The organism is Paenibacillus sp. 1001270B_150601_E10 (assembly GCF_015558675.1).
In the GTDB taxonomy this organism is placed as follows: Bacteria; Bacillota; Bacilli; order Paenibacillales; family Paenibacillaceae; genus Paenibacillus_B.
Genome location: NZ_JADMOL010000001.1, coordinates 843,797 through 901,467, shown reverse-complemented (window position 1 = coordinate 901,467; position 57,671 = coordinate 843,797). Strand labels below are relative to the sequence as shown.

Genomic DNA, 57,671 nt, shown 5'->3' with positions numbered 1-57,671 from the left:
TTGTCCGTGACGGCTGCTGCTAGGATTACTGACTTATATCTAGTAATTAATTTGTTAGGAGGACATTGCATATGCTTCAATTAGAAAAGATTTCCCCGCCAACAGAGGGCGAGAAAATTACGATTCAAGACGGCAAGCTTCAGGTGCCAACTAACCCGATCATTCCTTTTATTGAAGGTGACGGAACTGGCCGTGATATTTGGCGTGCTTCGAAGCGTGTGTTGGATGCGGCAGTTGAGAAGGCGTACAATGGCGAGCGCAAGCTTAGCTGGTATGAAGTGTTCGCTGGAGAAAAAGCCTACAACACATTCAATGAATGGCTTCCAAACGATACATTAGAGGCTATTCGCGAATATATCGTTGCGATTAAAGGCCCATTGACAACACCAATCGGTGGCGGTATCCGCTCCTTGAACGTAGCTCTTCGTCAAGAGCTGGACCTGTATGTGTGCTTGCGTCCTGTACGCTATTTCGATGGAGTGCCATCTCCAGTGAAGCGTCCGGAGCTTGTAGATATGGTTATCTTCCGTGAGAATACAGAGGATATCTATGCAGGTATCGAGTATCAATCCGGCTCTGAAGAAGTGAAGAAAGTGCTTGAGTTCTTGCAGCAGGAGATGGGCGTGAAGAAGATTCGCTTCCCTGAAACGTCTGGTATCGGAATTAAACCGGTTTCCTCTGAAGGCTCGAAGCGTCTTGTGCGTGCAGCGATCGAATACGCAATCAAACATAACCGTAAGAGCGTTACGCTTGTTCATAAAGGCAACATTATGAAGTTCACAGAAGGCGCGTTCAAAAACTGGGGCTACGAAGTTGCGGAGCAAGAGTTCCCGAACGAAACCTTCACATGGGGTCAATATGACCGCATTAAGGATGCAGAAGGTCAAGAGGCAGCAGATCGTGCTCAAGCAGAAGCGCTTGCTAGCGGCAAGATTCTCATTAAGGATGCGATCGCTGATATCGCACTTCAACAAGTATTGACACGTCCTACAGACTTCGATGTCATTGCTACATTGAACCTGAATGGTGACTACTTGTCCGATGCTCTTGCTGCTCAAGTAGGCGGTATCGGTATTGCGCCTGGTGCAAACATCAACTACATTACAGGTCATGCAATCTTTGAAGCAACTCACGGTACTGCACCGAAGTATGCGGACAAAGACGTTGTGAACCCGGGTTCTGTCATCTTGTCCGGCGTTATGATGCTTGAGCATCTTGGCTGGCAGGAAGCTGCTGACCTCATTTACAACGGTATGGAAGCGGCGATCAACAATAAGACTGTAACTTACGACTTCGCTCGTCTGATGGAAGGCGCAACGGAATTGAAGTGCTCTCAATTCGCAGATGAGATTATTAAGCATCTAAGCTAATATAAGCTAAGGAGATGTTACAGATATGGCGATTCGTCGTAGCAAGATTACTGTAGTCGGCGCAGGCTTCACAGGTGCGACAACAGCGTTGATGCTGGCTCAGAAAGAGCTTGGTGACGTCGTTCTGATCGATATTCCTCAGTTGGAGAATCCTACAAAGGGCAAAGCGCTCGATATGCTCGAAGCAAGCCCGGTTCAAGGCTTTGACAGTCAAATTATAGGTTCTTCCAACTATGAGGATGCCAAGGATTCCGATGTTGTTATTATCACAGCAGGGATTGCCCGCAAGCCGGGAATGAGCCGTAATGATCTCGTGAATACGAACGCAAATATCGTCCGCTCCGTATGTGAGAACATTAAAACATACTGCCCTAATGCTTATGTAATTATCTTAAGTAATCCAGTAGATGCTATGACATACGCAGCATTCGAAGCATTGGGATTCCCTAAAAACCGAGTAGTCGGTCAATCCGGTGTATTGGATACTGCTCGCTATTGTACATTTATCGCTCAGGAATTAAATGTCTCGGTTGAGGATGTACAGGGTGTTGTACTTGGTGGTCATGGCGATGATATGGTTCCTCTCGTTCGCTACACCAGCGTCGGGGGTGTTCCTCTCGAGAAGCTGATTCCTCAGGAGCGCATTGATGCGATTGTTGCGCGTACGCGTGTAGGCGGGGGAGAAATCGTCAACCTGCTTGGCAATGGCAGTGCATACTATGCGCCCGCAGCATCCCTTGTACAAATGACGGAGGCGATTCTGAAAGACAAGAAGCGTATTCTTCCTGTCATCGCCTACTTGGAAGGCGAGTATGGCTATCATAAGCTCTTTATGGGTGTCTTAGTCGTACTTGGCGGCGACGGCATTGAGAAGATTATCGAGATTGATTTAACGGATGAAGAGCGCGCAGCGCTTGACAAGTCTGCTCAGTCTGTACGCAATGTCATTCAAGTCGTAACGGCATAATCCTACACACCTTTGAATTGTTACTAGCTTGTGAACAATGGTAGACGGCAACTTGTTGTCGTCTATCTTTTTATGTTTCATCTGAATGATTTTAGTATAATAGATACTGTGTGATACGTTATGAAAATCAATCTTATTGGGGGGATTAAAGGTATGTGGTCTGCTTTTATGCTTGTACATATCTTGGGAGCCGTGCTGATGGGCTTCTATGGACTAGCTCCGTTCATTGCGGGTAAGCTGAAGGTTGCTGCTCCATCAGCTCAGGGAGGCGTGCTGTCTTCGATGATCACAGGCAATCGCATTGCTCAATTCATGCTGATTGTCAACTTCTTGACAGGCGGATACATGATGAGCATGGGAGAATACAGTGTGCTGTGGATGATTCTAGTCACTGTTATTTTCTTGGCTATTGCAGCGTTAAGCGGTATTATGGGAAAAGGCATGAAGCGTGCATTAGCAGCTGCTAAAGGCGACAAGTCCGATCCTGCTTCACTCGATAAAACAACGATGTTCAGCTCCATCATCTTTGTTTTATACGTCGTCATGATCGTGCTGATGGTTTACAACAAAATCTAACAAGCAACAAGGCCGCTCGAGCAGTAGACATGGAACGCATGTTTACGGCCAGCGGCCTTTTTTAATTAGAAATACAGGATAACAATTTATTCATTAGATAACGACCATTCACATTAAGCGGATTGAATGCTATCGCTGATATTGGTCGGTCTTGTATCCTTACGTCATGTTGGAAAATCAGTTATTCATCATTCGTGGAGTCTTATAGGCTCGACATCTCATCAAGCGTCATCGTAAAGCTGGGAGCAAGGGTTTGCAGAAAATAATCCACTTCCTCCATATGAAGTTGTCTAAGCTTCTCTTCGGTTTGTTGTTTGGCTACAACAAATTCTTGATTGCCTGCCCCAACCTCAAATGTACATTTTAAATATGCGTCGATTAGGTCTGCTGCTTTAACGTATCGTTTCAGCTCTGAAGAAGGGTCCTCGATGAGCGGACGATAGACATCGCGAATGCTTGATGGAATCATATCGATTAGCCGCTTTGCTGCCTGCTCTTCAATCTCTCTGAAGTTGGATAGGATGATGGGGTTATGATGCTTGATTGGTGTTGGAATATCGCCTGTAAAGACCTCTGTCGCATCGTGAAACAAAGCGAGTGCGACGGCTTCGTTCGTATTCAACTGGCGCCCAAATAGCTCATTGGCAATGGTGCAGAGCATATGGGTGGTCAGTGCGACATGGAAGGAGTGCTCCGCCACATTTTCACGAGTCGTATTACGCATAAGACTCCAACGCTCAATATACTTCAGGCGATACATATACGCATAAAAGTGATTGCGGCTAGCATCTTCGTCTCCAACAGGGGGTACTTCAGTTTGCGGAGGAATTGCCGATTCAAGCAGCTTCTCGGACTTTGTCTCTTCTACAGTCTCTGATGGTGTTGCAGCTTCAGGTCGATGTTCCACGTGTCTATTCATCCTTTCCGATAAGAAATCATCTTATTCTCATTATAACTCGATATCGGATTAGGAATCGATTGGAAAAGCTCTCGAAAAAGTAATGCTTTTCATGGTATGATGAAGGAAATGGAATTTATTTGATGATAACTTATAAAGATAAAGGCCCGGTGACCAATACGTCATCATGGGATATTAAACTAGCGCGCATCCGGGGCTGAGAGGAGCATGAGTGAATATGTTGCAACAGTTCAGACAGAGTGTGTATGACCTTATTGTGGAAACGTCTACAAATTTGCCAGGAGACGTACGTCGGGCGATTCGCAAGGCACATGAGCATGAAGATGCAGCGACGAGATCCGGCTTATCCTTGAGCACGATCGCTCAAAATATTGAGATGGCAGAGACGAAAGTGTCTCCGATCTGCCAGGATACAGGCATGCCGACGTTTATTGTTCATACCCCTGTCGGCGCGAATCAGATTCAAATGAAACAGGATATTTACGAAGCCGTTCGCCAAGCGACGATTGACGGGAAGCTGCGGACGAACTCCGTTGATTCTTTGACGGGAGCGAACTCTGGGGATAATTTGGGACCTGGAACGCCAGTCGTTCACTTTGAGCAGTGGGAATCCGATGATATTGAAGTGAAGCTGATCCTTAAAGGCGGCGGCTGTGAAAATAAAAATATTCAATATAGTCTTCCTGCGGAGATTGAAGGCTTAGGGAAGGCTGGACGCGACCTTGATGGTATTCGCAAATGTATTCTGCATGCTGTGTATCAAGCGCAAGGTCAGGGATGCAGCGCAGGGTTCATCGGCGTTGGCATCGGCGGCGATCGTACAACAGGATATGAGCTCGCGAAGCATCAATTATTCCGCAAGGTGGACGATAAGAATCCGAGTGCAGAGCTTGGTCAGCTAGAGGATTATATTATGAATGCGTCGAACCAGCTTGGCATCGGAACGATGGGCTTCGGCGGGGAAGTGACGCTGCTTGGCTGTAAGATCGGCGTGATGAACCGCTTGCCGGCAAGCTTCTTTGTTTCTGTTGCTTATAACTGCTGGGCATTCCGTCGTCAGGGCGTCCGCTTGAATGGAGAGACAGGTGCTCATCTTGAATGGCTGTATGAGCGCGGAACAGATGTCAAGATGAAGGAGCAGTCTAAGGAGGCGGAAACGGAGGTTGCGGCTTCTCAAGAAGCATCAGCAAGCCAAGGCAGTCGCCAGGTTGTTCTGACGACGCCGATTACGGAAGAAGCGATTCGTTCGCTGCGCGTCGGTGATGTTGTCATTATCAATGGGGAGATGCATACTGGCCGCGATGCTCTGCACAAATATTTGATCGATCATGATTGTCCTGTTGATCTGGACGGAGCTGTCATCTATCATTGTGGTCCGGTTATGCTGAAGGATGAAGAGGGCTGGCACGTGAAGGCAGCAGGGCCGACAACAAGCATTCGCGAGGAGCCTTATCAAGGCGACATCATGAAGAAGTTTGGCATTCGCGCGGTGATCGGAAAAGGCGGCATGGGAGCCAAGACGCTGGCTGCTTTGCAGGAGCATGGAGGCGTGTATTTGAATGCAATCGGTGGGGCTGCACAGTATTATGCGGAATGCATTAAGCGGGTGAACGGCGTAGACTTCATGGAGTTCGGTATTCCAGAAGCGATGTGGCACCTGCAGGTTGAGGGCTTCGCAGCGATCGTGACGATGGATGCGCATGGCAACAGCTTGCATCGCGATGTGGATAAGAGTTCCTTTGAGAAGCTTGAGCAGTTTCGAGATCCTGTGTTCAAATAAGCTAGATCAATCCCCTCAGTATAAGCTGAGGGGATTTCTCTGAGCGTAAACACAGCTTGCATGGCGTCATATGCAAGTGCGGCATCACTGCATTGCTCCTGCACGTTATCCTCTTTTGATCTTGAAGCCATTTCTCCATGAAGCTGAGAGTGAGAGGTCTATGTTATAAAGAAAGTTCCGGCAGGAGCTTTACAACTCCTTTACATAAAGTTAATAATTAAAGACTAGTCAAAATAGGGGAAATATCGTTACGATGTTAGAGAAACAATATACAACATAGGATAGGAACAGGGAGATGAGCTATGACTCGCTTTCGTACGAAATTAACCCTCGTCATTATCAGCTTAATTAGCATTTCCGTCATTACGGCTGGCATCTATATGGCGAATTCCTTTAAAAACAACTATATTGAGCAGCTAGAGCAAAATATGTCCCGGGAAATGCTTCTTATTGAACAGATCCTTCCGTGGGAGAAGATATCCTCTCTTCATGAGGAGTATGCCTTTTATTCCGAGTGGGCGAAGAAGCTGGATAAATCAACGCATTCTCGTGTTACTTTTATCAAAAGCGATGGAACCGTAGTAGGCGACTCGCTGTCGGATGTAAGAAAGATGGATAACCACTTGCTAAGAGAGGAAGTCAAGCTTGCGGAGAGCAATGCCTTTGGATCCTCGATACGCTACAGCAATACGCTAGACGAGAATATGCTGTACGTTGCGCTTCCGGTGAAGCATGCTCCGGAGTTTGACGGCTTTATTCGACTCGCAATGAGTCTCAAGACCGTCGATGATGGGGTGAAGGAGCTATGGGCTTATCTTGGATTAGGTTTATTTATCCTCATTCTGATAGCAGCTATTATTAGCTCTCGCATTGCATACAGCCTGACCAAGCCCATTGAGAACATGACTCGGGTAGCGAAGCGTATCACGCATATGGACTATCAGGCGAGAACGACGACCGTTGGCAGCGATGAGATTGGACAGTTGGGTGCGGCGATTAATGCAATGGCAGACAGCTTGCAGGTGCAGATGACTCAGATTCGCGAGCAGCAGAATCGCTTGCAATCTGTTCTTGAGCATATGATGAACGGAATCATCATGGTCGATGAGCAAGGGCAAGTTGTGCTGACGAATAAGAAGGCTGAAGAACTGCTTGGAATCAAGAGCAAGGCGGTTATTGGCCAATCGCTGAGTGAGACGAGAATTCCGTTTGAGTTGATTGAGATGGTGCATGAGACGCTTGATAAGCGCAATCTGCTTCATGATGAGCTGACGATCTATTATCCTGAAGAGCGGCTGCTTGATGTAAATGTTGTTCCGGTGTATTTTACCGATCAAGAATGGGCTGGCGTGCTGCTTCTGATGCAAGATATGTCTAAGATCCGTCAATTGGAGCGCATGAGAAGCGAATTCGTAGCGAATGTATCTCATGAGCTGAAGACGCCGATCGCAGCCGTGAAGGGCTTTACCGAAACCTTGATGAACGGTGCGATGAATGATACAGAGATCGCTCAATCTTTCCTCAAGATCATCCATGATGAGAGCGAACGCTTGAATCGTCTGATCGGAGACATCCTGCAGCTGTCGAAGATTGAGGCGAAGCGGGTGCCGCTGCTCTTCTCGCCGGTATTTATGCCTAGCTTCATGGAGGATACGGTGAATATGCTCCGCAAGGAAGCGGAGAAAAAGCATATTGACATCTTCATGACGGTGGAGGAGGATATGTATATTGAGGCGGATGAGGATCGACTCCGACAGATTGTTTTAAACCTGTTATCGAACGCGATTAATTATACGCCTGATGGAGGACGCGTTAATATTACCGCGGCTCCTCTCGAAGTGAATGATGCAGGCGATTACGATCAGGTCAGAATTCGGATATCCGACACGGGAATCGGTATTCCGAAGAAGGACTTGCCTCGCATCTTTGAGCGTTTCTATCGCGTGGATAAGGCAAGGTCGAGAAGCTCTGGAGGTACAGGACTTGGATTATCGATCGTGAAGCATCTTATCGAATCGCATCATGGCACGATTCAAGTGGAAAGCACCGTTGGGGTAGGAACGACCTTTACCATTGAGCTTCCTGTGATTCAAGAAGGTTGATGGGATCAAGCAACAGAATCATGGGCTGTTCATAAGGTGAGAGCCCTATGAGCAGCTCTCCTTCGAGCGCCTTGCAAGAGGCGTCCGTTGAATGCCGGTTATACTGGAGGAAATGGTGTGTCAGAACCTAAAGTGCTAGTCATTGAAGATGAGCCAACCTTGGCTCGGCTCTTATCGTATAACTTAACGTTGGAAGGGTATGCGACAACCGTTGTGGATCATGGAGGATTAGGCCTGCAAACGGCCTTAAACCAAACCTTTGACTTGATCGTCTTGGATATTATGCTGCCAGGGATGAATGGCTTTGAAGTCTTGTCCAAGCTTCGTCAATCCGGCAACCGTACACCAGTCATCATTTTGACTGCTCGCAATGCAGAAGAAGAGATTGTGCAGGGGCTAAAGCACGGTGCGGATGATTATATCACGAAGCCCTTTGGCGTTGCTGAGCTGCTAGCTCGCGTCGGAGCAGTGTTAAGAAGAACGTCCAATGATGCGATGGATCTCCCGACTTATGCCCAGGATAACGACGAGAAGGTGATCAAGGCAGGAGAACTGCGTATCTATCCGGAGAAGTACGAGGTTACTTTGGGCGAAGAGCTGATTTCCTTGAGACCGAAGGAGTTCGAGGTGCTCTTGTACTTGGTCCAGCGGCCAGGTATGGTCGTTACGCGTGACGACTTGATGAATGCGGTGTGGGGCTTTGATTACATTGGCGGGCAGCGTACAGTCGATGTTCATGTCAGCTCGCTTCGCAAGAAGCTTGAGCTGAATCAGCAATCCGTGAAGATTGACTCGATTCGCGGAGTAGGCTATAAGCTGGTGATTCAGAAGAAGTAGGCATGGTTTGATTTCATAAGCAACCGTTGACGTAAGGTCTAATTTGCTGACATATATGGATTTCAAGCACAAGGAAGCCAAGGGAAAAGACGCTAAGTCTATCCCTTGGCTTCCTTGTTTGCTAAGATGACCCATTTAGGACAAGTCCCGTTAGATATGGGTTGGTATCCGCTATGGCCGATCCTCTGCACGAAAATAAGCACCCCAAATAAATACAGCAGCGATTGACACGGCAACGATTAATAATGGGGCGTAAAAGATGAGAAACTCATGCACGCCTATACACCTCTTTTTTTACGGTTCAAGTAGTCAAATTGGTTCTCTACCGGTGACCCTAATGAATGCCATATAACGAACTTTTCTATAAAGCTCAATGAATCTAGGGTTGCATCTCCCACGTTATCATGCTTTTTTTGGTTTTTTCCCGCCTCTTACATAATGAGCATTGAACAGGAATAGCTTTAACAGCAAATAAAGCGATGGAATAAGGATGCAGAGTCCCGCTATAAACGCAATAATGAGCGCTTGCGCCATAGCTGGATTCGTAAAGTTATCATAAATCGTTAGATACGGATAGAGCAGGTAAGGCAGATGCGCTCTTCCATATCCAAACCATGCGAATCCGTATTGAAACATGACCGCAAGAAAAGCGATGCCATAATTTCTTCGCATCCATACAAGAATAACGGCGATGAGGAAAAACACAAAGGAAAGCACGAACATCCACGCATGGTTCAACATGTTCATAAAGTGCTCTTCATTGTGTCTCTGAATCGCGTAGAATACAAACAAACTGGCAAGTATCGTTGGCAGCGCCCATGATAGGGCATACTTCCTGACGATTTCCAATGCTGGCGCGTCCTGAGCCTTGGCTGCGTAATAGGTGAGAAACATGGCCGATATATACAGGACGCTTACGAGAGCAAGCACAATAACCGAATACGGATACAGGTTGGTAAAAAGCTTAAGAAAGCTGAATTGGATCTGTCCATTCTCCTCTAGGATGTAACCACCTTCTGAGATCGCAAGTACCGTGGAGAGTGCGGCAGGGATTAAGAGGCCGCTCGTTCCATAGAGGAACATATAGATGCGGCTGTCTCGCGAGCCGTAGGTACTAAAGGCATAATAGGATCCGCGGATGGCAAGCAGGATGAGCGCAAGGCTGCCTGGGACCAACAATGCCGTTCCATAATAATACGCTGTATCGGGAAAGAAGCCGACCAGTCCAATGATAAAGAATATCAAGAATACGTTCGTCACTTCCCACACGGGTGACAAGTAGCGTTCAATAACCCCATGAATAATGTGGCGTTTCCCGGAAAGGACGCTGTAATAACTGAAAAATCCTGCGCCGAAATCGATAGAGGCTACGATGAGGTAGCCGAACAGGAAGATCCAAAGAACGGTCATACCGAGCAGTTCATAGCTCATCACTTGCTGCCTCCTTCTAATCCCAGAGAGGAGATCTCGTCCTCAACCGGATTCTGTTTGAACATTTTGATCAGAATTTTTGCACTTGTGACAGTAAGAACAAGGTACAGGATCGCAAATACCCAGAGCATGGTGTCTACATGTCTTGAGGTTGTAGCTCCCTCTGCGGTCTTCATAATACCCCATAGGATCCAAGGCTGTCTGCCGACCTCGGAAAAGATCCATCCCGACTCAATAGCTAGAACAGAGAATGGAGCCCCAAGCACAACACCAAGCAGCAAAACCCTATGAATGGGCACGCCGCGCTTGCGATTGCGAATATCTGCAATAAAATACCATAACGCGACTAGGAGCAAATACATGCCTAGAAATACCATAAGATCAAATAAATAATGCGTCGTTCGAAGCGGTGGGTGCAGTTCCTCTGGCACCTCATTCAAGCCAGAAACGACCGTACCAGGTGTCCCGCCAGCAAGGATACTCAGTGCAAACGGAATCTTGATGGCGAACTTCACGTCATTCTGATCCGTCAGCACGCCGCCGACAATGAGGCTGGCTCGGTCAGTCGTCTCAAAGTGCCATTCTGTTGCGGCAAGCTTCTCGGGCTGGTAGGCATGCAGGAATTTCCCGGAAAGATCGCCGATTAGCACAGTGGCGAATGAAAAGACCAGCGCGCTAACCATCGTTAAGCGCAATGCTTTCTTGAAGTAGATATGGCGTCTGCCTCTTAGCATCGCTAATGCAGCGATAGCTCCCAAGCAAAAGGCGGCAGTTACATAAGCTGTTACCAATACATGTCCGACCTTCGTCGGCATTGCGGGGTTAAACATCGCAACCAACGGGTCGATGTTCTCCATTTGACCATTGACCAGGTCAAAGCCTTGCGGCGAGTTCATAAACGCATTGACGCTTGTGATGAAAAAGGCAGATGCAGATGAGCCAATGGCAACCGGGATGAGAAGCCAGAAGTGTAAGTATCTATTTTTGAACCGATCCCACGTATAGAGATAGATGCCTAGAAAAATGGCCTCGATGAAGAAAGCAAAGGTCTCCATAAATAGAGGCAGTGCAATTGTCTGACCGGCAACCCTCATGAAATTCGGCCACAGCAGGTTAAGCTGAAGACCAATCGCAGTACCTGTCACAACGCCTACAGCGACCGTGACGGTAAATCCACGAGCCCATCTTCTTGCCATAAGCAGATAATAAGGATCGTTCCGCTTGATCCCAATCCATTCGGCTAAGGCGATCATTAAGGGCACCCCTACACCTATCGTGGCATAAACAATATGGACAAAAAGGGTAAGCCCTGTAAGCATTCGGCTAAAGATTACGGGATCATAGGCAGTCATCGCATGTCACACTCCTGAAGTATTCATTTTATCTTGTATGGCCATGATAGGAATGAAGCGTTAAAGGGTTGGCTTCAATCTCTATCATCTCTCCCTATTTCACGTCTCACAAAAACTTTCGTATAAAGGCGAGCAGCATGATGAAGCCAACGACAAAGCTCGTAATAATCAAGCGTTTCTCTTGCTTGCGAATGCGCTCTTGATGTGAATTGGAATGATTCATGTATAGACTCTCCTTTTTACTGGAAATTCATTCTTATGATCTATTGCAGATCTACTGGGTATCTTGGGTCAATTGTAGTATTTCCATACGAATCCATGCGTTTTCTTTTTCGTCATGCCGCTCATTTCTTGATGTATTCAAAGATTTCAGACTTAATTGCAGATTTTACATAACCTTTACAATAATCGATCTCTCTATTAACAATGCCATGCTAAATTAGGACTTAAGTCGCTCGAGTAGATCTGTAGGAGGAGAGAAACATTGAGCATAGCAGCGATTGCAGAAAAACATATTCGAATGAGCCTTGTGAAGGAGCCTGCTTACCATAATCTCATTCAGCAAGCAGAGCTTGTGAGGTCAACAGAACTGATTGTCCATGTCCAAGCTTTATTTGAACGGAATGAAAAGCTTCGTATACTCGTCGTCATCGATCAAGAAGATCGGCCGATTGGCTTTGTGCTTAGAGAACGCTTCTACGAGCGAATGGGGACGCGCTTCGCCCCAGCGTTGTTCAATCTGAAGCCGATACAGCGTCTGATGGAAAGCAATGTTCTTGTTCTGCCTTATGGAATGGAGGCTTCCGCTCTGCTGGATCTTACAACAGCGCGCAACGAGGAGTATATGTACGACCCCGTGCTATTTGAGCATGAGGGACGATTTGCTGGATTAATGACTTCTAAAGCTATAACAGAGCTCTCAAAAGATATTCGGATTCAGCATCAAGTTCGTGAGGAGGAAGCGATCCAGTCCGCCTGTGATTCGCTGTCAACGATTCGGGAGCAGGCTGATCTCGTGCAAACGGAATCGACGCTTGGACTTCGACATGCTGATGAGATGATGAAGGAAACGATGAAAACGAAAGGGGTGCTGTCACAGGTCGTCACTTCCGTGGAGACGATGACGTCTCGCGTCAATGATCAGAAGCAGCAGATGGATATATTGTCTCAGCACACAGATGCTGCTGTGAATGCAGCTTTGATCATTCGTGAATGGTCAGAGACATGCCAGGTGCTGGCCTTGAATGCTTCAATCGAAGCAGCGCGTGCAGGCGAGCATGGCCGTGGATTTGAAGTGGTTGCAGCAGAGGTGCGCAAGCTTGCGCTCTTGACGAAGGCGGCCACGGAGCAGATTGAGGAGACGTTGGCAGCTATGAAACAATCGCTCGAAGCTACGATGACAGGCAGCGAGGCCTCCTTCAAGGAAGCGCACAATACACAGCAGGATATATCGGCAACCATCACCCAGCTTGAACAATTATTTACGGCGATATCAGACAACAGGGAACGACTGCAGCAAGTTCACACCAGCGCAACCATGATGTCCCAATCCGCACGCCAGGCATACGATGAATTGCACATGGAGCATTACAATTAATTAATATTTTACACAGCGTTAACAAAAGCCTGAAACAGTGTTAACATTCACCCTTTACACTTACAGCATAGCAACAGAAATTATACTTCAGTTAAGCACACAGAAGGAGTGACCCCCTTGAATAAGCTAGGAAAAAGATTAATGACTTTGACTGTAATTGCGCTCGTACTTACATTATTGTCCGCATGTGGTGGTAAAGATAACAGTGGGCCAGCGTTGTCCGGCACGATAAATATTGACGGTTCCAGTACCGTATTTCCTATGACAGAGGCCATTGCCGAGGAGTTCAATGCAGCGCATAAGGATGTTCGCGTATCCGTTGGTACTTCTGGAACAGGCAGCGGCTTTAAGCGCTTTGCACGTGGTGAGATCGAACTTAGCAATGCATCGCGTCCTATCAAAGAAGAGGAAGCACAGGATGCGAAGAACAATGGTATTGAATATCAAGAGCTGACTGTGGCTTATGACGGCCTCGCGATCGTCGTAAACAAAGAGAATGATTGGGTAGACAAACTGACTGTCGATGAACTGAAAAAGATCTATGAGCCAGATTCCAAAGTAAAAACATGGGCAGATGTCCGTGCAGGCTGGCCGGCAACGGAGCTTCGCATTTATTCGCCAGGATCTGAGCACGGTACCTTCGATTACTTCACAGAAGCGATTAATGGCGAGACCAAGGCAATGCGTAATGACAAGCAAATTACATTCAGTGCGGATACGAATGCGATCGTTCAAGGCGTATCCGGCGACAGCACTGCAATCGGATACTTTGGCTACTCCTTCTTCGAAGAAAACCAAGACAAGTTGAAGCTTGTACCTGTAGATAACGGAACTGCAACCGTTACACCGTCTCCTGAGACTGTAAAAGACGGCTCTTATTCGCCGCTATCTCGTCCATTGCTTGTGTATGTAGATAAGGCAAAGCTGTCCAAGCCAGAAGTAAAGGCATTTGTTGAATTTTACTTGGAGAATGCAGGAGCAATTGCACCTGATGTTGGATATGTCCCTCTTCCAGATGAGAAATACACGGAGCAGTTGGAGCAACTGAAGTAAGTTCCGAACGATAAGAGTCAAGAAGCAAAGTGAGGGTACTGAACATGGAATCTAAAGTTGCGCCATCCACAACCAAGATGTCCTTCAAAAATTCGAAGACGCATTTGTCAGATAAGATCATTCCGATCATGCTCTTTTTATGCGCAGCACTATCGGTATTAACGACGATTGGAATCGTATTGACCCTGTTGTCGGAAACCATTACCTTTTTCAAAAGCGTTCCGATCATGGACTTCTTGTTCGGCAAGAAATGGAGTCCATTGATCGAGCCGAAGGCATTCGGGATTCTACCGCTCTTAAGCGGCACCCTGCTTGTCACCGTCATTGCCTGCATTGTTGCAATCCCAATTGGGCTTGCGAGCGCCATTTATTTGAGCGAATATGCGCCTGATCGCGTTCGCAAGGTCGTAAAGCCTATCCTAGAAGTTCTTGCAGGTGTACCGACAATCGTATATGGATACTTCGCACTGACTTTCGTTACACCGCTGCTTAAGAGCATATTCCCTTCCATGGGAGTGTTTAACGCCCTTAGTGCAGGGCTGGTCGTGGGGATCATGATTATTCCGATGGTATCCTCGCTTAGTGAAGATGCGATGTCTGCGGTACCTAAGAGCTTGCGCCATGGCGCCTATGCGCTTGGTGCGACCCGCTTTGAAGTTGCGCTTAAGATCGTTGTTCCTGCGGCATTCTCAGGTATTGTTTCTTCAGCAGTATTGGCCTTCTCAAGAGCGATCGGGGAGACGATGATTGTAGCTGTAGCTGCCGGGGCGACACCGAATTTGACCTTGAATCCGCTGGAAAGTATCCAGACGATGACGGCTTATATCGTACAAGTAAGCTTGGGCGATACACCGCACGGGTCCGTAGAATATGGAACGATCTTTGCCGTTGGTATGACGCTGTTTGTCATCACGTTCTTGTTGAACATTCTCGCGCAGTATGTGGCAAGACGCTTCAGAGAGGAGTACTAAGTCATGTCTATGTTCGAAGATGCGAATCGCAAGCAGATTAGCAATCGACGCAAGAAGGATCTTTACCTTCATCTGTTGTTTATTGTCGCCACATCGATTGGTATTATCGCTTTAATGGCCCTATTGATTAACATTATTATGGACGGAATCTCCCGTTTGGACTTGTTCACGAATTATCCTTCACGTGTGGCAGGTCGCGCAGGCATGAAGTCCGCCATCGTAGGCTCGATCTACATGGTGCTGATCATGACTCCAATCTCATTTATCTTGGGTGTAGGAGCCGCGATCTATCTAGAGGAATACGCAAAAAAGAATCGAATCACTCGCTTTATTCAGTTGAATATTAGTACGCTCGCCGGTGTACCGTCTATCGTGTACGGTATTCTCGGACTAACGATCTTCGTTCGCGGGTTGGCCCTTGATCGCAGCTTGCTGTCAGGTGCCTTGACGATGACCCTTCTCGTCCTGCCTGTCATTATCGTTTCCGCACAGGAAGCGATTCGGGCAGTGCCTCGGGCAAGACGAGATGCATCCTTCGCGCTTGGAGCAACGAAGTGGCAGACGGTGTACCGTTCAGTTCTACCATCTTCCATCTCCGGAATCTTGACAGGCGTTATCCTGGCCCTCTCCCGGGCGATCGGTGAGACAGCGCCGCTTGTCATGATTGGTGCGCTAACGTTCGTAGCCTTTTTGCCAAGCAGCATTATGGACCAGTTTACGGTTATGCCGATTCAGATCTTCAACTGGCTATCGAGACCACAAGTATCGTTCCATGAGCTTGCGGCTTCCGGTATTATCGTCATGATGGTGATGCTCGTACTGATGAACATCTCGGCTATCATTCTTCGTAACAAGTATTCTAAACAGATCTAAAGGAGACGAGCGTATGAGTACATCAACTCCAACAGCGAATCAAACCTTAATTAATATTGAGCAATTGAACTTATATTATGGCACGTATCATGCTTTGAAAAATGTCAACTTGACGATACCTGAAAAGGCCGTTACTGCCTTTATCGGTCCTTCTGGCTGTGGGAAGTCGACACTGCTTCGTACGTTGAACCGCATGAACGACATGATTGTCGGCACGCGCATCGAAGGTCTTGTGGATATTGGCGGAACCGACATATACAGCAACGATGTGGATGTGGAGACTCTCCGTAAAAAGGTCGGAATGGTGTTCCAGCAGCCGAATCCTTTTCCAAAGTCCATTTACGACAATATTGCTTACGGCCCTCGTCTTCATGGGACCAAAAGCAAAGCAGAGCTAGATGAGATCGTAGAGCAAAGCTTGAAGCAGGCGGTACTGTGGGATGAAGTGAAGGACTACTTGAAGCGTTCCGCGTTCAGCCTATCAGGAGGTCAGCAGCAGCGCTTATGCATCGCTCGCGCCCTTGCCGTTAACCCTGACGTGCTTCTCATGGATGAGGCAACCTCTGCACTTGACCCCATTTCTACGTTAAAGATTGAAGAATTAGTGCAGGAACTAAAAAACAAGTATACCATCGTGATGGTTACTCATAACATGCAACAAGCAGCTAGAACGTCGGATCAAACCGTATTCTTCCTTAATGGTGAAATGGTCGAGTTCGATCAGACAGAAACGTTGTTCTCCAATCCAACCGACAAACGTACAGAGGACTACATCACAGGACGATTCGGATAATATTGCACGGGAGGTAATGGTGATATCATGATTAAGCGCAGAGAATTCGATACGGGGTTAGAGGAACTAAGCCATTTGTTGCAGGAGATGAGCTCGCATGTGGAGCATGCCCTGATCGAATCGCTTGAATCTTTAAAGACATCTGATGTGGAACGCGCTAAGAAGATTATCGCGAAGGATTCCGAGCTTAACGATCTTGAAAATAAGATTATGGACATCGGTTCGCGCCTGATTTTGACACAGCAGCCAGTGGCGAAGGATTTGCGCCGGATTCTCGTATCTTTCCGCATCTCAAGCGATCTTGAACGGATGGGGGATCTATCGATTGATATTGCAAAGGTCGTCGTGCGCATGAATGGCGAGCCTGTCATGAAGCCTCTGATCGATATTACCCGTATGGTTGAAATCGTTCAGCAGATGATCGTGGAATCGACCAAGGCTTATAATGAAGAGAACGTGGATCTTGCTTATAAAATGGCAAAGGACGACGACATGGTCGATCAGCTCTATGGCCAGATCATTCGTGAGCTGATGAGCTTCTTGGTGGAAGATCCGCATAAAGCATCTCAGGTAATGCATCTGATGTTTGTTGGCCGCTATATCGAGCGTATTGCTGACCATGCAACGAACATTGGGGAAAGCATCGTGTATCTCGTTACAAACGAAAGACCTGACTTGAACAGCTAATCATAACGAAGGTATTTTCACTATACATGCAGAAGATTCGAATGACGTATTTTGTTGTTCGAATTTTTTCTTTTTACTCTAAAATGGGAAAAATAATCGCCAATAGAGCCAGCAAATTTCCATTATGGGGCGGTGCTATGCTATCATGAGAACAAGAGAAGTAGACGAGGTGTACATATGGAAAAATGGATCGTAATCGACGGTAATAGTATTGCCAATCGGGCATTCTATGCCATGCCGCCACTGACTAATGCGCAGGGGCTGCATACGAATGCCGTATATGGATTTATGACAATGCTGCTGAAGCTTCTGGAAGAGGAGAAGCCGACGCATTTACTGGTTGCATTTGACGCAGGAAAGATCACGTTTAGACATACAGAGTATTCGGAATACAAGGGTGGACGCTCCAAGACACCGCCAGAGCTGTCCGAGCAATTCCCGATTATGAGAGAGCTGCTTGATGCTCTCGGCATCGCTCACTTCGAGCTGAGCGGATATGAAGCAGACGATATTATCGGTACGCTGACGAAAAAGGCCGATGAAGAGCAACATACGATGATGGTTGTAACCGGAGACAAGGATATGCTGCAGCTCGCTTCGGACAATGTAACGATTGTTCTGACCCGTAAAGGGGTAAGCGAAATTGAGAAGTATGACCCGGCAGCGATTGAAGAGAAGTATCAACTAACGCCGCTGCAGATCATTGATCTGAAGGGTCTCATGGGAGATTCTTCTGATAATATTCCGGGTGTTCCAGGCGTAGGTGAGAAGACGGCACTTAAGCTGCTCAGCCAGTATGGAAGCGTAGAAAGCGTGCTGGAGCATGTTGAAGAGCTGAAGGGCAAGATGAAGGAGAACATTACGAATCATGCCGATGATGCTCGTATGAGTAAGCAGCTTGCAACGATCTATCGTGAGGTTCCCATTGAGCTGGAGCGCGAGAAGATGTCCTTCAATGGCATTCCTGCAGAGACTGCGCTGCCGATGCTGAAGAAGCTTGAGTTCAAGTCGGTGATTGATCGGGTGGAAAAGTTGTCAACAGGAGACGCTCCATCCTTGGAGACAGAGGTTGTAGCCGTAGAGCTTGACACGGCTATCGTCGATAACTCTAACGTAAACGAGTTGGTCGACGCCCTTCATGAGGTGACAACAATTCAAGTAGAATCGTTTGGCGAGAACCCTCATTTGGCTGAATTGATTGGCATAGTATTTGCATCTAAGGATCGATACTGGTATGTAAGCAAGGATATGCTGCTCCATGATCAGGCAGAGCCTATTCGGGCTTGGCTGAAGGATGAGAAGCAGACCAAGATTGGCTTTGACCTTCATCGGGCAGAGCTTATCCTCCATTGGTTGAACGTGTCATATCAAGGGACAAGCTTCGATATTCAGCTTGCTGGATACGTATTGGACCCAAGCGATGCTGCGGCAACGGTGCAAAGCCTCGCTGTGAAGTTCGGCTTGTCTAGTATGGACAGTGACGAGACGGTGTATGGCAAGGGCGCGAAGTTCAAAGTGCCTGATACATCGGTCGTGGCTATCCATGCATCACGCAAGGCAAGTCTTGTTCAGCAGCTTGCTCCAAAGATGGAAGAGGAGCTTAAAGCCAATGAGATGGATCACCTGTATTATGATCTAGAACTTCCTCTTTCTTCTATTCTTGCCCAAATGGAAAAGACCGGCATTCTTGTTAACCAAGATGCGCTTAAGAAGCTTGGCGAGCAGTTCAGCTCGTCGATCGAAGAGACGATGACGCGAATCTATGAACTGGCTGGAACAGAGTTCAATATCGGCTCTCCGAAGCAGCTTGGTGAGATTCTGTTTGACAAGCTTCAGCTTCCCGTTGTGAAAAAGACGAAGACCGGCTACTCTACAGATGCTGAAGTGCTGGAGAAGCTGGAGCCATACCACGATATCATCCCGCTCATCTTGCACTATCGCCAGATGACAAAGCTGCAATCTACTTACATCGAGGGATTATTGAAGGAAGTTCGGAAGGACACGGGACGCGTTCATACGTATTACCGCCAGACGATTACGGCTACAGGTCGTCTAAGCTCTCAGTTCCCGAATCTTCAGAATATTCCGATTCGACTCGAGGAAGGTCGCCAGATTCGTCAGGCCTTCGTTCCTACCGAGGCAGATTGGAAGATTGTTGCCGCTGACTATTCACAGATAGAGCTTCGCGTGCTTGCTCATATCTCAGGCGATGAGAAGCTGAAGGAAGCTTTTATTCACGATATGGATATTCATACGAAGACGGCTATGGACGTCTTTGGCGTAAAGGCCGAAGAGGTAGACAGCAATATGCGGCGCTCCGCCAAGGCAGTCAACTTCGGCATCGTATATGGCATCAGCGACTACGGCTTGTCGCAGAACCTGAATATCACGCGCAAAGATGCAGCGAAGTTTATTGAGCAGTACTTTGCGGTATTCCAAGGAGTCAAGCAATATATGCATGACATCGTGGACGAAGCCAGAAAGCAGGGCTACGTGAAGACAATGCTGGAGCGTCGCCGCTACTTGCCTGAGATTAATGCTTCGAACTTCAATCTCCGCTCCTTTGCCGAGCGCACGGCAATGAACACGCCAATTCAAGGCACGGCTGCAGATATTATCAAGCTTGCGATGGTGAAGATGGATGCTGCGCTTAAAGAGCAGAAGCTAGAGAGCCGCATGCTGCTTCAAGTACACGATGAATTGGTATTTGAGGTTCCTCCGCGTGAGGTAGAGCTGATGGAGAAGCTGGTGCCTGAAATTATGGAGCAAGCGATTAAGCTTCAAGTGCCGCTTCGTGCAGATGTGAGCAGCGGCGCCAACTGGTATGAAGCGAAGTAACACGTAAATTCAACCAGCTTCCCTTCATGTTGAACGGATCAGGTATAATGGGAAGTGAGGTGATATGCAATGCCAGAATTGCCAGAGGTAGAAACGGTAAAACGAACTTTAAATACATTGGTTAAAGGTAAAAAAATCGATCGTGTCACAGTAACGTTGCCTCGCATTATCCAACGTCCTGCTGAGATTGAGTCGTTCTGTGCGGCTCTCGCCGGACATACAATACAAGAGGTGGGTCGCAGAGGCAAGTTCTTGCTGATCCACTTGGATGATCTTGTCCTGGTGTCTCATCTCCGAATGGAAGGCCGCTACGGGGTCTATTCGTCCGATGAGCCTGTTGAGAAGCATACTCATGTGATCTTCCACTTCGATGACGAAACGGAACTGCGTTATAAGGATGTGCGGCAGTTTGGAACGATGCATCTCTTCTCACCTGGGGAAGAGATGCGGGAGGCGCCGCTTAAGAAGCTAGGCATCGAGCCGCTTCAGGACGGATTCACCGCAGAGCTTCTTAAGGAGAAGCTTGGCAACCGCCGAAGCTTTATTAAGCCGGTGCTTCTCAATCAACATATCATCGTTGGGCTTGGCAATATCTATGTGGATGAAGCTTTGTTCCGAGCAGGGATACACCCAATGACACAGGCTGACTCACTTAACGATGAACAGCTCAAGCGATTGCACGAAGCGATTATCTATACGCTTCAACAAGCCGTCGATGCGGGCGGATCCTCAATCAAATCCTATGTGAATGGACAAGGAGAGATGGGGATGTTCCAGCATCAGCTTCAGGTGTATGGACAGGAAGGAAAGCCGTGTGTTCGCTGCGGACAGCTTGTTGAGAAGTCTGTTGTAGGTGGACGAGGTACCCACACCTGTCCAAGCTGCCAGCCGAGAAGCTGACGTTCCTTATTCTTCTAAGGATGCACGAAAGTTCTCTGCTTCCCATATGATAAGGTACATTGGTTAAGGCCATTGTTCTCATCAGAGTTGGTCGGCAGGGAGGGAATAAAGTTGTTTGCGCATGTTGCGTCACTATTGGTATTGGCGTTTGCACTTAGTCTGGACAGCTTCGGCGTAGGGCTTACTTACGGGATGAGGCGTTTAAGAATTCCTTGGATCTCGGTACTCATCATATCGCTCTGTTCAGGGCTCGTCATTTTGTTGTCGATGCATGTTGGGGCTTTATTTATCCACTGGTTCTCCGATCGAGCAGCTAGCATCTTAGGCGCACTTATACTGATTGGCATCGGTATTTGGGCCATGATTCAATTTTTCAAGTCTCAAGACGGCACGAGCAGTGTTGAGGTGAAGGTCGAAGAGTCCTTTAAGCAGGAGTCTTCTCAGGAAGGATTGCAGTCAAGCCCAGAGCCTCAGGTACAGCAGATTCTGAAGATACAGCTAAAGCGAATGGGCATCATTATCCAGATCTTAAGAACGCCTGATGCTGCTGATATAGACCGTTCGGGAACGATTAGCGCGTCAGAGGCCGCATGGCTCGGAGCCGCTCTATCGCTTGATGCCTTTGGAGCAGGTATTGGAGCTGCATTGCTTGGCTATCCTCCCATATGGACTGCCCTCATTATCGCCCTGTTTAGCGGCACCTTTCTGCAGCTGGGGATGAGAATCGGCATTACATTTGGTCAATGGAGATGGCTGAAGCGGTTGTCCTTTTTGCCAGGCTGTCTGCTGATTGTGATTGGAATTATGAAGCTATTCTAAAAGTGAATGATAAAAGGTTATGTGAGCATCAAAATGAGACACTTATTTTGGTTTCTATATGAGGTGAACGTATGAATATTGGATTGACAGGAGGAATCGCTTCTGGCAAAAGCACTGTTGCTGCCTTATTAGTGCAGCACGGTGCAGCCTTAATTGACTTGGACCGCATCGCCAGGGAGGTTGTGCTTCCTGGCAGTCCAGTCCTTCAGCAGATTGCAGAGCGCTTTGGATCTGAGGTGCTGCAGGAGGATGGATCATTGAACCGGAAGAAGCTTGGCGAGATTGTATTTCATAACGAGACAGAGCGTCAGGCTTTAAATGCGATTACCCATCCAGCTATACGAAAAGTGATGTTTGCCCGAATGGATGCATACGAGAAAGAAGATCGGAATCGGCTTGTAGTGGTGGACGTGCCCCTCTTGTTTGAATCGAAGATGGAGAGTCTATTCGAGGAGATTATGGTCGTATATGTTCCAAGATCGCTTCAACTAAAGCGTTTGATGGAGCGGGATGGTATAACAAAAGATCAAGCTGAAGCTAGATTGAATGCTCAGTTGGATATTGAAGAGAAGCGAGCACATGCGGACGTTGTAATCATGAATGATAAGGGGTTAGAAGATACTGAGCAGCAAGTGCTTTCTTTTGCGAAGAAGAAGGGCATGCTATGAGTATGTTCATGAAAACGTTGCGTCAAAAAAAATGGCTGTTTGTCCTGGTCGTCGGTTTTTTGCTGATATGGGTGCTGCAGTCTGAGTGGCTGGGACAATGGATGTATCCCATCCCTTATAAAGAAACGATTCGCCAGAAAGCGACGGATCAAGAGCTTGATCCCCTGCTTGTCGCAGCCATCATTCGTGTAGAAACGAATTACATAGCCGGAAGAGAATCACGAAAAGGAGCTTTAGGCGTCATGCAGCTGATGCCAAGCACAGCGGAATGGGCAATGGAGCAGATGAAAATCCGGAAGCTGTATACGATGGATCAATTGAAAAACGAGGTTGACCCAAATATTACTATTGGAACATGGTATCTGAAGTCTTTAATCAAAATGTACAATCATAATATGGTTGCGGCAGTTGCTGCCTATAACGCTGGTCCAGGGAATGTGAATGAGTGGTTGAAGAACGGCACATGGGATGGTCAGCTGGAAACGGCAAAAAATTCAATTCCTTTTAACGAAACAAGGTTGTATGTGAAGAAGGTATTCCATTATTATGAGAAGTACAAAAATGTGTATACCTGACTGGAAGAGTCAATTCATTGCCAAATAGGTTAGAAAGGTTAGCTTCATTCTGAGTCCAGAGATAGAGGAAGCATCGGACAAGCGATGACTTATCCGATGCTTCTTAGGAATTCATTATTTGTATTGACCAGCAAGTTGTTGTTCCGCGATTTGAACAAGGCGCTTCGTGATGTAACCACCGATAGAACCAGTGTCACGAGTAGCCATGTTACCGTAGTATCCATCTTGTGGGATAGCGATACCAAGTTCTTGTGCGATCTCGAACTTCATTTGCTCAAGTGCGCCAGTAGCTTGCGGTACAACTAGGTTGTTGCTAGAACGGTTGTTTTGGCTCATTTCTTTCACCTCCTTGCGGTTGGTAATGATATTGTGCGCAATCTTTCTAATATCATTACAAGCAAATCATGGGATGTTTTGGAACTTAGAATGATGAATAAAGAGAGGAGGAATGCTCCTATATGAGATGCCCTTATTGTGATCATAACGGTACGAAAGTACTGGATTCGAGGCCGGCAAACGATAACAAGTCGATACGCAGGCGCCGCGAATGTGAGCTGTGCAGCCGTCGCTTTACCACCTTCGAGATGGTAGAGGAGACGCCGCTTATCGTCATTAAGAAGGATGGCAGCCGTGAAGAGTTCAGCAGAGAGAAGCTGCTTCGAGGCCTTATTCGCGCTTGCGAGAAGCGCCCAGTATCTGTCGAGCAGCTGGAAGCCATCGTATCTGAGGTCGAGAGACAAATTCGCACAACAGCTCAAGCAGAGGTAGAGAGTCAAGCGATCGGTGAGATTGTTATGGAACAGCTGTATCCGGTTGATGAGGTTGCTTACGTGCGCTTTGCCTCGGTATATCGACAATTCAAGGACATAAACATGTTTATGAAAGAACTCAGTACATTGCTGTCGAAAGACAGTTTATCTGACGATGCCAAGAGAAAATAAGAAGGACCCGGTTTAAGCCTTTCCTGTGCAAGAAGCAGGAGGGGCTTTTTTTGTAAAGATTTCGTAACAAGATTGGCTTTCCAATAGCTCATGTGAGTCATGTGCTGTGAGGAATGTCATATTACAATAAGATTGTCCATCGGAATGGTGGAATATGACCGATTAAAAAGGAGAGTTCACTGATGTCCAAAAAATTATTTGCTATTTGCTCGACGCTGCTCTTATCTGCTGCAATCGCGTTGCCTGTCTATGCTCATGACGGCTGGACCGAGACGAACGCTCCTATTGTTGCAGTAGGGGAATCTTCCTACGTAGACCTGCTTCTTGGAAATCATTCGAACAATCATGCCAGCTATCGGATCGAAGGAAGGTGGAGTGCGGATACCACGAAAGTATACGTAACGACTCCGGCCGGCAAGAAAGTAGATATCTCTTCTACGTTGTACTATACCGGTGAAACGGCTGCTTCCGAAACGTCCGGCATCAACAACGGCTATATTGCGTCGTTTAATAGCTCTACCCCTGGAGCCTACATTATTACGGCTGAAGGCGACAGCATCTTTAAGCATGATAATCAAGCGACACGCACGCTTCGAAGTGCGAAATCCTTTGTAGCCGTCAGTGACATACCAACTGCACAGCGTACAGCTAAGCTCGAAGGCTTCAGCAAGCCAACCAGCACGGATCGCGCAGAGCTTGTTCCACTGGTCAATCCATCTGCCATTACCCCTAAGCAAACTGTATCCGTGCAACTATTGGTGAAAGGCAAGCCACAGCCAGATACTGAGGTTACACTGATCAAACGCAATAACTCCACATCCGAAATTCTAAAGACGAACGAGAAGGGAATTATTCATTTTGTAGTACAAGAAGCAGATCAGTATTTGCTTCGTGCTAAGCCTTCTTCTGCAACAGACAAAGTAGAAGGTCAATATACTTCGACGAGCTATGAAGCAACGATGACTTTTACTGTTCAAAATGGCAAGTATAAGATTCCAGCTGCGCAAGTAAATCCTAAGCCTCTCGTTTATGTAAATGGCAAGCAAGTGGATGAGAAAGACGTCGTATTAAAGAACGGCTCCACCTTGCTTACAGAATCAGCAGCAAAAACTTATTTGCAGGGCTATGATGGAAAAGATGAAGTATCAATCCGAAAAGCTGCTGAAAAGGCTGGTGCTTATCTAGAGTTTTTCCCGGTAGTTGGAGGGCTTCGCTCAGCCGTTCATGTGTACACGAAGTAGGTCGATGAAGCTATGAGAAAAGGTTTGTTCGTATTTGTTTTGGTCATCACGTTCATCATTGGAAATATAGGCTTACGTCCAAGTGTTGCAGAGGCACATGCCTATTTGGCTTCAGCTGATCCAAAGCCTGAATCTGAACTAACGACAGCGCCTAGTGTCATGCATCTGACATTTACCGAAGATATTGATACCAAGCTTAGCTCTGTGCAGGTGCTGGACGAATCAGGCAATGTCATGCCTAGCGAGCTTAGTGCGATGGATAATCGGACGTTAATGGTGAGCGGCCTAAAGCTTAGCAATGGCATGTATACAGTGAAATGGCAAACACTATCTGTTGATACGCATGTAACAGAGGATTCCTATCGATTTGCGGTGGGGGTGTCCTTAACAAAGAAAGGGCCTACAGGAAGTATATCGCTCGACGACCCTTCGGATTCTTCCGGGAATCAGCAAGGAGGCGTCTCTAATAGCGGGAATGTTCCATCCAAAGATAAGGACACAGCGACAAAGGGGGATGGGGGAAAGACTTCCGGCAAAGATGCAGGCAGCAAGCCTAGCGGTTCCAAGCCTGTAACCCCGCCTAAAAACAGCCCGTCGCCTGAGGCCTCAGGTACCGAAAATAAAAAGGAAGACATCAGTTCGAACCCAGCGGCAAAGGAGAGTCAGAAGAAGCCTGATCAACCATCAGATCATGCAGCTCCGTCTAATCAGAATGAAGGAACGGAAGCAGCACAAAAGACGGATCCTCCTGCCAAGGAGGATGAGAATAAGACAGAGAATGTGGTGGATAATCGTACTGTTGTCAAACAAGAGAGCCTTACCAATCAGGAACAATCGGCAGCAAGCACTCAGCAGGAATCGGATTCCGGGCATGACCATCATACAGCTGGGTCAATCGGGGATCAAAGCACAAGTAGCAGTGATGAAGCTCCAATTGTATCCGATAGCAGCTTGGAAGCCTCCACTTCTGCCCATCAGCATGAGGCCTCTTTAAGCGACAGCAGTCATGAAGCACCGTTAACCTTTAGTCTCTCTAATTTGTATCGTATTCTCGAAGTTATAGCGTATGTCTTTATTGGAGGCACTTTGTTCTTTATCGATTGGCTGTCTCCTGGCAGATCCATGCAAGCCTCAAGGATACAGCAATGGCTATATGCAGCTGCAGGTCTGCTTATCATCAGCGGCTTCGCACGATTAAGCCAGCTCTCGAGCGAGCTTGGGCAAGGGGATTGGGGCAGTGCATTCATGCATTTGGCAGGCTCAATGATGCTTGGTTGGATGTCTCTCCTTCGTATGGCAATGGGCATACTGATTATTCTCCTGCTCATGCCTCGCTTTATGGGAGAAATATGGCGCTATGTACGATTGCTGCTGCTTCTTATCCTGTCCATCACCTTTCCGCTAACAGGGCATGCCTATCAACCCGGCAGCGGACTTTCCTTCAGCGTATGGATGCATGTCATTCATATGGTTGTAACAGTTGGTTGGTGTGGAGGCTTAGCAGGCTTGCTTGTAATGAGCTGGAAGGGAAGCTCGAATCAGAATAGCAGGGATGCATTTGCTCGACACTGGAGTGAACTGCTGAGGAAATTCGCAGTCTTTGCGATTGTGCTAATGGGTGCCGCTGCTCTATCTGGAGTTGGGCTTACGTTGAATAAGGTCAAACAAGTGAATGATCTCGTGCAATACGGGTATGGCAACCTTGTCGTTGTCAAAATCATTCTATTTGTACTTGTCATCTTGCTTGCAGCCTATCACCGGTACTACTTGATGCCTCAATTAAAGCATGCTGCAGGTCAAGGTGAGATGACGACGAACTCCAATGTGAGCGTACAGCGCAAGCTGCTGTTCGGTATTCGCCTTGAATTGATCGCCGCTCTCTTGCTATTCATCGCTGCAGGTTGGCTGGCTAGTTCTATGCCTCCCATGTAGTCCTGGGAGTTGACTGCAATACACAAGCAGACCTTTTTGCTCGCAACCAAATTGCGGAAAAGGTCTGCTTTCAGTTGTAGGCTGATTATTAGCTGCTTTGTTAGGTTTGTTCCTCAGGATTGGTTATAGGATTGATCTCAAATCATGACGATTATGGTGTATATTGAATAACAACCTTGGATACCTGCTTCTCCCATGAATCAGAGCCAGAGAGCTCTACCTTTAAGTACTGGGTCCCAACCGGAATGGCTGCTGAAGGCGTATACTCCTTGCGATACCATTTGCTTCCCGTATATACGCCAGGCGTGCTGACATGCTCGATTCTCGTCCAATTTTGGTTATCAGGGGAGGCGTAGAAAGCTACGCCATCCCACACGCTGAATTGATACAGTGTGGCACTGAAATTTTGAATGTTTAGAAGGTTATACACAAAGCTTTGTGTTGTGCCTTCATTACGCTTCACACGAGATGTGTCTCCGTCAAAGTAACCTGTATTTGTGGAATCCATTGCAAGCCCGCTAGTGTGGGAGCTCGTTAAGGACCAGTCATTCAGGTTATCCGTCATGGTCTGTACAGGAGCAGGTGCAGAGCCATTTTGACCGACATAGGTTACAACGCTCTTAGGCGGTACGACAACCGAATAGCTGCCGTTTGCTAACGGAATGTTGGCTCCTTGAGTCAAACTAAGACTGGAATTAGTCGTGTACGGCGTAATATAGCCTGCGTTGAATCCGCTAGGTGTTAGATTGAGCGGAGCAGAGGCATCCGTATCATTGATTGCCACAATGGTGAATTTACCGGTAACAGGATCCTTGTAAGCAGATGTGTATACACCCGATTGCGGATTCTCAGTTGCACCAATGCGGACATAGCCAGGGCGAATAAATTTGCTGTAGTTGCCGAAGGTGTAGTAGCGCTTCGTCACTTGATACGTATTTGTATCTTTATATACATTGATTAAGCCTTCATCATTGCTGCCAGGAATAGCTCCTGTCCAGTACAGCCAAGCGTTCACATTCGCTTTTGTCATAAAGTTATGGAGCTGCTTCGCGAATTTGAGACCGGAGTTAATGCCTGGATCATACGTATCAACAGAAGATACCTCGGTCATCCACACTTTCTTTCCTTTTGATACAGCAGTTGAGAATGGCGTCGTTGGCATCTCGGCATTAATAATCGGAATCGGGTAGTTATGGCCAGCTACAATATCAAGACGCTCTGCAGCAGCTGGATCGTTCAAGGAATCCTTGATCAGATCCTCAGACCACCAGGAGGACTCGCCAGCGATGACCTTCGTATTCTGTACGCCCTCAGCAATCATAGCCTGCTTCAAGTAGTCACGAATGAACACTTGGAAGTGTGTCGAATTCCACTCACTGGAATCCCAGCTCAAGAAGGTCATGGAATTCGGCTCATTGGCAATGGACATCGCATAGATATCGATACCAAACTGGCTTTTGTATTCTTTCGCAAACTTGGACATCAATGTTGCAAAGTCCCCGTAGTTTTCATTTTTTAGAAAGCCGCCATGTGTCGTTTGATTGTTCGTCTTCATCCATGCTGGCGGACTCCAGGAGCTAGCGACAATCTTGTCTACACCGCGAGCCTTGGCTTGCTGCATAACCCATACCTGATCCGGTCTTGCATTAAAGTTGTACACGCCAGGAGAAGGGTTGAATTCAGCGAAGATTGCTCCACGGAAGATGGAAGCCCCGATGCCTTCCTCTTGATCAAACAGCAAATCCATGATGTGACTGCGAACAGGCTCTTGCAAATCGTATACTGCGTCTGACCATCCAGCTTGGGATACGCCTAAGCCATCGATGTCTTGCTTGACGTCATTCCAGTTCACAGTCACGCTTGAGGCTGCACCTGCGGTGAACGGAACCGATATGACTGACATGAGAAGAACACTTGCGATGAGACTTGACTTCAGGAACTTCTTCAACATTAAGCTCACACCTCTCTAATGATTTGAGAAAGCTTAAATCTAACGGAAAGCCTAAGCTTATAAGCAGATCCTGTTCGCGGGCTTTCAGCCCATATTGTAGCAATCCTCATCACAAGTCACTAACAATCTTGTGACATCATTCTAATACATTCGTGACATTCTGATAGCGTTTACAATCAATTAACAACATTTATCCAGAACTGGACTTTATCGGTTGATCTTCAAGGTGCCGACGATAATGCTGGGGAGTATATTGGTACTGCTTCTTGAACATTTTTGTAAAATATGAAAAATTCGTATAGCCGACGGATTGCGCAATATCCGATATAGGCATGGATGAATTGATAATTAAATCCTTTGCAACCTTCATACGCTCACTTAGCACATAGTCGGTTAACGATTCTCCGACTTCCTTCTTGAACAACCGAGACAGATAAGCAGGGTTCAAGTGTACGTGGTCAGCCAACTCCTCACGCGTAATGCTTTCGCTCAGATGATCGTGAATATATCGCTTAACGCGATGAATAACGGAATCATCCTTATGCAATTGATCATGAACAATGGCAAGCAGCCGGTGCGCCCATTGCTCCATATCTGCTATGGAGCGAGGTATCGCTTCGACAAGCGTATCCTCAGCTCGCTGGATCAAGCGATGAAGAGACAGACTACGCTTATGCAGAATATAGTGAATCATCTGTACAAAGCTATGATAGAACGCATGCAGCACGTCCGCGTTCAGCTCTTTCTCCTGTTCTAGAGCAGTGAAGAAGCGGCATAGTTCTTTTTCCATATCCTCCTTCTTGCCCTGTTCGATGAGCAGCGTCCAAGTTGTAAATTCAGGAAGCTTCGTGTTCTGAGCCGAAGAATGCGATTCTTTATACCATTGTACCTGACTTTTTTTCTTAATCATGTTGTACTCCATATCCAAAAGCTTTTTATACATCAGGCCCACCTGAGACAGCAGGGAAGCCTTGCCTATATAACAGGAAACGTAGCTGTACAAGTATTCGCGACAATAATGAATATATTGGCGGCATTGTTCCTCAAGCCAGGCGGAATTAAGCTCATCTGCCTGCTCGATAAAGAGGAGGACACAATTCACGCCAAGCTTGGTCTGAATGACATCTCCATGACGGCCAAGCAGCATGAGGTCTCTTGCAATGTTGCGAAGCGCATATTCCAATACCTCTTCATCTGCGCTGTTCAGCTCTCGATCCCATCCCTCTACGCTAATGACGATTGGAAGGATAAGCGTGCTTGAGGTTAGGGGCAGCACGTATTCATGGATCAAACGTTCTGTATTGCTTGAGGAGCAGGTGATCTTTTTAGAAAAAAGGTCATTCCAGAATTTATCCGAGATGAGTGATTTCTTCTTCAGCCACAGGTTGTAATAGGGCTTGTATTGCTCCCTGAGTGAAGCAACCTCACGCTCCTGCTTGATTGTATCGAGCGCTCTTCCAATCGTCGCCTGCAGCACATGATACTCCACAGGCTTCAGCAGATAGTCAAAGCCATCGAGCTGAATGGCACGCTGGACAAACGAGAAGTTGGAATGCGCCGTCAGGAATATCGTCTCTGTATTCGGCGAATGCTCATTGACCCATTCTAAGAGCTCAATACCGTTGCCTCTTGGCATCTCAATATCGCAGATCAGGATATCGATGCTTGCCTTGCTCATCACCTGCATCGCTTCTCGAATATGGTAGGCTTCATACACCTCTGTAATATGAAGCTCCTCCCACTTTACGCCGCTCTTAATCCCCATTACCGCATAGATCTCATCGTCTACAATAAGTGCTCTGTATGACATGGTTATCCCCCTCTTGAACTATTGGAACTGCTCCATGGACCGAATCGGCATCTGTAAGGTAATGCTGGCTCCTGCCTCGTTCTCATTCTCGAATAGAATGGTAGCATCATATCCAAAAATTAGCTTTAAGCGGTGATACACATTCCAAATCCCAAGATGCTCTCCACTGTGAGACTTGAAGTAAGCTCCGGATTGAAGCTCAGATAGCACACCAGCAGGGAAGCCAGCTCCATTGTCACTAATCTTAATCATCATGAGCTCGTCTTCTTTGTTAAGGGTACGTATATCAATCTGAATATGAAATGGAACGTCCATAAAGTCAAAGCCGTATTTAAAGCAGTTCTCGATGAACGGCTGAATGATGAGCGGCGGGATGCACTTGGTCCTAAGCTCCTCTTCGATATCGAATTGATACGTGATCCGGTTAGGGAAGCGGTACTGCTGGATATGGATATAGCTCTCCATATGATCAAGCTCCTCTTCAATCGTAACGACACTTCGGTGAGTCTGAGTCGTAAACCGGAAGTATTTGACCAGATTCATGCACATAAGCTGAATAATATCATTCTTCTGAATCTGCGCGAGATTATAGATCACATTAATAGAGTTCAGCAAAAAGTGCGGGTTAATCTGCAGCTGCAAATGCTTGACTTCCGCTTTGTGCGCTTTGATCTGCTCCTCATAGACATGAATCTTCAATTCCTCAATCTGGGAGACCATATCATTGAAGGTATCGTTGATCATCGTGAATTCTTTCGTTTTCGAAGAGTGAAGTCTTATATTCCAATCTCCCTGCTTCAACTTGCGCATTCCATTGATCAGATTGCGAAGCGGCTTAAGAACGAGATCATTCAAATACATGAGATAGATGAATAGAACGATAGCTGCACATACCGGCACAATAAAGATAAGCGAGCGAAAATAAATGAGATTCTGCAGCATGCTCTGCTCAGGAATAAAGGCGCTCAGCATCGTGTCTGTACCTTCGATTGGACTTGTCACGACGATGTAGTTCTTTTGATCAAGCTTAATCGACTGATACATTTGTTCAGGGTGAAAAGAAAAGTCCGGCATGCTGAGCGATGAAGGACGGAGCGAGCGTGCTGTAATGATCTCATGTTCCTTTGAGACAAAGGAGGCAAAGCCTTCCTCGCCAAGCTCGATTAAATCAAGCGGAATCATTAAGTTCCGAAGTCGGACGAAAGCTCCCAGATAGACGCCGGACCCGGTGTCGACCAGCCTTAATAAAGCGCTTTCATTTCCGTATTTTATTAAAGACCACTGCTTGAAATATCGGCTGCTGCTGTTTACCCGCTCAAGCAGCTCATGAAGCGTAGACTTCATCTGGTATATCTCTTGATAGGAATCAGAAGGAATCAGCGTATGCAGCAGATCCTTATTCTTGACGGTATAGACAAATTCAAAGTCGATGGTGCTGTAATAATGGTGGAAGCGGCTTAATTCATTATAGATTCGATACTTCGTTAGCGTATATTCATAGTCATCCTGAATGATTCTAGGGAGCTGAATAATATTGTAGTCTTCGACCGCGAGATTGTACAGGTAATTCGTCTCCCGATTCAAACCAGCTTGAATCTGATTGGCATAGAGCATGATCGCATTCTTATTGGATTGCGCCACCTGCTCACGAACCGTGTTGGACGCATACAGATTGTTGTAAAGAAGCAGGATGACGAATGGTACGGTAATGGCAAGAAAGCCAATCGTAAGTCTCTTGTGAAGCGAACTCTTCATCTCTCGATTCTCCTTATTCAGCAAGCGCGATAGTCAACAAAAAAAGGAAATCTTACCCTAAGTATAATACTTAGGGTAGATTCCCGTAAGGCTCTTTTTTTATTGTTTTTGTGAAGAGAGCCATTCTTGCAGCTGCTTTTCAGCTTCGGCTTTCACACGATCGAATCCTGCGGCAGCACGCTTTTCTTTCCATTGTGCAATCGCTTTGTCAACGTCAACAGATCCACTGTTAAGGCCTTGGGAGAATTCTTTCGAGACGTTGTCGAGTGCCGCCAGCTCAGACTTGACAGGCTCTGGGTTGAAGGTAAAGCCCAGAATTGGCGAACGCTCTGAGCGTTGATTGAACTCCTCGAACTGCTCCCATTTTTGCGGGTCTTCATTTGCCCACAGGTAGGAGTTGAACTGATTGCCGAACATCCAGCTTCCTGGGTTCGGGTACGTTTGCGAATCAGCAGTTACACCGTCTGGGTAATCGATCACATTTTCGGATTTCTTCACATAGTGTACGCCTTCGATGCCCCAGTCGAGCATATTGATCAGCTGCTTGTCGCTATAGAGCAGGTTCAAGAACATCATGACTCTTGCAGGGTCCTTGGAGGTACGGGAAATACCAAGCATGGCACCTTGCGCTTCACCAGTAGTCGTGAATGGCTCGAACGTTTCAACTTGAACGAATTCCGTACCATAAGTAACGCTCATTTCCTTATCTTTGCCTGGCTTCAGCGATTGACCAACAGCAAATGCTTTGCCTGCTTTGATCATTTGGACGGCTTGGTCTGAATCCGAAGTCAAGACATCCTTGTCAAACCAGCCATTCAGATTCCACTCACGAATGCGCTTGTAGTAATCAACCATTGTTGGATCCTCAAGCGTATCGACAATCTTGAGATCCTTGCTGCCGCGAGGGAGGGCAAGGTTCGTTGTAATGCCGTCGTAGTTAGCCGCACTGAAGGTGCTTGTATATTTGCTGGAGACGATTGGAATGACATCCGGCTCCTTCTCCTTGATAAGCTTGAACATCGCTTCAATTTCATCAAAGCTCTTTATGCCGTTTGTATCGATGTTGTACTTATCGACGAGTTTTTTGCTTAGCAGAAGACCAAAGCCTTGTCCGAACTCTTTCTTGGTTGGAAGGGCATATAATTTGCCGTTAATCTTAGAGCCTTGAAGAAAGTCAGGTCCAAGAATATCTGGAATGTCTTTACCGTGTTCTTTCATTAGTTCATCAAGTTCTAGGAATTGGCCTTTGGATACATCGCTTGCATAGTTAAACCAGTTTGCTGTGAAGAGCAGGTCAAATTTCTCATTGGAGATCTTCATCAGGTTCGTCTTATCTGTCCAAGAACCCCATTCAATAGGCTTTAGTTCAATCGTTGCATTGATTTTCTCGGTTAAGTATTTGCTCATTTCATTTTGAACAAGCTCAAGATCTTTAGGCGCAGTGCCTGGATACACGAGTGTGATTTTGTAGGGATCTAGTTTTTTCTCTGTATTGGTTGAAGAAGAATCTGAAGCCTGATTCGTACTGCCGCCTCCGCTGCCGCATGCTGACAATAAAAGCGCACTGCACATGAATACTGCAAGCAAGATCCGTAATTGTTTCATTTTTGTTCTCCTCTCAAAAGTCAATATCGTATGAATCCCCTCAGTTAATGTCTTCACTCTTTCGTATCACGATTGAACCAAATCACCTCCTTAAAGGAACCAACTGCGAGTCGAGAAGTCTGTTTAGCGAGCCTCCAATCAGCCTTTTACAGCCCCTGTCGTAATCCCACTGATATAGTACTTCTGGAAGAACGGGTAAGCGAACAAGAGCGGAGCGAGACCGATGATCGCAAGCGCCATTCGAACGGTTTCGGTCGGCATGGTCGCGAGAATGTCTCCGACCTGATTCGATTGGTTGGACTTCATCAATAGAAACTGAATATTGGTCAACGATTTGGTCATTAAGTATTGAATATTGTAAAGATCCGGATTATCGATAAAAAGCATACAGTTGTACCAGTCATTCCAGAAGCCTAGGGTGGAGAACAGCCCAATTGTTGCGATAATAGGCAAGGACAATGGAATGATGATCTTATAGAAGATCTTGAATTCGGTTGCACCATCAATGGCTGCTGATTCCACAACAGAGTCGGGAATCGAATTCATAAAGAAGCTTCGCATCAGCAGGACATTAAAGGCGCTTAGCAGCATGCCCGGGATGACCATGGCAAGCAATGAATTTTTGAGCGGAATAATGTTCGTAAAGGTGAGGTACCAAGGCACCATCCCTCCGCTAAAGAGCATCGTAAAGAAAATGTAGAACGAAATGCTGCTTCGAAACGGCAGCTCCATCCGTGACAGCGGATAGGCAAGCAGGGTCGTAATGAACAGGCAGAGGATAACCCCCAGCACGGTACAAAAGATCGTGACGCCGTATGCTTTAAGAATCTCAGAGAAGTCGTAGAATAGAAACTTATAAGCGGCAAAGCTGATCCCACTCGGAAAGAAGGAGTAGCCTTTTGCGTTAATGGATGATTCAGATGAGATAGATATAATAAAGATAAATAAGAACGGCAGTAATGAAGCCAGCGTAAACAGCCAGAAAAAAGTATGGATTCCAAATTGGAAGATTCGACTTTGCTTCACGATGTTATACCTCCTTGCTCTTAGAATAGAGAGTTCTGCTTATTAATCTTACGGACTGCAAGGTTCGCACCTAAGATGAGAACAAAGCACACGGCGGATTGATACACGCCTGCAGCTGAAGACATACCGATATCTCCGAGCTGAATCATGGCACGATATACGAACGTATCGATCGTATTGGTCGTCGGCATCAATGCGCCTGAGTTCATTGGAACCTGATAGAACAATCCGAAGTCAGAACGCAATATTCCACTGACAGCAAGCAGCGTTAGGGTCGTAATAACAGGCGCAATCAATGGCAGGGTAATGCGAGTCATCTGTCTCCACTTGCTGGCGCCATCAATCGTGGCAGCCTCGTAATACTCCTTGTCAATACCGATAATGGCTGCAAAGTAAATGATGGCGGAGTAGCCAACCCCTTTCCAGGCATTCACGATAATCAGCACATACGGCCAATAATCGGGGTTGCTGTACCAAGCAATCGGATCGATGTGGAACAAATCGACGAGCAATCGGTTGACTAAACCGTTTTCAACATTCAAGAAGCTGTATACGAGATAAGCGACGATAACCATTGAAATAATATGCGGAAGCAAAAACGTGCTCTGATAAAATCGAGAGATAACCTTATCCTTGATCTCATTCATGAGCAAGGCGACAAATAGTGAGAGCACCAAGTTGATACTAATAAAGGCGACATTGTACAAGACGGTATTTCTTGTTATGATGTACGCGTCCGGAGATTGGAACAGGAACTTGAAGTTATCGAAGCCTGCCCAAGGGCTCCCCCAGATCCCATCTACATAGTTATAGTTTTTGAAAGCCAGAATGATCCCGTACATCGGGATATAGTTGTTGATAAAAAGATAGATAATGCCAGGCAGCGTCATGAGCAGTAGCCACTTGTATTTGCTTAGTTTGCGCATAAAAGGACGCTGCTTCTTTTTGACGACTGTCATCGATTGGTTTGTACTCGGAATTGAAGCGGTTTCTGATGCCTTCATTACCTCACCCCTTAATCTCTCGTATGATCTACCTTTATTATAGTAGGGCGATTTTGGGGCTCACTACTAAGATCGTGACCTTCTATTAGTACGATTGTGACTTGTTACCCGAGGTTATGAGGATATTGTAAATCGTGTGCTGGTATGGAAGGGAGTGTCGTAATGCTTATCTATAATTTGGGACTGATACATCAAGGAACAAAGATACTGCTGCTTAATCGCGAGCGTTCTTCTTGGATGGGCTGCTGGAACGGGGTTGGCGGCAAGATCGAGAAAGGGGAGACGCCTGCTGAATCCATGCGTCGAGAGATGCTGGAAGAGACGGGGCTCGTCTTTAAACATATTCGCTTTGCAGGATGGATCACATGGTCATCAGTAAGGGGAGATTGGCCTGGGGGCATGTATGTCTATACAGCTGACATGCGAGAAGGAGAAGAATATCCTACGCCGATTGCAACGGAAGAGGGCATTCTGGATTGGAAGGAGCTTGAATGGATGCTGCATCCGGATAATCGAGGCATTGCAACGAATCTTCCGATCTTTTTGAAGAGCCTTACCTTGCCTGAGAGCTGTATTCATTTGCACGGCTATTTTGAAGATGACCAAATGGCGGATTCATTTGTTAGGTCGCTTGACCCAAGCCTGGAGAACGATGAAGCTCGCCGATCAGCTTATCTGGAAGGCTTCTTTCAACAATACGGGTGCTGCCGTGCGCCAAGTCTCAGCAACCTTTAATCGCTAAGAGATTGGCCAAAGCGACTTTTTCGTGAACAAGTGTCGCGGAATGTAAGGGTGTTGATGCTGCAGTTGAAAGAATTTAGGTTCTGTCGTTTCTGTTTATAAACAAAGGATGGATTAGGCAGGATTCTCGGAGGCAGAGAATCCTGTTTTTTATTCGTAAAGATAAAAGTCAAGTGTAAACGGTCATTTCTACATATGACACCTGTCACCTTAATCTCATGACAACTTCTACTTATAAGGCTGCATGCTCCCCTATACACTTAAAGTAGTAGATGCGGAGGTGTCCATTCATGAAAGAGGTTGTGCAGGTTCAGCACGTAACAAAGGCATTTAAAGATAAGGCAGCCGTTCAAGATGCTTCATTCACGATACAGCAAGGGGAAATCGTGGCTTTACTCGGGCCAAATGGTGCAGGGAAGACGACAACGATTTCCATGATCCTTGGCCTGATAAAGCCTAGTGCAGGTGAAGTCAAGCTGTTCGGCAAGTCTCCTACCGATAAAGAGGTTCGCGAGCGGATGGGCACGATGCTGCAGGAAGTAAGCGTAATGGATGGCTTAAAGGTAAGAGAACTGCTCGACTTATTCCGACATTATTATCCGAATCCTCTGTCCCTACAGGAGCTCATCGCTTTGACAGGATTAACACAAACAGAGCTCCACATCCGTGTGGAAAAGCTGTCCGGAGGCCAGAAACGGCGCTTGAACTTTGCCCTTTCCCTTGCAGGCAACCCCGATTTGCTCTTATTCGACGAGCCGACAGTCGGGATGGATATTACGTCTAGACAGCGCTTCTGGCAGACGATTCGCGCACTGTCGGAGCAGGGAAAGACGATTATGTTTACGACACATTACTTGCAAGAAGCAGACGAGATTGCGAAGCGGATCGTGCTGTTCAATCGAGGCAAAGTTGTGGCGGACGATACTCCGGCTGCCATAAAAGCGAGGATTACGAAATCCTTTGTTACCTTTAATGCGAATCAGGAATGGGTGAAGCTGTTGAATGGCTTCCCTGAGGTGATCCACATTTATGAGCAGGATGGCATCATTCGGATTGAGACTGAAGATACGGATGCTGTACTTGGGCTGTTGTTTAGAGAGAATGTCGGGGCAAGAAACATTCGCATTGAGCAAGGAAAGCTTGATGAAGTGTTCGAACGTCTTACGACAGATATGAAGGAGGTCGGTCAAGATGAAGCTCTTGTTTAAGCAATGCAAGATCGAGATGCTGCGCATTCTGCGCAACCCGTATTATGTGTTCTGGTCCTTATTTATGCCGATTCTGTTCTACTTTATCTTTACGAAGGTTGTGAATACAGGCGCCCCCGATCGAGCGGAATGGCAGGCGCACTATTTGATGTCGATGACAACCTTTAGCGTGATGGGCTCTTCCATGATGACGCTAGGCATCCGAATGGTTCAAGAGCGGGCACAAGGCTGGTCGACGCTGATGCGGATTACACCTTTGCCGGATTCGATTTATTTCGCGGGTCAGATGGTAGGGCAGACGTTTATTCATCTTTTTGCGATTATCGTCATTTTTAGTGCTGGAGCATTGATAAACGGCGTAACGCTAAGCATATTCGAATGGATCTCAAGCGGGCTTTGGATTCTCGCAGGATCGATCCCGTTTCTCGCATTAGGAACATTGGTTGGTACGATGAAAAAGGTAGAGACAGCATCTGCTGTCAGTAACGTGCTGTACATGGTTCTTGCGATATCTGGCGGACTCTGGATGCCGCTTGAAATAATGCCAAAGCTGATGCAAACCATTGGGCAGTGGCTGCCTTCCTATAACTATGGCAATGGTGCGTGGCTAATCGTTCGCGGAGAGGCTCCTGCCTTAAAAAGCGTGCTTATTCTTCTGGGCTACTTCATCTTCTTTATGCTACTATCTAAATATGTACGTAGAAAACAAGAAGCAGGTGTAAGCTAGCGTGAACGCCAATCCACGAAAAACGTTTCAACTCTTTCCAAAACGATACGGATTTTTTCCGTATCTCTTTCTTATTTATTTAGTGCTGCCTTTGCTTATGTTAAGGAATGAAACAGGCTGGAAGCAGATGATTGGTTATTCGCTTCTCGTAGTGTTCATTGTGGCTTATCGTCAGCTGTATATGACGATGGGGCGCCGCGCCTTTCATTACTGGCTTGCGCTGCAGATGGGAATTGTCTTTATCCTAAGCATTTTTTACGATCCGAACTTTTTGTATTCGGGCTTCTTTCCAGCTAACTTTATCGGCTGGTATCACGAGAAGAAGCCCTTCCGAATCGCGCTTATCGCTTTTGCGGTGCTGATGCTGGTTCCTGTGTTTTACTACGGGATTCTTGTATCGCCAGACACCTTGTTCTTTCTGCCTTTTTTGCTTATTATGCTGCTCTCGCCATTCGGTATTCGATCCATGGCGAAGAAGTCAGAGCTTGAGATGAAGCTGGATCAAGCGAATGAGAAGATCAAGGAGCTCGTGAAGCGTGAAGAGCGTACACGAATTGCAAGAGATTTGCACGATACGCTCGGTCATACGCTGTCCTTAATTACGCTGAAGAGCCAGCTTGTAAACCGCTTAATTGCGAAAGATCCGGAAAGAGCGCAGCAGGAGGCGAAGGAGATCGAACAAACCTCGCGAGCAGCATTAAAGCAGGTGCGAGAGCTGGTATCGAACATGAGGGCCAGCACAATCGAAGAAGAGCTCATCGCAGCCGAGGCGATCTTGAAGACAGCGGATGTCCATGTTGAGATTCAACAAGAGCCAGAACTTACAAATATCCCTCCGCTGATCCATAATATCGTGAGCCAATGTCTGCGTGAAGCGGTAACGAACGTCGTTAAGCATAGTCAAGCTGCGAACTGCTGGATTACAATTGCGCGGACTGCTGCTGGACTTTATTGTTCCGTTCGAGATGATGGCGTAGGATTAAACACTAGTCGAGCCGGTGGAAATGGATTAAAGGGAATCGAGGAACGCCTAGTTCTTATTGACGGTACGCTTACGCTGTCACGTGAACACGGAATTGGAACTTTATTCATCATAGAGATTCCCTTAATCGAAAAAGAAGAGAGAGAAGGTGCGTTGCTGTGATCCGGATCTTTATTGCGGAAGATCAGCGTATGCTGCTTGGAGCTTTAGGCTCGCTGCTTAATTTGGAAGACGACATGGAAGTGATTGGTCAGGCGACACAAGGGGAGGAAGCACTGTCTGCCATTGAAGAGCTTCAACCTGATGTTTGCCTGATGGATATTGAAATGCCGGTTAGAAGCGGTCTTGAGGTAGCAGAGTCGCTGCGGGAGCAACAGCATCCCGCTAAGATTATTATGCTTACAACATTCGCAAAGCCGGGCTATTTTGAGCGTGCGGCAAAGATTGGCGTGGATGGATATTTGCTAAAGGACAGCTCTATTGACGATTTAGCGGATGCGATACGAAAAGTCATGGCAGGCAAAAGAATCTTCAGTCCTGAATTGATGTTTGATATGATGAATGAGCCAAATCCGCTCACACTTCGCGAAACTGAGATTCTTCTACTCCTCGCAGAGGGCAAATCGACTTCGGAGATCACGAAGCTATTATTTTTATCCACAGGAACCGTCCGCAACTATATCTCGGAAATCATTCAGAAGCTGGATGCAAAGAGCAGGATAGATGCAATACATACGGCTCAGGAGAAGGGGTGGATTTAAAAACGATCATTGGGCAATATGCCAAAGATGATCATTAGACCATCCTATCACAGTAGGCAGCAAATGAGAGAACCGTCGCGGTGAAGACTGGTTTTCTTTTTTTATGCGCACATATAGATAGTGGATGCTGAATGAAGTCTATGTTGCTGAGCTAGGTGTGAGATCTGTGATAGGTTACACGGATCCAGCAGTGGCGGAATAGGGGGATCTTTGTTCGAAAACACTGTCCAGAGGGTTCTAGCATGATGATCTATCAGTCTCCAACAAAATATGTGCAGCAAGCAGGAATATTGTGCAATAGCTTGACGAATACAAGATCCAGCCTGGAAAGAAGGCTCTGCTTGTCGCGCATGCGACTGATCTAGAGCGTGTCCAGTCTTCATTGAACCCTGTCATGAAGCGGGGAGTCGTGGAGCTCGGTCCTAGCGGCTTCCTTGGGGAATGTAAAGACCGAGAAGTTAGTCGCCTTGCATTGCTTCAACTGCTAAAGTGAAGCAATGTGAGATGATCGTTGGTCTTGGAGGAGGCAAGGCAATGGATACAGCCAAGGCTGCTGCCAATTATGCAAAGCTCCCCGTCGTCGTCATCCCTACGATTGCCACGTCAGATGCTCCTTGCAGTGCGATATCCGTCAATGTGGTGAAGGCACTGATTGAAGCGGATCGAGTCGGATTCTTGGAAACATTTTAGGCCAATGAAACTTTACCCATAAATTCTCCGGTTTCTCTCCTGCATAAAAAAAGGTCATGAGCAAGATGGTCACTGTATATGCATAGTGAGGTGTGATTGGACAGCTGTGGGATCAACAGACAGCAGCCCCCCTTTCGATGCAGCGGCTCTTGCCATACTGAAAAAATAACCGCTTAAATTTATATGTTCTAAACACCATATGCCCACCCATATATCTTATATCGTGCCTCTCCACATTGGGCATTTCCTCCATGATTCCTGCCGATTTAATATACATTTTCTGTAAACTGCAAGCTCATTCTCTTTCTCATGATGCGGTCCACTTTAGAGGTAAACAGAAGCTTGTCTCTTACGGCACAGGCTTGTCCTATGCTTTCTCTCGCAATGGCTACTGCTGAAATCGTGGAATGAGAACAGTTGACTCATTGGTTTTCATATCAACCTTGGTCACGCTTAAGAAGATATAAGCTCCTTTAGGAGTTTATATAGATTAACTTTGTGATTGGTGGAGGTGTAAGCCGGATATGCTTCGAAGGTGAATCATAAGTGCTTCAGCAAATCGTCTTATTCGAAAAACAGGCGAAGCTTCTTAAGACTTGCTCATCGAAAAATAAACATGAGATATGGAGGTATGTAGTGTGGTATCTGTTCGTTATGATGCAAATGTGTGGATGAAAGGCTTGACGTTTGGTTTATTAACGCTTGGCATGATTCTTGTCAGCCTCTTGGTGGCTGATAAAGCTTTAGCGCATGGCTACATTGATAACCCAAGCAGCCGCGCGGACTTGTGTGCAGAAGGTGTGAACAAGAACTGCGGCTTTATTATTTATGAGCCTCAAAGCTTGGAAGCGAAGAAGGGGTTCCCGGCTGCTGGTCCTGCTGATGGCAAAATCGCCAGTGCAAACGGAATCTTCCCAGAGCTGGATCAGCAATCCGCTACCCGCTGGAGCAAAGTAAACATTACACCAGGCACTACAACTTTCCATTGGACGATTGAAGCAAACCATGCGACGACAAGCTGGAAATATTACATCACGAAGCAGAATTGGGATCCGAATGCTCCGCTTACTCGCGATTCCTTCGATCTAACGCCTTTCTGCAATGTTGACTACAAAGGCAAGCAGCCGCCTCATTCCTACACCGACACTTGTAATGTTCCAAGCCGCACAGGCTACCAAGTCATCCTTGCCGTATGGGAGATCTATGACACGGCTAATGCTTTCTATAATGTTATTGATGTTGACTTCGGCGGAGGCGGTCCTGCTGATACAACGGCACCGACAGTACCAAGCAGCCTTGCTGCATCCAATGTCACATCCACCAGTGCGACCTTGGCATGGGGGGCTTCCTCAGACAATGTTGGCGTAACCGGCTATAAAATTTATAACGGTTCAACATTGGTTGCTTCTACAAATGGCAGCACATTGGCTTATAACCTGACGGGGTTGACGCCAAATACATCCTACACGTATACCGTTCGTGCAGTGGATCAAGCTGGAAACCAATCGGCAGCAAGCAACGCCGTAACGTTCGCAACTCCAGCGCTTCCAGTCGATAATACACCGCCAACGGCTCCTTCTGGCGCTGCGTCTTCCAATGTAACGGATACAGCCGTAACGCTGACATGGGGTGCTTCGACTGATAACGTAGGCGTAACCGCTTATCGCATCTACAACGGCTCTACTCTAGTCGCCACAACCTCGAATGGCAGCACGCTATCCCATCGGGTGACAGGCTTAACGGCTAGTACATCCTACACGTTTACGATGCGTGCGGTAGACGCTGCTGGCAATGTATCTGCTGACAGCAACACGGTGAGCGTCACAACAGCAAGCGGTCCCGTTGTTTCGCCTTGGGCGCCAAACACAGCATATGTTGTCGGCCAATTAGTGTCCTACAACGGCAAGACGTATGAAGCACGCGCGGCCCATACGTCCTTAGTGGGCTGGGAGCCGCCAAATGTGCCAGCATTGTGGCTCTTGAAATAACAAGCAGCTTCCAAACCTTTAGCGTATGATTCATCTGATAGGGTAATTCAAGATTAAATATGGCCCATCACTGATGGATTGATTAAGAGTGAACAGGACAGGATAGTTCGCAGCAGGCTTCATGATCTCATGAAGCAATGCAGCAGACTATCCTGTTCTCCTGTTATGGCTGATATCGATAGGGAGATAAGTTACAACAATTTGACTGGATTACAGGGTTATAATATGAGACACTGGAAATGTTATTTTTACCAAAATCCAATTTATAAGTTTCGTTCTAGACGGAACCATCATTCAATTTTTCAATAAAATCAACCTCTAGACGCGATCGCTCATCGTTGAATGGCATCGAAAGCGGTTGCCTCATGCATATATAAGAAAATTTTACAGCTTTGAGGAAGGGGAGTATCATTTTTGTTTCGTTTACACAAAGGTTGGTTGAAGAACGCTGTGTCCATCATGATGTGCTTCATGCTAGTTCTGTCATTCGTGCCGATGAATACCGCACAGGCTGCTAAGGATGCTGTATCCTGCGGGAAAGGATGTTTGCGCTATGATGTTGTCGTTATCGGCAGCGAGATTCAAGGGATAATGCTTGCAAGAGCCGCACAGAGAGAAGGAAAAAGTGTGCTGGTGCTGGATCCTAGAACCAAGCCGGGCGGCGAGCTTATTCAAGGTCAGATGATGGTGCTGGACCAGCCTAACAATAAGAGTAAGAAGAGCTTGGTGCAAGGAGAACTGAAAAATCTGTTTGCTCAATATCAATCCGGCTCCATACGAACCGAAAAAGAGTTCAATGCTTATTATCAAAAGCTGATAAAAGGCCTTCCACTGCGAAGCGGGATTCAGATCGTGGATGTAAAGACAGGAACAGCGGCCAATCAGAAGACGGTTCAATCGTTAAGCTATTTGGCGAAGGACGGTGTTCGGTATACCGTACAAGCGAATTACTGGGTCGAGAACACCGATCATAACGCACTTGTCAGCAAGCTAGACGATAAGAAGCGGATTCCAGGCATGGAGAGCTTATATAATGGGAAGCAGCCGGATTATATGGCCGCTACCTATATGCTTAAGTTCAAGAACGTCAACTGGAATCGGCTGCATGCCGAGATTCTAAAGCTGTATCCGCTCACGAATTTGCAAAAGAAAATGGGACCGAATACATACGTAGATTGGAACTTTGGAACAGGGTTCAGCAATGTTACGAGCAAGTATAAGCCGCAGGACTCTCAGTTACTGCTGCGCGGCTTGAATATGACGTATCAAAAGGATGGCGAGGTCATCATCAATGGATTGCTGATCTTTGACGTGAATCCATCTGACCCGAACTCTGTTCAGCAGGCAGTGAGCAAAGGGAAGAAGGAGGCGCCTCATGTACTGAAGTTCCTTCAGAAGAACATTCCTGGCTTCGAGAAGGCCAAGCTTAATGGATATCCAGAATATCTCTATATCCGAGACTATAATCGCTACGAGACGAAATATGTTCTAACGGAGAACGATGTGTTGAACAGCAGCATGCACTGGGATAATGTAAGCATTGGCGGTTATCCGCTGGACTTGCAGGGAACCAAGCATATGCCGCTTGGAAACAACTATGGCAAGCCTGATCAGTACGGAATTCCGCTGAGATCCTTCCTATTGAAGTCCTATGACAATGTGATTATGGCAGGGAAGAATGTAGGAGCGACGATTAAAGCGTACGGAAGCGCAAGAATTATGCCGAATACAGGCCTTGCAGCTGAGACGATTGGCATCATCATTGGTCGTGAATCGTCTGCTAAGCGTCTGCATCAGCTGACCCAAGCGGATTTCAAACGCATCCATCGTTACCTAGCGAAGGAATATCGAATTAACCTAACTATTTAAATCGAACAAATGATCTAAGATGAAAGGCCCTCTCCTGAAGATTAAGGGAGAGGGCTTTGTACGTTATCAAATAGAAAGCGTTGTTGAATGAATACGAAAATACCGGAAGCTTTCAATTTGAGCATGTTCGCTACTACTTGAACCTTTTTATACCTTATGAGGTTGAGCCTATTTCCATATCTCATCAGCAATCTCTTTTATATAGCGAAGCTTCTCCCATTGCTGTTCCTCGGATAGAATGTTGCCTTCCTCAGTCGAAGCGAAGCCGCATTGCGGGCTTAAGCAGATATGATTAATATCAACGATATGTGCCGCTTCATGAATTCGGTTGATGATCGTTTCCTTGTCCTCCAATTCACCGTGCTTGGAGGAGAATAATCCGAGCACGACCTGTTGATCCTTGAGATGCTGAAGCGGGGTGAAGTCACCAGCACGATCCGTATCGTATTCCAAATAGTAAGCATCGATATTTGGAACCTCGAATAAAGTTTCGGCAACAGGATCATACCCGCCTGATGATGCCCATGTGGAGTGGTAGTTACCTCGGCAGACATGCGTCGTAATAATCAAGTCCTCAGGCAGGTCCTGGATGGCTTCTTGATTGACGCGGGCGTAGACTTTGCCAATCTCGTTTACATCAGCTCCATCTTGCTGGCGGATACGCCAATAGTTCGCGTCGCAGAGCATGCCCCAAGTGCAATCGTCAAGCTGAACATTGCGGCAGCCAGCTTCATAGAGTGCAAGGATGACGGAGCGATAGGCGGCTGCAATATCCTGAATAAGCGCTTCATGAACAGGATAATGTTCTCTAGTGCTTGCGATATTCTCAGGTCGTTCAAGCTCTGCCAAGAATTGAGCAGGTGCTGGTATCGCTTGGCGAGCAATGACATCCGCTCCTGCGATCTGCTTCAGGAACGTAAAATGACCAATAAAGGGATGTCGGCTATGACCGATGCGGCCGCTAAGCCGAGCCGTTTCTGCGCGAGTTTCTTCCCCTTGGAATTGATAGCCGCGTTCCACGCTTGCCTTTTCCACACCGTCGAGTCCCCACATAAAGTCAAGATGCCACCAAGAACGTCTGAACTCTCCGTCTGTTACGGCTTTAAGTCCAACTTCCTTTTGCTTTTCAACGAGCTTGATGATTTCTTGATCCTCGATACTTGTTAATTGCTCTGCCGTTATCTTGTTATTTAATAATTGTGCTCTTGCCTCTTTCAGTGCCTGTGGGCGAAGAAAGCTGCCTACGATATCATAGCGGAACGGTACAGTTGTCCGTACTTGAGCGTGTTTCGTTGTTTGTGTCATGATTCATTCTCCTTTACTTCCTTTATTCGTTAAGAGAACGATATCATGGTTGTGTTGATATAGGGTAACTCGTAAAAGTTATAGCTGGTTATAGTCAAAAACTATAACAAAGGGTAAGCAGAATGAAGCAGTCCAAGACTATTCCTCAATCGCAGCCCTTAACGCTTCAATATAGGCTTGGGCGAGCTTCGATAAGCTGACGTTGCGATGACAGATCCAGCCGACTTCAATCGTCTCGTCAATATGAAGCGGCACAGGGATGATTTCATTGCCGTTAAGATCCGCACTCAATACACCTGTAGAGATTGTGTAGCCATTCAGCCCAATCAGCAGATTGAACAGCGTTGCACGGTCATGAACACGAATGCTTTTAGGATGGGACAGGGTGCTTAAGATTTCTTCTGAAAAATGAAAGGAGTTGTACTCTCCCTGATCAAAGGACAGATAAGGATATTGCCGCAAATCCTCTATCGTCACAGCGTCCTGCGTTGCAAGCGGATTATAAATACTGATGAACACATGCGGCTTAGCTGTAAACAAAGGATGAAACTCGAGCTGGGCCTCCTTCAGCAGCTTGTTGATGACTTTGCGATTGAATTCATTTTGATACAGAATGCCAAGCTCGCTCTTCATCGTGCGGACATCCTCGATAATCTCATAGGTCTTTGTCTCACGGAGCGCAAGCTCGTATTCCTCCATTCCATGCTCCTTTACCAGATGAACAAAGGCATTAACGGCAAAGGCATAATGCTGGGTGGATACAGAAAAATGCTGAGGGGATGGCTTTGCATTCAGGTAGCGATGCTCGAGCAGTTCCGCCTGTTCAACGACCTGCTTCGCATAGCTGAGAAATTCCACCCCCTCAATGGAGAGGGAAATGCCTTTATTTGTCCGTTCAAAAATGGTAATGTTGAGCTCCTTCTCAAGCTCTTTGATCGCACTTGATAGACTAGGCTGAGAGATAAACAGCCGCTTTGCCGCTTCATTCATTGAACCGCGGTTTGCAACTTCAATGATGTATCTGAGCTGCTGCAAAGTCATACGGCAACTTCCTTTCATAATGGTCTGCAATAATTGCTGGGCTGCTTGGTGGGTATTGTAGAAATCATATCAAAGTATCCCGCACTATTGTAAGGGGTGCTGTCGTTCAAAGTAAAAGAAGCCTTAATCGGGGGGGGGGATTAAGGCTTCCTATGAGTCAAAACGAATCACGCAATTGATCGATTGGCGTTCATCGTTATGATTCTGCTAAGAATGAAATGGATGCTATGAAGACTTAGGCACTGTGTTATGCAAGCTGCAATGCACCGAATTGTACCTGATACAGCCGCTGATAGATGCCGTTTTGCTTCATCAGCTGCTCATGCGTGCCTTGCTCCACAATGCCCTGTTCAGCAACGACAATGATGCGATCGGCATCCTTAATCGTCGATAGGCGATGGGCGATGACGAGGGTCGTCCTTCCCATTGCCAGCTCTGCCAGCGAACGCTGGATCTCAAGCTCGGTCTCGGTATCGAGTGCAGAAGTGGCTTCATCCAGAATCAAGATTGGCGGATTCTTAAGAAACATTCTAGCAATCGCAAGCCGCTGCTTTTGCCCGCCGGACAGTTTAATTCCTCGTTCTCCGATTACTGTATCGAGGCCGTCTTCTAAGGACTGAATAAATGACTCCAAATGCGCTCTTCGAACAGCCGCGCGAACCTCCTCTTCAGTTGCGCCGAGCTTGCCGTAAAGGATATTTTCCCGAATCGTCCCAGAGAACAAAAACACATCCTGCTGGACAATGCCAATATGATCCCGCAGCGACTCCTGCTTCAGCTGTCGAATGTCTGTCCCATCGATCAGGATGGCCCCTGCATCCACCTCGTAGAATCTAGGCAGCAGACTGCACAGCGTTGTTTTCCCCGCACCAGACGGACCGACGAACGCAATCGTCTCTCCTTTATGAATGGTCAGGTTGACCCCATTAAGAATCGGTTCCTTGCCTTCATATTGAAAAGATACGTCGCGGTACTGAATCGCATGTTCAAGACCTGCGAAGTCCTGCGCTTTTGGTGCGTCCTGAATGTCAGGAGCCGTATCCAGCAATTCCATATAGCGCTTGAAGCCGGCAATTCCCTGCGGATAGCTCTCCACAATTGCATTGATCTTCTCGATTGGCCTGAAAAAGACGTTGGTCAGAAGCAGGAAGCCTACAAATTCACCATAGGTGAGTTCCTTGCGCAGGACAAACCAAGTACCGCACACCATAACAAATAATGTAACAAAGCGCATCATCATGTAGCTAATGGAACTGTTCTTCGCAATGAGATTGTAGGAGCGCAGCTTATTGAGACGGAAGCGCTGATTGTTAACAGCAAACTGCTCTTCTTCGTATGCTTCATTGGAGAACGCTTTGACGACACGAATGCCGCCTACATTATCTTCGATTCTTGCATTGAAGTCTCCGATATCGTAATAAAGCTGATCAACCGCTTTTGTCATTTTTCCATTAAAGTACACGACCAGCCAGATAATAGCTGGCACAATCACAAACGTAAGAACGGCAAGCTTCCAGTTGATCGTGAGCATCAGCACAAAGGAACCGCTTAGCGTCATGACCGCAATAAATAGATCCTCCGGACCGTGGTGCGCCATCTCGCCGATCATGTTCATATCATTCGTCAAGCGGCCGACGAGATGACCGGTTTTGGTATTGTCAAAAAAGCGGAAGGACAGCTTCTGAATATGCGAGAAGAGCTTGCGCCGCATATCCGTCTCAATGTTAATGCCGAGCATATGTCCCCAATAATTCACGATGTATAGAAGAACCGTATTGACTGCATACAGTGCGACTAAGCCAAGGGATGCCCAGATTATGAGATCCCACTTGCTGCCTGGCAGAAGATCATCAATAAACCAGTTGACGATTAAAGGGAAACCAAGTTCCAGCATACCTGCGATGACTGCACAGCCGAAATCGAGATAAAACAAGTTTTTATACGGTTGATAATACTGCATGAAACGACGAATCATAGCGGGTATTCCCTCCATTTTCTAACATGTTCATGTTCGATGTCTTGATTTTGGCTAGCTAAATGAAGCTATAGGCCATAAATGTATGATTATGCATGATCATCTTATCCTTTCGAATCTCTTCTGTTTTCTTAATAATGATTTTCATTCTCAATTGCTTGTGATAGTATTATTCTAGCTGTTCAGCCAAGAACCGCCAATGGAGTATTCGCAGGAAGTATAATGGATTATTTCCGCCATCCTATTGAAGGGAATAGAGGGTCCTGTCATGGTGTTAATCGATGTCAAACAATTATCAAGTCAGCTTGCCGCGAGTCAACTGCAGCTGCATGACATTCACTATAAAGTGCTGGATGGACACTGCAAGGATAAGAGTCCTCCTATCATGTCTCAATCGATTCCATTCTTTTTATTTCCTGTCCGTGGAAGCGGAGAGGTGATGATCGACCATACGATGTATTCGTTATCGACAAGTTTCATTATCCATGGAAATGGAGCGCAGCGAGTTCGCTTTCAATCAAGTCCCGAACCTGTACACTACTACCTTCTTCGCTATGAAATGCATGCATGTAGCACGAAAGGTGAGAGTAGCGAGGATCGTTTGCTGCCTCATTGTGAAATACAGGTTAGGGAGAGAGGAAGCATCGATCATCTTCTCCATCGATTGCTGCATCTTACTCGACATGCAGGAGAGCAAGAGGAACTGAAGGTAAGGGCTTTGTTCTATTCCCTGCTTGCTGAGATGATCGATTGCGCCCGTGTTATTCATCATTCTTCAGACGCTAAGCTTGTGGAGGATGCTGTTCTATACATTCATCACCATTACATGGAGCCTCTAAAGCTTCATGACATAGCTTCTCGCTATGATAAGACCGATAAGCATTTTTCTTATGTATTCCATAAAGAGCTCGGAATAAGCCCGATGAATTATTTGATTCAGCACCGTCTTAAGGAGGCTGAGCGATTGTTGCAGCAACCGTATTCAACCGTTAGAGAAGCCGCTCGCATGGTTGGGTATAGCGATCCATACTTTTTCAGCAAGTTGTATAAAAAGCATAAGGGAGTGTCGCCTAATCAAGTGAAAGGGGTATCCTCGGAGACAACTCGCTCATCTTGCATAGGACAGAAGGACCCGTACAGCTAGCATGAATGGCCAGCCATATTAATCGATTGCTCGGAGGTTCTCATGTCCCGCAATAGAATATGGAAAGATGTCCGTCCACTGTATTAAGGCATAGCATCCGTTCTTCTTGTTGATAAAAAAAGCCTCCTGCCCACGATATTGCGTGATCAGAGGCTTATGCTTAGTTATGCGTAGCATTCCGAGTTAGGCGAGAAAGAAGAAGATTCAAAGCTTCCATTGGAGAATCCTGATTAGATATGAGTTTCCCCAAATAAGCATCATCTTTGATCCGTTCTTATTTCGCCAGGAAGGGTATATGAAATAGCTCCTTTTGATTCTCCTGCTATGGTGATTTTATAAGATATAATGGAAGACTGTCGATGTTCATCAATGATTCCGTAATATGAAGTGGTGCTGTCGCCAAATATTCCGCTACCAAATACGTACATTTCTTCATTCTTAAGAGAGGGACGTGCCCCTTTTTCGTTCTCGAATTTCATTTCTTTAAAGGCTTGGAAGTGATCGACAGAGGAATTTACGTCGAGGTTCGCTTGCCAGGTGCTGACAAGAAAGTCGTCTTTAAGCTCGATCCAGGCTATGGTATCACCGTAAAGCTTATAGAAGCCTAGAGCTTTTCCTTTTGGAAAAAGGTATATCACGTCATAATTTTCATCAGTAATCGTGATGTTCAGCGGTTTGTGCATATAATGAATAGGCTGATAGAGCTTGATGATCTGTTCTCTAGCTTCTGCTAATGAACCACGGTACAGAACTTGCCTAGACTTCTCGCTTAACGGAGAGTTGATTTGAATCTCTCCTTTGGTCCATGTCACGTTGTATCCAAAGGTAGAGGAGATCAAACGAAGCGGTACATAGATTGTTTCATTCTTAAGCTTGGCTGGTGTTTCTAAAGTTATAAATTGATCGTCTGACGAGGCTCCTTGCCATCGTGCTACTTTTGCCTCAGGCTGTAAGCTTAAACGTTCTCCCCATTTCTGAATGGTGGCAGTTGACGTTTTAGAATCCCACTTCACTTCTGCTTCCAAGGCCTCGCTTACGACGCGAAGCGGGACCAGCGTTCGTCCTTCAATAGTGATAGTAGGCAGCTCGTTCGTGACGGTCCTGCCTTTCACAACTAATTTGGTAGAAGGGGCGGCCTTGGCATCAGCGATAGGAAGAGTAGAGAGCAACAGAATTGTCGTTGCAGCAATCCACATGTGACGAATCGATGTTCTCATCATAGCGCCTCCAATATTTTACTGTCCTATTCTAGTAAACGCATGGAAGCGATCAGAGGTTGCTGTATTCCTATATTCTTATCGCTCTTATTGCCCTAAACGCTTATCACGCGCAAGCCTCCACTTATGTAATGCTCTGTACCTGCCCGCCAGTCATATCGATCAGTTCCTTTTTCATTTACCTGATTCGTCCCGCTTGCGATGACAAGTAGGGGAGCATCCTGTTCTTTTATTCGAAAAATGATCGACTTCGCGATCTGAGACACCTGACAGCCAATCGTGTCTGCTGCTTCTTGGGCTGATCGGGTGCTGTCGGGCAATTCGATGACTTGATTGCGATAGCCTTGTTGAATGAGTACATCTTGGACATGCTGCGCGCTTTTTGCTAATGCCTTCATGTTGCAAGCCTCCATGTTGAGGGGGAGCATCGAAGGCACGATGCTCCATAATCCCGTGTTGTCGTTAAGTAGCAGATACCTCTTGCTTCTCCTGTTCCAGCTCGAGAAGTGCAGCGTTAATGGCGTTCAGGAAGGCATGGGCACTCGCCTTGATAATATCTGTGTCCATTGCACGACCTGCGTAAGTCTTGCCCTCATATTCCATTCGAATATTGACGCGTCCAATGGCATCCTTGCCTCTAGACAGGCTGGTAATTTTATAGTCTTTCAGCTGTACATCAAGTCCTACCATATTCTTAATAACTGAGTAAAGGGCATCAATCGGTCCATCACCGACTGCGCTGTCTTGGAAGTGGTCATCGCCTTTTTTGAGCGAAACACTTGCTGTTGGATGGACATCATTGCTGATGACTTGGAACGATACCAGCTCATACAGCTGAACAGATGTCTTCTCGACCGTACGATGGTTCGTGACCAAATAGAACACATCGTGGTCGTACACTTCCTTTTTGGAATCGGCTAAGCTGAGGAACTTCTCGAATAGTTTTTCAAAATCTTCAGTATCGCTTGTATCAAAGCCCATGCGCTCCACTGCATTCTTAAAGGCATGGCGGCCGGAGCGGGCAGTCAGAATCAGTTCCATGCTGTCGGCACCGACTTCTTCAGGCGACATAATCTCATATACCTGCTTATCCTTTAGCAGTCCATCCTGATGGATGCCTGAAGAGTGGGCGAAGGCATTTTCGCCCGTGATGGCTTTGTTCACTTGCACATCAAGCCCAGTCAAGTAAGTTACAAGCCGTGAAGAGCGTTGGAGTTCCGTCGTCTTAATGTTGGTATAGCTTTGATAGAAGGACTCACGAACCTTCAAGCCCATAACGACCTCTTCGAGGGAAGCATTTCCTGCACGCTCACCAAGACCGTTTATCGTCACCTCAACCTTGTCGGCGCCATTTTTAATGGCACTTAAAGTATTGGCAGTCGCCATGCCAAGATCATTATGGCAGTGAACGCTCAAGATAACCTGATCGTTCAGATTTTTAAGGCGCTCATTGATGCGGCGGATCATATCGCCGAATTCCTCAGGGATAGCGTAGCCAACGGTATCTGGCACGTTGATCATCGTCGCTCCTGCCTTCACGACCGCCTCAATGGTGCTCCACAAATATTCAAATTCCGAACGGGAAGCATCCTCCGTGGAGTACTGAACATGCGGAAGCAAGGTCTTTGCATATTTAACCGCGTCCACACCCATTTGCAGCACAGCATCCTTGGATCGGTTGAATTTCTTATCTACATGAATATTGGAGGTGCCAAGCACGATATGAATAAGCGGATTCTGCGCAAGCTTAATGCTTTCATATACGGCGTCAATATCATTTTTAACTGCACGAGCAAGGGCGGTAATGCCGACTTGATGGCCTACCTTTTTCGCGATCGCTTGCACGGATTCGAAATCACCTCTAGAGGAGGCAGGGAAGCCAGCCTCGATAATATCGACATTCAAGCGTCTAAGCTGCTCCGCCATTTCAAGCTTTTGCTGCATATTTAACTTGGCTCCTGGGACCTGTTCTCCATCGCGCAAGGTTGTATCCAATACGATAATTTGACGATTCATTCTAACATCCTCCTCATGTATAGGTTTGATCAATATGAAGCGAGGTTGGCTGAACCGGGTATTCAGCCAACAAAAAAACCCCGTCTCTGCATAGAGACGAGGTTGAACTCGCGGTACCACTCTAATTCATTTCCAGATAAAAGGAAACAATCTCTTTCGATGGCCATCACCATCTATCCTTATAACGGTGGAATTCCGTCTTACCCTACATTATCGGGCAGCTGTTCATAGACGAGTTCGAAGGGAATCACACTGCCGCTTCACACCAACCAACGGCTCTCTGAAAGGTCATTACACTTCTACTATTTCTAATCATCACATTGTGATATGAAATTAGTTGTTATTATATGGAACGATTTTGCGGATGTCAACCTAAATTTTCAAGTTTACTGAACCGTTACATTTCCTTTATACATATTTCCTGCCGGGCTGCGTGTATTTTGAGTCGCGGTGGCAGATGTGCTGCTGTATGCGCCAATGACATAAACAGCAGGGTCGGTTAGATACAAGGTATTGTTTGAAAATGTATTATTGATTCCCCAGCCGGGGAGAATTTCGTGGAGCTGGAAGGCATCGACAATTATGCTGTTGCCTTGCTGGTAGCCGATGTTGTGGCGGATGATCGCATCGTTGCCTTTAACGTCGATGAAGCTGTCCGCATAATTGGCTCCGCTGATGCCTTCGCCGTAGAAGGTGCAGTACTCGACCAACGTTCCGATCGAACGTTCCTTGATGTCAATATGCTCAGCAGTAATGTTAGGACCAAACACAACGCTGCGAATCGTGTTGTAATGCGTGTTTGGATCATAGCTTGCTCCGTTTGCAGAGCCGACATACACCCCTTCGCCAAAGCCAGGGCCAGTCTTGCCGGTATCATGAATATAGGAATTCTCGATTGTGCTGTAAGAGGTGCCATCACGAAAATGAACCGCTTCATAGCCAATGTTGTACACTTCTACATCCGTGATAAGCGTATGGTTGGAATGATCAAGCAGGATGCCCTTCTGAGCATTTGTGAAGATCATGTCGCGAATGATCCAGTGATCGCCTCTCACGCGAAGGCTGAAGCCAGAGCCGGTCGAGTAGCCGGAGAGGACAGCGGGGTTAGCGGGGTCTTGGCTTTGAATCGTAATGGGTGCAGTTTCGGTTCCATCAACGTCGGATGAGAAGCTGCCGGTGTAGGTCCCGGGCGCAAGCACGATGCGCTTGCCAGGGGTGACATTTTTAAGCGCGCTGGATAGACATGAACTGGTGCTGCAGGACAGAACGTCATCGCTTAAGACGGGAAGAACGTCCGCTTGCTTTTCATTCTGCGGAATCGAGCCATGTGTCGTTGGTTCATGAGGCGGTGGCTGAATGTTTGGTTCAGCTGCAACCCCGCCTGTCGCGAACAGAAGGCTGCCTGCCATAAGGCATATCATACCTGCACGGAACACATGTTTTTTGTGATTGACGATGTTGTCAATCCATAATTTCATCACGTCAATAATTCCTCCTTTTTCTCACTTGGCTTGGTCTGTGCTTTCATTTCGTGCTGATATCCTATTCATATCTGTAGAGGCGAAAGATATGCCAGACATCTGCATGCAGCATTCGTACGAAAGATTGAGCTAAACGCTTTAAATCTAGTATCTGAGAAAAGGAAGAAGTCTAAAATCTAATGGAGGCTCAGGCAAAAAGAGACCTGTGTAACGTACATGTATGAAGTTTAATAGTCTTTTAGTGATTGCATTTAATCGTCGGGATGCTCGCGGCTAACTTTTTGAAGCAGGGTGATCAGTGTATCTTTCTCTTCTTCATTCAAATGATAGGCGAGCTTCATGTTGGACTCTGCCAGTATATCCATCAATCTTGGATGAAAATCAACCGCTTTCTGCGTAGGATAGAGCAAATGAGAGCGTCGATCATTCGGGTCTGCTCTCCGTTCGATGTAGCCGGATTGCTCCAACTGCTTAATGGATCTAGCGGTTGTCGCTTTATCGAATTTTAACTGCTGCGTGAGCTGATCCTGCGTAATGCCAGGGGCCGTAAGGACAGCCTTCAAAAAGCTGTGCTGACCGCCGCTGCCGATGCCGTACGGCGCGAGCGACTTAGCCAGATGCTTTTGATTCTGTCGGTGAATGTAGGAGATCAGCTTGCCAATCGGTTCTTTCTTCAACGAAACACACCTCTATGATAAATGATGAAAATGCCGCTTATTGGGTAAGCTCCAGTATATAGTTTACCATATCTAAAAATAATGGGCTGATTCATTGTGTAGATTGTTGCGCACGCAACTAAAATGGATTACACTATTATTATAGTTTTAGTTGCGTACGCAACAACATGGAATCATTTTATATTATAGAGGGCAGGAGAGGAAAGTATGAGTGCAATTCTAGGCAGCTACCAAGAGGATGCCGAGATTCAGAAGAAACGCTGGATCATCCTCATTGTGCTGAATTTATTTACGTTTATGTCAACGCTCGATGGAAGCATTGTTAATATTGCATTGCCCGTGCTGTCGAAGGAGTTAGGACTTCCTATTGGTCAGATTCAATGGGTAACGACAGGGTACCTAATGGCAATCTGTGCATCGATTCTTATCTTCGGCCGATTAGGAGACATAGCAGGCAAGATTCGAATATTCAAGCTGGGCACAATGGTGTTTGTAATTGGCTCTTTGCTGTGCGGTTTAAGCGAATCCCTATCCTTTCTGATCTTCGCACGTGTTATTCAGGCGCTTGGCGCGTCAATGACGATGGCAAACAGTCAGGGGATCGTAACGGATATCTTTCCGCCGCAGGAACGCGGCAAGGCGTTAGGTCTTATCGGTACCTTTGTATCACTGGGGAGTATTGCTGGACCAAGCATAGGCGGTATTATTGTGTCATCACTCGGTTGGGAGTATATCTTCTGGGTCAATATTCCGATCGGCCTGATTGCGATCTTGATGGGGCAGAAGGTGCTGCCTCGCGATCTCGTCCGAGTCAAGGCGAAGGTGGATGCACAGGGAAGCACACTGTTTGCGATCTTCATCATCACATTGTTCGCTGGACTTCTGTTAGGGCAAGAGATCGGTTACAGCAACACTTGGATTATCGTATCGCTTGCGGCTGCTGCCGTTGCCTTTATGGTTTTCCTTCGGGTGGAAATGAAGCGCGCGGAGCCGCTTGTGCAGTTGTCCTTGTTTAAAAATCCACTGTTCTCCGTAAGCATTCTGTGCGGCTTCCTTGTCTTTACGGCGAACTTCTGCTTTAACATTATTGCGCCGTTCTATGCGCAGAATATGCTGAATCTTTCACCCTTCCATGCGGGGTTCCTGCTTATGCTGTTTCCGATCTGCATGGTCGTTGTTGCACCGATCAGCGGCGCCATGTCGGATAAGATCGGCTCTGAGCTCTTGACCTTTGCCGGCCTTGTCGTCATGGTTATCGCCCAGTTTGGGCTTGCTTACCTGCATGACGGAAGCTCGATTATAACCGTTGGCATCTGGATCGCGATGCTTGGCATTGGCAGCGGCTTGTTCCAATCGCCTAATAACTCCTTGATTATGGCCCAGGTTCCTAGAACGCAGCTCGGTTCAGCGGGCAGTGTGAACTCGCTTGTGCGCAATGTCGGCATGGTCGTAGGTATCACGCTGGCGACGACGATC

Annotated in this window: 49 protein-coding genes and 1 other annotated feature; of the genes, 30 read left to right on the top strand and 19 right to left on the bottom strand. The window is 46.7% G+C overall.

Features of this window, described 5'->3' with window-relative positions; all coding sequences use genetic code 11:
• The first annotated feature begins 71 nt into the window (after positions 1–71).
• The 3 genes from icd to I2H74_RS04115 all read left to right on the top strand — a co-directional run bounded on the left by icd (position 72) and on the right by I2H74_RS04115 (position 2,913).
• Positions 72–1,370, top strand: coding sequence for an NADP-dependent isocitrate dehydrogenase (gene icd, locus I2H74_RS04125; protein ID WP_195571859.1), 1,299 nt, complete (start codon positions 72–74; stop codon positions 1,368–1,370).
• Between the two features lie 25 nt (positions 1,371–1,395).
• Complete coding sequence (mdh, locus tag I2H74_RS04120) at positions 1,396–2,337, top strand: malate dehydrogenase (RefSeq protein ID WP_195571857.1); 942 nt, start codon at positions 1,396–1,398, stop codon at positions 2,335–2,337.
• 153 nt (positions 2,338–2,490) lie between these two features.
• The gene (locus I2H74_RS04115; protein ID WP_195571855.1) at positions 2,491–2,913 is read left to right on the top strand and encodes a hypothetical protein; all 423 of its coding nucleotides are present in this window, start codon (positions 2,491–2,493) and stop codon (positions 2,911–2,913) included.
• 202 nt (positions 2,914–3,115) lie between these two features.
• Here the strand turns inward: I2H74_RS04115 and yfbR are convergent, their stop codons facing one another.
• Positions 3,116–3,742 (bottom strand): 5'-deoxynucleotidase, encoded by a 627-nt coding sequence (yfbR, locus tag I2H74_RS04110; RefSeq protein ID WP_324254006.1) that lies wholly within the window; start codon positions 3,740–3,742, stop codon positions 3,116–3,118.
• Between the two features lie 307 nt (positions 3,743–4,049).
• Here yfbR and I2H74_RS04105 point away from each other — a divergent pair, with 307 nt between their 5' ends.
• From I2H74_RS04105 to I2H74_RS04095, 3 genes are all read left to right on the top strand, one after another.
• Entirely contained in the window at positions 4,050–5,612 is a 1,563-nt protein-coding gene (locus I2H74_RS04105) for a fumarate hydratase (RefSeq protein WP_420707416.1), read from the top strand.
• A gap of 302 nt (positions 5,613–5,914) precedes the next feature.
• Positions 5,915–7,714, top strand: a complete 1,800-nt coding sequence (gene pnpS / locus I2H74_RS04100) for a two-component system histidine kinase PnpS (RefSeq protein ID WP_195571851.1) — start codon at positions 5,915–5,917, stop codon at positions 7,712–7,714.
• Between the two features lie 117 nt (positions 7,715–7,831).
• The gene (locus I2H74_RS04095) at positions 7,832–8,551 is read left to right on the top strand and encodes a response regulator transcription factor (RefSeq protein ID WP_195571849.1); all 720 of its coding nucleotides are present in this window, start codon (positions 7,832–7,834) and stop codon (positions 8,549–8,551) included.
• Between the two features lie 171 nt (positions 8,552–8,722).
• Here I2H74_RS04095 and cydS read toward each other — a convergent pair whose 3' ends face one another.
• The 3 genes from cydS to I2H74_RS04085 all read right to left on the bottom strand — a co-directional run bounded on the left by cydS (position 8,723) and on the right by I2H74_RS04085 (position 11,334).
• Entirely contained in the window at positions 8,723–8,827 is a 105-nt protein-coding gene (gene cydS / locus I2H74_RS25245; protein WP_420707410.1) for a cytochrome bd oxidase small subunit CydS, read from the bottom strand.
• Positions 8,828–8,953: 126 nt separating this feature from the next.
• Positions 8,954–9,982, bottom strand: coding sequence for a cytochrome d ubiquinol oxidase subunit II (locus tag I2H74_RS04090; protein WP_195571847.1), 1,029 nt, complete (start codon positions 9,980–9,982; stop codon positions 8,954–8,956).
• The gene (locus I2H74_RS04085; RefSeq protein ID WP_195571844.1) at positions 9,982–11,334 is read right to left on the bottom strand and encodes a cytochrome ubiquinol oxidase subunit I; all 1,353 of its coding nucleotides are present in this window, start codon (positions 11,332–11,334) and stop codon (positions 9,982–9,984) included. The genes I2H74_RS04090 and I2H74_RS04085 overlap by 1 nt, the downstream gene beginning before the upstream one ends.
• Before the next feature lie 484 nt (positions 11,335–11,818).
• On the opposite strand from I2H74_RS04085, the gene I2H74_RS04080 reads away from it, so the two are divergent.
• From I2H74_RS04080 to I2H74_RS04030, 11 genes are all read left to right on the top strand, one after another.
• Positions 11,819–12,931: a methyl-accepting chemotaxis protein gene (locus I2H74_RS04080; protein WP_195571842.1), complete on the top strand. Its 1,113-nt coding sequence runs from the start codon at positions 11,819–11,821 to the stop codon at positions 12,929–12,931.
• Between the two features lie 117 nt (positions 12,932–13,048).
• On the top strand, positions 13,049–13,984 hold the full coding sequence (locus tag I2H74_RS04075; RefSeq protein ID WP_229106319.1) for a PstS family phosphate ABC transporter substrate-binding protein: 936 nt from the start codon (positions 13,049–13,051) through the stop codon (positions 13,982–13,984).
• Positions 13,985–14,028: 44 nt separating this feature from the next.
• A complete protein-coding gene (gene pstC / locus I2H74_RS04070; protein WP_195571840.1) occupies positions 14,029–14,955 on the top strand; it encodes a phosphate ABC transporter permease subunit PstC in 927 nt (308 codons plus the stop codon).
• Between the two features lie 3 nt (positions 14,956–14,958).
• A complete protein-coding gene (pstA, locus tag I2H74_RS04065) occupies positions 14,959–15,828 on the top strand; it encodes a phosphate ABC transporter permease PstA (RefSeq protein WP_195571839.1) in 870 nt (289 codons plus the stop codon).
• A gap of 13 nt (positions 15,829–15,841) precedes the next feature.
• Positions 15,842–16,621 (top strand): phosphate ABC transporter ATP-binding protein PstB, encoded by a 780-nt coding sequence (gene pstB, locus I2H74_RS04060; protein WP_195571837.1) that lies wholly within the window; start codon positions 15,842–15,844, stop codon positions 16,619–16,621.
• Between the two features lie 27 nt (positions 16,622–16,648).
• A complete protein-coding gene (gene phoU / locus I2H74_RS04055) occupies positions 16,649–17,308 on the top strand; it encodes a phosphate signaling complex protein PhoU (protein WP_195571835.1) in 660 nt (219 codons plus the stop codon).
• A gap of 177 nt (positions 17,309–17,485) precedes the next feature.
• Positions 17,486–20,146 (top strand): DNA polymerase I, encoded by a 2,661-nt coding sequence (polA, locus tag I2H74_RS04050; protein ID WP_195571833.1) that lies wholly within the window; start codon positions 17,486–17,488, stop codon positions 20,144–20,146.
• A 69-nt stretch (positions 20,147–20,215) separates the two neighbouring features.
• Positions 20,216–21,046 (top strand): DNA-formamidopyrimidine glycosylase, encoded by an 831-nt coding sequence (gene mutM, locus I2H74_RS04045; RefSeq protein WP_195571831.1) that lies wholly within the window; start codon positions 20,216–20,218, stop codon positions 21,044–21,046.
• Between the two features lie 111 nt (positions 21,047–21,157).
• On the top strand, positions 21,158–21,865 hold the full coding sequence (locus I2H74_RS04040) for an MntP/YtaF family protein (protein ID WP_195571829.1): 708 nt from the start codon (positions 21,158–21,160) through the stop codon (positions 21,863–21,865).
• A gap of 71 nt (positions 21,866–21,936) precedes the next feature.
• A complete protein-coding gene (gene coaE, locus I2H74_RS04035) occupies positions 21,937–22,533 on the top strand; it encodes a dephospho-CoA kinase (RefSeq protein ID WP_195571827.1) in 597 nt (198 codons plus the stop codon).
• Positions 22,530–23,108 carry a lytic transglycosylase domain-containing protein gene (locus I2H74_RS04030; RefSeq protein ID WP_229106318.1) on the top strand — a complete coding sequence of 193 codons (579 nt, stop codon included), beginning with the start codon at positions 22,530–22,532 and terminating at the stop codon, positions 23,106–23,108. The genes coaE and I2H74_RS04030 overlap by 4 nt, the downstream gene beginning before the upstream one ends.
• 114 nt (positions 23,109–23,222) lie before the next feature.
• On the opposite strand, the gene I2H74_RS04025 is transcribed toward I2H74_RS04030, so the two are convergent.
• Positions 23,223–23,444 (bottom strand): alpha/beta-type small acid-soluble spore protein, encoded by a 222-nt coding sequence (locus I2H74_RS04025; protein ID WP_085496522.1) that lies wholly within the window; start codon positions 23,442–23,444, stop codon positions 23,223–23,225.
• A gap of 122 nt (positions 23,445–23,566) precedes the next feature.
• Between I2H74_RS04025 and nrdR the strand changes: the two genes are divergently transcribed.
• From nrdR to I2H74_RS04010, 3 genes are all read left to right on the top strand, one after another.
• Complete coding sequence (gene nrdR / locus I2H74_RS04020) at positions 23,567–24,049, top strand: transcriptional regulator NrdR (protein WP_195571822.1); 483 nt, start codon at positions 23,567–23,569, stop codon at positions 24,047–24,049.
• A gap of 182 nt (positions 24,050–24,231) precedes the next feature.
• Positions 24,232–25,290 carry a DUF4198 domain-containing protein gene (locus I2H74_RS04015; protein ID WP_195571821.1) on the top strand — a complete coding sequence of 353 codons (1,059 nt, stop codon included), beginning with the start codon at positions 24,232–24,234 and terminating at the stop codon, positions 25,288–25,290.
• Between the two features lie 12 nt (positions 25,291–25,302).
• Positions 25,303–27,222, top strand: coding sequence for a copper resistance protein CopC (locus tag I2H74_RS04010; RefSeq protein WP_195571819.1), 1,920 nt, complete (start codon positions 25,303–25,305; stop codon positions 27,220–27,222).
• A 151-nt stretch (positions 27,223–27,373) separates the two neighbouring features.
• Here the strand turns inward: I2H74_RS04010 and I2H74_RS04005 are convergent, their stop codons facing one another.
• From I2H74_RS04005 to I2H74_RS03980, 6 genes are all read right to left on the bottom strand, one after another.
• Positions 27,374–29,173 (bottom strand): glycoside hydrolase family 30 protein, encoded by a 1,800-nt coding sequence (locus tag I2H74_RS04005; RefSeq protein ID WP_195571817.1) that lies wholly within the window; start codon positions 29,171–29,173, stop codon positions 27,374–27,376.
• Positions 29,174–29,363: 190 nt separating this feature from the next.
• Positions 29,364–30,983, bottom strand: a complete 1,620-nt coding sequence (locus I2H74_RS04000; RefSeq protein ID WP_195571815.1) for a helix-turn-helix domain-containing protein — start codon at positions 30,981–30,983, stop codon at positions 29,364–29,366.
• An 18-nt stretch (positions 30,984–31,001) separates the two neighbouring features.
• The gene (locus I2H74_RS03995) at positions 31,002–32,738 is read right to left on the bottom strand and encodes a sensor histidine kinase (protein ID WP_195571813.1); all 1,737 of its coding nucleotides are present in this window, start codon (positions 32,736–32,738) and stop codon (positions 31,002–31,004) included.
• A gap of 99 nt (positions 32,739–32,837) precedes the next feature.
• On the bottom strand, positions 32,838–34,343 hold the full coding sequence (locus I2H74_RS03990; protein WP_195571811.1) for an ABC transporter substrate-binding protein: 1,506 nt from the start codon (positions 34,341–34,343) through the stop codon (positions 32,838–32,840).
• 138 nt (positions 34,344–34,481) lie between these two features.
• Positions 34,482–35,369: a carbohydrate ABC transporter permease gene (locus I2H74_RS03985; protein ID WP_324253992.1), complete on the bottom strand. Its 888-nt coding sequence runs from the start codon at positions 35,367–35,369 to the stop codon at positions 34,482–34,484.
• 20 nt (positions 35,370–35,389) lie between these two features.
• Positions 35,390–36,373 (bottom strand): ABC transporter permease, encoded by a 984-nt coding sequence (locus I2H74_RS03980; protein WP_195571809.1) that lies wholly within the window; start codon positions 36,371–36,373, stop codon positions 35,390–35,392.
• Positions 36,374–36,535: 162 nt separating this feature from the next.
• Here I2H74_RS03980 and I2H74_RS03975 point away from each other — a divergent pair, with 162 nt between their 5' ends.
• The 8 genes from I2H74_RS03975 to I2H74_RS03940 all read left to right on the top strand — a co-directional run bounded on the left by I2H74_RS03975 (position 36,536) and on the right by I2H74_RS03940 (position 45,339).
• Positions 36,536–37,108: an NUDIX hydrolase gene (locus I2H74_RS03975; RefSeq protein WP_195571808.1), complete on the top strand. Its 573-nt coding sequence runs from the start codon at positions 36,536–36,538 to the stop codon at positions 37,106–37,108.
• A 296-nt stretch (positions 37,109–37,404) separates the two neighbouring features.
• On the top strand, positions 37,405–38,322 hold the full coding sequence (locus I2H74_RS03970) for an ABC transporter ATP-binding protein (protein ID WP_195571806.1): 918 nt from the start codon (positions 37,405–37,407) through the stop codon (positions 38,320–38,322).
• Positions 38,306–39,049 (top strand): ABC transporter permease, encoded by a 744-nt coding sequence (locus I2H74_RS03965; RefSeq protein ID WP_195571805.1) that lies wholly within the window; start codon positions 38,306–38,308, stop codon positions 39,047–39,049. The genes I2H74_RS03970 and I2H74_RS03965 overlap by 17 nt, the downstream gene beginning before the upstream one ends.
• Before the next feature lies 1 nt (position 39,050).
• Positions 39,051–40,193, top strand: a complete 1,143-nt coding sequence (locus I2H74_RS03960) for a sensor histidine kinase (protein WP_324253991.1) — start codon at positions 39,051–39,053, stop codon at positions 40,191–40,193.
• Positions 40,190–40,792: a response regulator transcription factor gene (locus I2H74_RS03955; protein ID WP_195571802.1), complete on the top strand. Its 603-nt coding sequence runs from the start codon at positions 40,190–40,192 to the stop codon at positions 40,790–40,792. Before I2H74_RS03960 ends, I2H74_RS03955 begins: the two co-directional genes overlap by 4 nt.
• Before the next feature lie 534 nt (positions 40,793–41,326).
• Positions 41,327–41,482, top strand: coding sequence for a hypothetical protein (locus I2H74_RS25240; protein WP_420707409.1), 156 nt, complete (start codon positions 41,327–41,329; stop codon positions 41,480–41,482).
• Positions 41,483–42,189: 707 nt separating this feature from the next.
• Positions 42,190–43,470 (top strand): lytic polysaccharide monooxygenase, encoded by a 1,281-nt coding sequence (locus I2H74_RS03945; RefSeq protein WP_229106399.1) that lies wholly within the window; start codon positions 42,190–42,192, stop codon positions 43,468–43,470.
• A 414-nt stretch (positions 43,471–43,884) separates the two neighbouring features.
• Positions 43,885–45,339: an FAD-dependent oxidoreductase gene (locus tag I2H74_RS03940; protein WP_324253990.1), complete on the top strand. Its 1,455-nt coding sequence runs from the start codon at positions 43,885–43,887 to the stop codon at positions 45,337–45,339.
• A 168-nt stretch (positions 45,340–45,507) separates the two neighbouring features.
• Here I2H74_RS03940 and I2H74_RS03935 read toward each other — a convergent pair whose 3' ends face one another.
• The 3 genes from I2H74_RS03935 to I2H74_RS03925 form a co-directional block, all read right to left on the bottom strand.
• Entirely contained in the window at positions 45,508–46,644 is a 1,137-nt protein-coding gene (locus I2H74_RS03935) for a 5-methyltetrahydropteroyltriglutamate--homocysteine S-methyltransferase (RefSeq protein ID WP_195571800.1), read from the bottom strand.
• Positions 46,645–46,782: 138 nt separating this feature from the next.
• The gene (locus I2H74_RS03930; RefSeq protein WP_195571799.1) at positions 46,783–47,685 is read right to left on the bottom strand and encodes a LysR family transcriptional regulator; all 903 of its coding nucleotides are present in this window, start codon (positions 47,683–47,685) and stop codon (positions 46,783–46,785) included.
• Positions 47,686–47,932: 247 nt separating this feature from the next.
• Positions 47,933–49,660 carry an ABC transporter ATP-binding protein gene (locus I2H74_RS03925; RefSeq protein WP_195571797.1) on the bottom strand — a complete coding sequence of 576 codons (1,728 nt, stop codon included), beginning with the start codon at positions 49,658–49,660 and terminating at the stop codon, positions 47,933–47,935.
• 268 nt (positions 49,661–49,928) lie between these two features.
• Here I2H74_RS03925 and I2H74_RS03920 point away from each other — a divergent pair, with 268 nt between their 5' ends.
• The gene (locus I2H74_RS03920; protein WP_229106317.1) at positions 49,929–50,804 is read left to right on the top strand and encodes a helix-turn-helix transcriptional regulator; all 876 of its coding nucleotides are present in this window, start codon (positions 49,929–49,931) and stop codon (positions 50,802–50,804) included.
• 257 nt (positions 50,805–51,061) lie between these two features.
• Here I2H74_RS03920 and I2H74_RS03915 read toward each other — a convergent pair whose 3' ends face one another.
• From I2H74_RS03915 to I2H74_RS03895, 5 genes are all read right to left on the bottom strand, one after another.
• Complete coding sequence (locus I2H74_RS03915) at positions 51,062–52,024, bottom strand: stalk domain-containing protein (RefSeq protein ID WP_195571793.1); 963 nt, start codon at positions 52,022–52,024, stop codon at positions 51,062–51,064.
• A gap of 92 nt (positions 52,025–52,116) precedes the next feature.
• Positions 52,117–52,419 (bottom strand): YbaK/EbsC family protein, encoded by a 303-nt coding sequence (locus I2H74_RS03910; RefSeq protein WP_195571792.1) that lies wholly within the window; start codon positions 52,417–52,419, stop codon positions 52,117–52,119.
• Between the two features lie 64 nt (positions 52,420–52,483).
• A complete protein-coding gene (locus I2H74_RS03905) occupies positions 52,484–54,037 on the bottom strand; it encodes a 2-isopropylmalate synthase (RefSeq protein WP_195571790.1) in 1,554 nt (517 codons plus the stop codon).
• Positions 54,038–54,126: 89 nt separating this feature from the next.
• Positions 54,127–54,362 (bottom strand) — a binding site (T-box leader).
• Between the two features lie 61 nt (positions 54,363–54,423).
• Positions 54,424–55,515 (bottom strand): right-handed parallel beta-helix repeat-containing protein, encoded by a 1,092-nt coding sequence (locus I2H74_RS03900; RefSeq protein WP_229106397.1) that lies wholly within the window; start codon positions 55,513–55,515, stop codon positions 54,424–54,426.
• Positions 55,516–55,769: 254 nt separating this feature from the next.
• On the bottom strand, positions 55,770–56,195 hold the full coding sequence (locus I2H74_RS03895; RefSeq protein ID WP_195571788.1) for a MarR family winged helix-turn-helix transcriptional regulator: 426 nt from the start codon (positions 56,193–56,195) through the stop codon (positions 55,770–55,772).
• Between the two features lie 207 nt (positions 56,196–56,402).
• Between I2H74_RS03895 and I2H74_RS03890 the strand changes: the two genes are divergently transcribed.
• On the top strand, positions 56,403–57,671 hold a 1,269-nt coding region (locus I2H74_RS03890), incomplete at its 3' end, for an MFS transporter (protein ID WP_229106316.1).

What these genes read in the sequence shown, in the direction of transcription:
- coaE (WP_195571827.1), top strand. Translation starts at nt 21,937, where the DNA reads ATGAATATTGGATTGACAGGAGGAATCGCTTCTGGCAAAAGCACTGTT.
- icd (WP_195571859.1), top strand. Translation starts at nt 72, where the DNA reads ATGCTTCAATTAGAAAAGATTTCCCCGCCAACAGAGGGCGAGAAAATT.
- I2H74_RS03915 (WP_195571793.1), bottom strand. Translation starts at nt 52,024, where the DNA reads ATGATGAGAACATCGATTCGTCACATGTGGATTGCTGCAACGACAATT.
- I2H74_RS04105 (WP_420707416.1), top strand. Translation starts at nt 4,050, where the DNA reads ATGTTGCAACAGTTCAGACAGAGTGTGTATGACCTTATTGTGGAAACG.
- I2H74_RS04090 (WP_195571847.1), bottom strand. Translation starts at nt 9,982, where the DNA reads ATGAGCTATGAACTGCTCGGTATGACCGTTCTTTGGATCTTCCTGTTC.
- pnpS (WP_195571851.1), top strand. Translation starts at nt 5,915, where the DNA reads ATGACTCGCTTTCGTACGAAATTAACCCTCGTCATTATCAGCTTAATT.
- mdh (WP_195571857.1), top strand. Translation starts at nt 1,396, where the DNA reads ATGGCGATTCGTCGTAGCAAGATTACTGTAGTCGGCGCAGGCTTCACA.
- I2H74_RS03910 (WP_195571792.1), bottom strand. Translation starts at nt 52,419, where the DNA reads ATGAAGGCATTAGCAAAAAGCGCGCAGCATGTCCAAGATGTACTCATT.
- I2H74_RS04025 (WP_085496522.1), bottom strand. Translation starts at nt 23,444, where the DNA reads ATGAGCCAAAACAACCGTTCTAGCAACAACCTAGTTGTACCGCAAGCT.
- I2H74_RS03965 (WP_195571805.1), top strand. Translation starts at nt 38,306, where the DNA reads ATGAAGCTCTTGTTTAAGCAATGCAAGATCGAGATGCTGCGCATTCTG.
- pstB (WP_195571837.1), top strand. Translation starts at nt 15,842, where the DNA reads ATGAGTACATCAACTCCAACAGCGAATCAAACCTTAATTAATATTGAG.
- I2H74_RS03995 (WP_195571813.1), bottom strand. Translation starts at nt 32,738, where the DNA reads ATGAAGAGTTCGCTTCACAAGAGACTTACGATTGGCTTTCTTGCCATT.
- I2H74_RS03945 (WP_229106399.1), top strand. Translation starts at nt 42,190, where the DNA reads ATGATTCTTGTCAGCCTCTTGGTGGCTGATAAAGCTTTAGCGCATGGC.
- I2H74_RS04005 (WP_195571817.1), bottom strand. Translation starts at nt 29,173, where the DNA reads ATGTTGAAGAAGTTCCTGAAGTCAAGTCTCATCGCAAGTGTTCTTCTC.
- pstA (WP_195571839.1), top strand. Translation starts at nt 14,959, where the DNA reads ATGTCTATGTTCGAAGATGCGAATCGCAAGCAGATTAGCAATCGACGC.
- I2H74_RS03905 (WP_195571790.1), bottom strand. Translation starts at nt 54,037, where the DNA reads ATGAATCGTCAAATTATCGTATTGGATACAACCTTGCGCGATGGAGAA.
- I2H74_RS03970 (WP_195571806.1), top strand. Translation starts at nt 37,405, where the DNA reads ATGAAAGAGGTTGTGCAGGTTCAGCACGTAACAAAGGCATTTAAAGAT.
- I2H74_RS03990 (WP_195571811.1), bottom strand. Translation starts at nt 34,343, where the DNA reads ATGAAACAATTACGGATCTTGCTTGCAGTATTCATGTGCAGTGCGCTT.
- I2H74_RS03935 (WP_195571800.1), bottom strand. Translation starts at nt 46,644, where the DNA reads ATGACACAAACAACGAAACACGCTCAAGTACGGACAACTGTACCGTTC.
- nrdR (WP_195571822.1), top strand. Translation starts at nt 23,567, where the DNA reads ATGAGATGCCCTTATTGTGATCATAACGGTACGAAAGTACTGGATTCG.
- I2H74_RS03900 (WP_229106397.1), bottom strand. Translation starts at nt 55,515, where the DNA reads ATGAAATTATGGATTGACAACATCGTCAATCACAAAAAACATGTGTTC.
- mutM (WP_195571831.1), top strand. Translation starts at nt 20,216, where the DNA reads ATGCCAGAATTGCCAGAGGTAGAAACGGTAAAACGAACTTTAAATACA.
- I2H74_RS03930 (WP_195571799.1), bottom strand. Translation starts at nt 47,685, where the DNA reads ATGACTTTGCAGCAGCTCAGATACATCATTGAAGTTGCAAACCGCGGT.
- polA (WP_195571833.1), top strand. Translation starts at nt 17,486, where the DNA reads ATGGAAAAATGGATCGTAATCGACGGTAATAGTATTGCCAATCGGGCA.
- I2H74_RS04000 (WP_195571815.1), bottom strand. Translation starts at nt 30,983, where the DNA reads ATGTCATACAGAGCACTTATTGTAGACGATGAGATCTATGCGGTAATG.
- pstC (WP_195571840.1), top strand. Translation starts at nt 14,029, where the DNA reads ATGGAATCTAAAGTTGCGCCATCCACAACCAAGATGTCCTTCAAAAAT.
- I2H74_RS04115 (WP_195571855.1), top strand. Translation starts at nt 2,491, where the DNA reads ATGTGGTCTGCTTTTATGCTTGTACATATCTTGGGAGCCGTGCTGATG.
- I2H74_RS03975 (WP_195571808.1), top strand. Translation starts at nt 36,536, where the DNA reads ATGCTTATCTATAATTTGGGACTGATACATCAAGGAACAAAGATACTG.
- I2H74_RS03920 (WP_229106317.1), top strand. Translation starts at nt 49,929, where the DNA reads ATGGTGTTAATCGATGTCAAACAATTATCAAGTCAGCTTGCCGCGAGT.
- I2H74_RS04015 (WP_195571821.1), top strand. Translation starts at nt 24,232, where the DNA reads ATGTCCAAAAAATTATTTGCTATTTGCTCGACGCTGCTCTTATCTGCT.
- I2H74_RS04085 (WP_195571844.1), bottom strand. Translation starts at nt 11,334, where the DNA reads ATGACTGCCTATGATCCCGTAATCTTTAGCCGAATGCTTACAGGGCTT.
- I2H74_RS03925 (WP_195571797.1), bottom strand. Translation starts at nt 49,660, where the DNA reads ATGATTCGTCGTTTCATGCAGTATTATCAACCGTATAAAAACTTGTTT.
- I2H74_RS04010 (WP_195571819.1), top strand. Translation starts at nt 25,303, where the DNA reads ATGAGAAAAGGTTTGTTCGTATTTGTTTTGGTCATCACGTTCATCATT.
- I2H74_RS25240 (WP_420707409.1), top strand. Translation starts at nt 41,327, where the DNA reads ATGGATACAGCCAAGGCTGCTGCCAATTATGCAAAGCTCCCCGTCGTC.
- I2H74_RS03980 (WP_195571809.1), bottom strand. Translation starts at nt 36,373, where the DNA reads ATGAAGGCATCAGAAACCGCTTCAATTCCGAGTACAAACCAATCGATG.
- I2H74_RS04030 (WP_229106318.1), top strand. Translation starts at nt 22,530, where the DNA reads ATGAGTATGTTCATGAAAACGTTGCGTCAAAAAAAATGGCTGTTTGTC.
- phoU (WP_195571835.1), top strand. Translation starts at nt 16,649, where the DNA reads ATGATTAAGCGCAGAGAATTCGATACGGGGTTAGAGGAACTAAGCCAT.